This window comes from Achromobacter sp. FW305-C-13, assembly GCF_058783475.1.
Window position 1 is genome coordinate 2337139 of sequence record NZ_JBYSYN010000001.1, and the last position, 55320, is coordinate 2392458.

Consider the following 55320-nt stretch of genomic DNA (forward strand, 5'->3'; position numbering starts at 1 on the left):
GCCTGCCCCGCCATGGCATGCCAATGTATTTATCAGTACACTGACTATTTGATTGGAACAACCGGAACGCCAGACGGCACTCTCCCCTATGGGAACCGGGGCCGTCGCGGCTTCCGAATTTACGTCAGTATACTGACTTTATAATCAGCGTACTGACCAATTAGGGAAATCCCGGGGCAAGCGGCGTGCCTGAAATGAAGCGGCCCGGGTAGGGATAGACACTAGAGACACGCCCGATAATCATCAGTACAGTGAACACATAGGCCGTGCCGACGCCCCTGCGTCGACCAGGCCTTTCCTGTGTGAGAAGCCAATGAACGCTTTGGATCTGGACGTATTGCAACAAGCCCGGGATTGGGTCGCTGCGGGCAAGCGCGTGCACCTGGTGACCGTGGTGCAGACCTGGGGTTCGGCGCCCCGGCAGGCGGGCGCCATGCTGGCCGTGCGCGACGACGGCCGGGTGGTCGGCTCGGTGTCGGGCGGCTGCATCGAAGACGATCTGATTGCACGCGCCCGCGCTGGCGACCTTGACGATGCCCCTGCCCGCCTGACCTACGGCGTCACGCGGGACGAGGCCGCGCGCTTCGGCCTGCCTTGCGGCGGCACCCTGCGCCTGATCAGTGAACGGCTACACGACACCGAATGGCTGGACCGCGTGCTGGCATCGATTCGCGCGCATCATCTGATCCAACGCACGGTGGACCTGGTCGATGGCCACACCTCGATCTCACCTGCCGGACCTGCCGACGGGCCCGATTTCGACGGCCGGCGCTTCCGCAGCGTTTACGGCCCGCGCTGGCGGCTGCTGATCATCGGCGCGAACCATACTGCCCGCGTATTGGCGGACATCGCCGCAACGCTGGAATTCCACGTCACGGTGTGCGATCCCCGCGAGGAATTCTTCAGCGATTGGAACGCGGCCCAAGCCACGCTGCTGACCAGCATGCCCGACGATGCCGTGCTGGAGATCGGCACCGACGAACGCACCGCGATCGTGGCCGTCACCCATGACCCCAAGCTTGACGACATGGCACTGCTGGAAGCGTTGAAGTCCCCCGCGTTCTATGTAGGCGCGCTAGGGTCGCGCGCCAATCAGGAGAAGCGGCGTGAGCGCTTGCGGTTGTTCGACCTGGAAGATCATCAGATTGAACGCCTTCATGGCCCGGTGGGCTTGCGCATCGCCAGCAAGACGCCGGCCGAGATTGCCGTGGCGATCGCCGCCGAATTGATCTGGGTGCGCAATTCGCTGGGGGATGGGCAAGCTGCCCGCAGCGTGCCTCAGGCGAATGCGTTGAAGGAATGAAAAAGGGGGATCGCGCCGCAGGCGCCCCCCTTTGCCTTACATCGGTTTGAGCGTTGTACGGCTGTACTGGTTATTGGCTTCGACCAGCGTGGAAAGCAGCTTCATGAAGATTTCCTGGTTGCGCGCCGACAGGGGTTCCAGCAAGCGCTGCTGTGCCCGCGCCATGCCCTGCTGCAACAGCCCCATGATGCGCAACCCTTCCTGGGTGATCACCGCCTGGCGCGAACGCTTGTCGGTGGGATTCACGCGGCGTTCCACCAAGCCGCGCTCCTGCAGCCGCTTGACCACGTCAGCAGTCGTGGTGCGGTCCAGCCCCAATTCCATGCCGATGGCCGTCTGGTCCAGCCAGGGGCTGAGCGACAGCGCCGTCAGCACGCCGTACTGCACGGGCGTCACGTTCTGCGTCTTGCACTCTTCGTAGAACATGGCGTAGTGGATCTGGTTCAGGCGCCGCACCAGATAGCCGGGGCGCGACCACAGCACCTGCTTGGCCGGATCGAAAATATTGCTGTCTGTCTTCTGAGGTGCGACGCGCTTCTGGGACGTCGTCTTTTTCTGTACATCCGGCACGTTGAGGCAGCTCCGATTAGTTAGTGTACTGAGAATAATACCATCGGCAACCGGGTGTCGAGGGGCTTTGACGGGGCGCTTGAGAGAAATCAAACGGCCTCCGGCGGCGGCTTCATCGCCCTAGCGCGGATGCGCCGCCAGGTACGTTTTCAAGGTCTGCACCAGCGCCGCCGCGGCGGGCGACAAGCTGCGGTTGCGCGAGGTGACCAGACCGATCGAGCGCTCGGCCACCGGCCCCGTCAACGGCCGCTGGACGATGGCCGTCTGGGATACCGCGCCCGCCGCGATCTCGGGCAAGGCGGCCACGCCAAAACCGCACTCGACCATGGCCACGATCGTCGTCAGATGCTCGGCTTCGAACGCGGGCGTGAAGCGGATGCGGTTCTGCAGAAATGCCCATTCGGTGTACTGCCGCACGCTGCTGGGCTGCACCATCGATACGTGCGCGGCTGAGGCCGTGTCGGCCCAGCGCAACGGTCCGCGCGTCTTGGCCAGGGGGTGGGATTCGGGAATCAGCAGCAGGAAGCTGTCGGACATCAGCGGCACGTAGTGCAAGTCGGCGTGCTGCGGATCGGCGGCGGTCAGCGCGAAGTCCACCTCGCCGGCGCGCACCAGATCAAACGCTGGACCGGACAGCGTGTCACGCACTTTCAGCGCCACGTGCGGATGCGCCTGGCGGTAGGCCATCAGCACGCGCGGCAACAGCCGGGCAGCCAGCGAGGGCAAGGCGGCCACCGACACCTGGCCCTGCTCGGCGCTGGTGACGCCGCTGACGGCCGCGATCGCGTCGCGAAACGCCACCTGCAGGGTCGCGGCCTGCTGCAGGAAGACCTCGCCCGCCGCCGTCAGGCGCACGGTGCGCGTGGTGCGGTCGAACAGCCGCACGCCCAGCGCCTCTTCGATGCGCTGAATCTGGGTGGAAAGCGCCGATTGCGACAGGTGCAGCTGCGCGGCCGCCTGCCGGAAATTGAGCGTGCGCCCCAGCACCAGCGTGGTGTCGATATCGCGCATCGAAAGATTGATCTGCATGCCGGCCTGCCTGTCTCTATTGATCTGTTTTAACGATCATTCTATCCAAAAAATCTGATTCATCAATCAAAGCGGCTTCTCTACACTCGCCCCCAACGACGATGCAAGAGAGGAGCAAACCATGCAGACGGACGCAAAAGCGCTGCCCAACCCGGGCGCGGCGCATGCAGTGGTAGTGGGCGGCGGCACGATGGGCGCCGACGTGGCGGTGGTGTTGACCCGCGCGGCCTGCCGGACGACCGTGATCGAATCCAACGCGGAACGCGCGGCCGGCCTGCCCGCCCGCGTCGCCGAAAACCTGAAGACCATCGGCCGCGAAGCCAATGCCGCCCTGCTGGCCACCGCCCCCAGCCTGGACGCCGTGGACTGGTCCACCGTGGATCTCGTCATCGAGTGCATTCCCGAACGCCTGGACATCAAACAGGCCCTGTTCGCGGACCTGGCGCAGCGCGCCCGGCCCGACGCCATCCTGGCCAGCAACAGTTCCAGCTTCCCCATCAGCGCCATCGGCCAGGGCCTGGATACGCGCGGCCGCATGCTGGGCCTGCACTTCTTCATGCCCGCGCACCTGGTGCCGCTGGTGGAAGTGGTGCTGGGCGAAGCCAGCGACAACGCCTGCGCGGATTCGCTGATCGCCTTCATGCGCCGTTGCGGCAGCGTGCCGGTGAAGGTCAAGCAGGACCTGCCCGGTTTCCTGGCCAACCGCCTGCAGCACGCGCTGTCGCGCGAGGCCTTCGACCTGATCGACCGCGGCATCGCGTCGCCGGAAGACGTGGACGCCGCCGTGCGCTTCGGCTTCGGCTTCCGCTTCCTGGCGGCCGGCCCCGTCATGCAACGCGACCACGCGGGCATCGACGTGCACGCCGCCGCGGGCGCGACCATGTACCCGACCTTCTGCAATTCGGACCACCCGGCGCGCTGCCTGACCGAACGCGCCGCCGACGGCCGTTACGGCATGAAGGCCGGTGAAGGCTTCTACGCCTGGACGCCCGAGACGATCGCCGCCGAGCGCGCCCGCTACGACCGCCTGTTGCGCGCCGGCCTGGACCTGATCAGCCCCGAACTGCCGGAGATCCAGCCTTGAACGCTGCCGCCCTGCCGCGCGCCGCGCTGGCCGACTCCCCCGTCATCATCACCGTGGCGCCCAACGGCGCCTACAAGAAAGCCGCCGACCACCCCGCCGTGCCGATGACGCCCGAGGCATTGGCGCTGGAAGCGCGCGCCTGCCTGGACGCCGGCGCCGGGATGATGCACATGCACGTGCGCAAGCCCGATGGCAGCCACTTGCTGTGCGCGCACGCCTACCGCGAAGCGCTGGCCGCGGTGGACCGCGCCGTGGGCCGCGAACTGCTGGTGCAGGTCACCAGCGAAGCCGCTGGCGTCTACAAGGCGGCCGAGCAGATCGCGCTGGTGCGCGAACTGCAGCCCGAAGCCGTGTCCATGGGACTGCGCGAAATCGCCGTGCCGGACGTTCCCGAAGCGGAACTGGCGGCGTTTCTGGCCTGGGTGGCCGAGCGCCGCATCATGGCCCAGATCATCCTGTACGACGAAGGCGACGTGCGCCGCTGGCAATCGTTGCGCGCCCGCGGACTGGTGCCGCCGGGCGCCTGGTCGGTGCTGTTCGTGCTGGGCCGCTACAGCGTGGGCCAGACGTCGTCGGCCTATGACCTGCTGCCCTTCCTGGCGGCGTACGACCAATCGCTGCCCTGGGCGATCTGCGCGTTCGGCGCCGAGGAAAACGCCTGCGTCACGACCGCGGCGGCATTCGGCGGCCACATGCGCGTGGGCTTCGAGAACAACCTGAAGCTGCGCGACGGCAGCATCGCGTCCGGCAATGCGGCGCTGGTTCGCCAGGCTGCCGAAGGCGCCCGCGCGCTGGGCCGTCCGTTGGCCACCGCGGCGGATGCGCGCCGCATCTACGGCGCTATCGGCTAATCCGCAACGCGAATCAATACAAGGTGCCTGACGTCTGCCGGAGCGCGCTCCGGCAAGGCGTCAGGCACCTTTGTATATAGCGCGACCGCGCGATTGTTTCGCCGTGATGCAACATTGACGCGATGTAAAACCACTGCTAAAAACTTCGACATCCGCACGTTAAACGCAATACCCCAACTGTCGTAGTGAGGTGGTGTGTGCAAAACGAGTCTGATGGGTACACCAAGCCCCAGGAGCTTCGAAGTTTCCTGTTCCTGACGGCCGTCATGGCCCCCGTCCTTACGGTCATCATCGTGGCGGGCTACGGTTTCATCGTCTGGTTCTATCAGCTGATTGCCGGCCCTCCGGGCAGCTGATGCGACGCGACGGAAAACCTCCCATGTCCGCGCTTGCCTCCCCCGCGCCCTTGGCGGCGCCCCCTGAGCTGCACATTGCCAGCCTGGTGGTGCATGCCCTGCCCCAACGCCTGCCCGACGTCCGCGCCGCCATCCTGGCGGTAACCGGATCCGAAATCCATGGCGCGTCCGACACCGGAAAACTGGTGGTCACGCTGGAAGCGCCCTCCACCGACGACATGATGGCGCGGATCTCTGAGATCCAGCGCCTCGATGGCGTGCTGGCCTCGGCGCTGGTCTACCAGCATGCCGACACGCTTGCCGCGATGAACGAGGAGATTGACGATGGCCATGGCTCGTAGAGACTTCATCAAGCAATCCGCCGCCGCGGCTGCCGCCACCGTGGCGGGCATCCCGATCGTCGGGTACACGCAGAACATCGTGACCGAATCCGAGGCCGCCAAGCTGAAATGGTCCAAGGCGCCCTGTAGGTTCTGCGGGACCGGCTGCGGCGTGAACGTCGCGGTGAAGGACAACCAGGTCGTGGCCACGCACGGCGATTTCAACGCCGAGGTCAACAAGGGCCTGAACTGCGTCAAGGGCTACTTCCTGTCCAAGATCATGTACGGCAACGACCGGCTGACCACGCCGCTCTTGCGCATGAAGGACGGCAAGTACGCCAAGGACGGTGAGTTCGCACCGGTGTCCTGGGACCAGGCCTTCGACGTGATGGCCGAACAGTTCAAGCGGGTGTTAAAGGACAAGGGGCCCACGGCGGTGGGCATGTTCGGATCGGGCCAATGGACCGTGTGGGAAGGCTACGCGGCGCTCAAGCTGATGAAGGCAGGCTTCAGGTCGAACAACCTGGACCCGAACGCGCGGCACTGCATGGCATCGGCAGCCGTGGGTTTCATGCGGACCTTCGGCGCCGACGAACCGATGGGCTGCTATGACGACATCGAGAACGCCGACGCCTTCGTGCTGTGGGGTTCGAACATGGCCGAGATGCACCCCATCCTGTGGACGCGCGTGACCGACCGGCGGCTGTCCGCCCCCAAGACGAAGGTCGCGGTGCTGTCTACCTTCGAGCACCGCTCGTATGAACTGGCCGACCTGACGCTGACCTTCACGCCGCAGACGGACCTGGCGATCCTGAACTACATCGCCAACTACATCATCCAGACCAAGCGCGTGAACCGCGACTTCGTGGACAAGCACACCGTGTTCCATGAAGGCAACACCGACATCGGCTATGGCCTGCGGCCGGACCACCCTTTGCAGAAGGCGGCCAAGAACGCCGACAAGGCGGGCGGCTCCAAGCCCATCACCTACGACGACTTCGCCAAGTTCGTCTCGAAGTACGACCTGGAATACACGTCCAAGCTGACCGGCGTGCCGCAGAAGCAATTGCAGGACCTGGCCGAGCTCTACGCCGACCCGAAGATCCGCGTGACCTCGTTCTGGACCATGGGTTTTAACCAGCACACGCGCGGCGTGTGGGCCAATAACATGGTCTACAACATCCACCTGCTGACCGGCAAGATCTCGACGCCGGGCAACAGCCCGTTCTCGCTGACCGGCCAGCCGTCGGCCTGTGGGACCGCGCGTGAAGTGGGCACGTTCTCGCACCGCCTGCCGGCCGACCTGGTCGTGACCAACCCCAAGCACCGCGCGCATGCGGAAGAGATCTGGAAACTGCCCGACGGCACCATTCCCGAAAAAGTGGGCGCGCACGCGGTACTGCAGAACCGCATGCTCAAGGACGGCCAGATCAACGCCTACTGGGTGATGGTGAACAACAACATGCAGGCGGCGGCCAACCTGATGAATGAAGGACTGCCGGGCTACCGCAACCCCGACAACTTCATCGTGGTGTCGGACGCCTACCCCACGGTCACCACCATTTCGGCCGACCTGATCCTGCCCGCAGCCATGTGGGTGGAAAAGGAAGGCGCCTACGGCAACGCCGAACGGCGCACCCAGTTCTGGCATCAACTGGTGAACGCCCCGGGCGACGCGCGCTCCGACCTGTGGCAGTTGATGGAATTCTCCAAGCGCTTCAAGGTGGAAGAGGTCTGGCCCGCCGACCTGCTGGCCAAGAAGCCCGAGTACCGGGGCAAGACCTTGTTCGACGTGCTGTTTGCTAACGGCAAGGTCAACAAGTTCCCCAACAGCGAATTGAATGCGGAATACGAAAACCAGGAAGCGAAGGCTTTCGGCTTCTATGCGCAAAAGGGGCTGTTCGAGGAATACGCCGAATTCGGCCGCGGCCACGGGCACGACCTGGCCCCCTTCGACACGTACCACGAGGCCCGCGGCCTGCGCTGGCCCGTCGTCAACGGCAAGGAAACCCTGTGGCGCTACCGCGAAGGCAGCGACCCCTACGTGAAGGCGGGCGCCGGCTTCGAGTTCTACGGCAATCCGGACGGACGCGCCATCATCTACGCCCTGCCCTACGAACCGCCTCCGGAATCCCCTGACAAGGAATACCCATTCTGGCTGTCAACCGGCCGCGTCTTGGAGCACTGGCATTCCGGATCGATGACGCGGCGCGTGCCCGAGCTGTACCGGGCCTTTCCCAACGCGGTCTGTTTCATGCACCCCGACGACGCGCAGGCGATGGGCCTGCGGCGCGGCGTGGAAGTCGAGATCGAGTCGCGGCGCGGCAAGATGCGCACGCGGCTTGAGACCCGCGGGCGCGACAAGCCGCCGCGCGGCCTGGTCTTCGTGCCCTGGTTCGACGCTGGCCAGCTGATCAACAAGGTCACGTTGGACGCCACCGACCCGATCTCTTTCCAGACCGACTTCAAGAAGTGCGCGGTCAAGATCGTCAAGGTCTGAGCGGCCCCGGGAGACAGCCATGAAACGACGCGCCGCCACCATCGCCATCGGCATCCTTCTGGCCTCGGCCGCCTGGGCCGCTCCGCCGCTGGAGGTCGAAGACCCCATGCGCGGGCCCACCCCGATCGCAGAAGAAGCCAACCCGCCGCTGATCAGCCCGATCGAAAACAAGGACATCAAGCGGATGCGCACCTATTCGATGCAGCCGCCCACCATTCCGCACAAGATCGACGGCTACCAGATCGACAAGAACTACAACCGTTGCCTGGCCTGCCATGCGCGGGTGAACACCGAGGAAACCCAGGCGCCGCCCTTGAGCGTGACGCATTACATGGACCGCGACAGCAACGTGCTTGCCGAGGTATCCCCACGGCGCTATTTCTGTGTGCAGTGCCACGTGCCGCAGGCCGAGGCCAAGCCGCTGGTGTCCAATACCTATCAGGACATCGATGTGATCCTCAAGCGCCTGACGGCCCCGGCCGCCGACAAGAAGTAAGGGATCGATGCCGCCATGCTCAAGCTCCTAAAGCGCTACTGGAACATCATCCGCCGCCCCAGCGTGCACTTCAGCCTGGGCTTTCTGACGATCGGCGGCTTCATCGGCGGCATCCTGTTCTGGGGCGCCTTCAACACGGCGATGGAACTGACCAACACCGAAAAGTTCTGTACGGGCTGCCATGAAATGCGCGACAACGTGTACGCGGAACTGAAGGGCACCATCCACTTCACCAACCGCTCGGGCGTGCGCGCCTTGTGCTCCGACTGCCACGTGCCGCACAACTGGACCGACAAGATCGCCCGCAAGATGCAGGCGTCCAAGGAAGTCTGGGGCAAGATCTTCGGCACCATCGACACGCGCGAAAAATTCGTGGACAAGCGGCTGGAGCTGGCTCAGCACGAATGGGCGCGCTTCAAGGCCAACGACTCGCTGGAATGCCGCAATTGCCATAACTACGAATACATGGACTTCACGCGCCAAAGCGTGCGCGCGCAGAACATGCACTCGACCTATCTGGCCGACAAGACCAAGACCTGCATCGATTGCCACAAGGGCATCGCCCATACGCTGCCGCATATTCCGCCTGGCCAGACCTCTGACGCGACGCCGCCGGCCAGGGCGCCCAAAGAGGTGGCGAATGCGGCCCGCTGACGCCCCGCCGCCCCTGCTCGCGGCCCGCGGGCTGCGCAGTCCGCGCGGCGGCCCTTGCAGCGGGCCCGAGGGACTGCGTCCGGTGGATATCGAGCTGCATGCCGGCCAGCTCCTGCATGTGCAGGGCGCCAACGGCAGCGGCAAGACCAGCCTCTTGCGCATGTTGGCCGGCCTGCTGCGCCCGCTGGCCGGCACGCTCTATTCGCAGGGCCAGGAGGTGCGCCGCGACACGGCGGCGTACTTCGCGCGCGTGGCGTTCCTGGGGCACGCCAACGGCCTGTGCGGCGAACTGACGGCGCTGGAGAACCTGCGCTATAGCCTGCATGTGGCCGGCACGCCGCAAGACGACGACGCCATTGCGACGGGCCTGCGCCATTGGCGTCTGGAGGGCAGCGTGCACGTGCCCGCGGCCCGGCTGTCCCAAGGCCAGGGCCGTCGGCTGGCAATGGCCGCCGTGGTGCTGGGCGGCAAGCCCCTGTGGCTGCTGGATGAACCCGACGCGGGGCTGGACGCCGCCAGCCTTGAGCAGTTGTGGCGGGCGCTGGACGCACACCTGGATGCCGGCGGCGCCGCAGTCGTGGCGTCGCACCGCGCGCCCGGCACCGCCGTCGTCCGCACGCAAACCTTGAACATGGATGACTACGCGGATGCTGGCTACGCTGTCTCAGTTGGCGCTACGTGACATCCGGCTAGCCTGGAGACGGCCCGCGGATACGCTGGGCGCCACGCTGTTCTTCATCGTGGCGGGTTCCCTGTTCCCGCTGGCGGTCGGCCCCGATCCCGTCCTGCTGCTGGCGATCGGGCCGGGCGTACTGTGGGTCTGCGCGTTGCTGGGCATCCTGTTGAGCCTGCACCGCCCGTTTGCACAAGACCACGCCAACGGCGCGCTGGAGCAACTGTTGGTGTCGCCGCACCCGCTGCCGCTGTTGGTAGGCGTGAAGCTCGCCGCGCACTGGGTCAGCGGCTGCCTGCCGCTGATCCTGGCCAGCCCCGTGCTGGCGCTGCAATTCGGCCTGCCGCCGCAGGCGATCGGCGTACTGGTCCTGTCCCTGCTGCTGGGCACGCCCACGCTGGCGCTGGTGGGCGGTCTGGGCGCGGCGCTGACGCTGGGCCTGCGCGGCGGGGCGTTGCTGCCCCTGCTGGTGCTGCCGCTGTACGTGCCGGTGCTGATCTTTGGATCGGGCGCCGTGTCCGCCACGCACGCGGGCCTGGGCGCCGGGCCGCAACTGTCGCTGCTGGGCGCCTGCCTGTGCCTGGCGATCCTGCTATGCCCGTGGAGCGCGTCCGCCGCGCTGCGCGTGGCGCTGGACTGAGGGGCCCCATGCACAAGCAACCCGCCTTCGATTCGCCCTACTCCCCCGCGCCGGCCACCCCTGGCGCCGGCTGGCTGCGCTATGCCTCGCCCGCGGTGTTCTATCCGCTGGCTGGCCGCCTGATTCCGGTGCTGGCGCTGGCGGCCGCCCTCTTCGCCTGCGCGGGCCTGTATGTGGGCCTGACCGTGGCGCCCACGGACAGCCAGCAGGGCGAGGTCTACCGCATCCTGTTCATCCACGTGGCGGCGGCGTGGATGTCGATGTTCCTGTACCTGGTGATGGCGGGGTATGCCGCGCTGGGCTTGATCTACAACACGCGCCTGTCGTTCATGATGATGCGGGCGCTGGCGCCCACCGGCGCGCTCTTCACCTTCCTGACGTTATGGACCGGCGCGTTGTGGGGCAAGCCCACCTGGGGCGCGTGGTGGGTCTGGGATGCGCGGCTGACCTCGGAACTGATCCTGCTGTTCCTGTACCTGGGCTTCATGGCCTTGCAGGCGGCGACCGACGACACGCGCCGCGCCGACCGCGGCGGCGCCATCCTGCTGCTGGCCGGCGTCGTCAACGTGCCCATCATCTATTTCTCGGTGCGCTGGTGGAGCACGCTGCATCAGGGCGCATCCATCAACCTGACATCTGCCCCGAGCATGGCGCGCATCATGGTCGCCGCCATGCTGCTGATGGTGGCGGCCTTCTGGCTGTACAGCGCGGCCGTGGCGCTGGCGCGGGTGCGCGGCATCATCGCCGAACGCGAACCTGGCGCGGCGCGCGCCGGCCGCCCCGCCCCGGAGGCCCCATGAGCTGGGACGCGCTGTTCTCGCTGCAAGGCCACAGCCCTTACATCCTGGGCGCCTACGGCGTCACCCTGGCGCTGATGGGTGCAGAGGCCCTTGTGCTGTGGCGCCGCGCGCGCGCCCGGCGCCAGGCCGCACGCAGGCAAGCTGGCGAGGGACGACCATGACGCCGCGCAAGCGCCGCATGTTCGCCATCGCGGGCGGCCTGGGGCTGCTGGCCATCGCCACCGCGCTGGTACTCAATGCGCTGCAATCGAACCTGGTGTTCTTCTTCAGCCCCACGCAGGTGGTGGCGAAAGAAGCCCCACGCACCGGGAGCTTTCGCGTGGGCGGGCTGGTGGAGCAAGGCTCCGTGCGCCGCGAGGCCGACGGCCTGACCCTGCGGTTCATCGTGACCGACACCGCGCATACCGTGCCCGTGACCTATCAAGGCCTGCTGCCCGACCTGTTCCGCGAGGGCAAGGGCGTAGTGGTGGCGGGCAAGCTGGACGCCGACGGCGTGTTCCGCGCCACGGAAGTGCTGGCCAAGCATGACGAGAACTACATGCCGCCCGAGGCCGCCGATGCGATCAAGCGCGCCGGACAAGCCACGGCTGCCAACGCGATGCGGGAGCAGCCCCGATGATCCCCGAGATCGGCCTGTTCTGCCTGATCCTGGCGCTGCTGACGGCGCTGGCGCAAGCCACCCTGCCGCTGATCGGCGCCGCCACCGGCTGGCAGGCCGGGCTGCGCGTGGCGCGGCCCGCCGCTGTGGGCCAGTTCTGCCTGACCGTGCTGGCCTTCGGCTGCCTGGCCTGGTCGTTCGTGCACAACGATTTCTCGGTGCTGTATGTGGCAGGCAATTCCCACGCCGACCTGCCTGCCGCCTACCGCTTCGCGGCCGTCTGGGGCGGACACGAGGGGTCGCTGCTGCTGTGGTTGCTGCTGCTGACCGCCTGGACGCTCGCCGTCGCCGTGTTCAGCCGCCGCCTGCCCCTGGCTTTCGCCGCCCGCGTGCTGGCAGTGATGGGCTGGATCAGCGTGGGCTTCCTGCTGTTCCTGCTGTTCCTGTCCAACCCCTTCGAACGACTGATGCCGCCGGCCATGGCCGGGCGCGACCTGAATCCGCTGCTGCAGGACCCCGGCATGATCGTGCACCCGCCCATGCTGTACATGGGCTATGTGGGGTTTTCCGTTGCCTTCGCCTTCGCCATCGCCGCCTTGCTGTCGGGCGAACTGGATGCGCTGTGGGCGCGTTGGGTGCGCCCCTGGACGCTGGCCGCCTGGACCTTCCTGACCATCGGCATCCTGCTGGGCAGCGCCTGGGCCTACTACGTGCTGGGCTGGGGCGGCTGGTGGTTCTGGGACCCGGTGGAGAACGCCTCGTTCATGCCCTGGCTGGCAGGCACGGCCCTGATCCACTCGCTGATCGTCACCGAGCGCAGGGGGGCCTTCCGCAGCTGGACGGTGCTGCTGGCGATCTGCACTTTTTCGCTCAGCATCCTGGGAACGTTCCTGGTCCGTTCCGGCGTGCTGACCTCCGTCCACGCCTTCGCGGTGGATCCGGGCCGCGGTCTGTATATCCTGGCCTTCATGACCGTGATCGTAGGCGGTTCGCTGATGCTGTACGCCTGGCGCGCGCCGACGGTCGGGCTGGGCGGCGGCTTTTCGCTGCTGTCGCGGGAATCGCTGCTGCTGTCGAACAACGTGGTCCTGACCGTGGCGGCCGGCTCGGTGCTGCTGGGCACGCTGTATCCGGTAGTGCTGGACGTGCTGGACTGGGGCAAGATATCCATCGGCCCGCCCTACTTCGAAGCCGTCTTCGTGCCGCTGATGACGCCGGCCATCTTCCTGATGGGCGTGGGGCCCATGGCCCGCTGGAAGCAGGCCGGCATACCCGACCTGGGCCGACGGCTGCGCGTGGCATTCGGCGTCAGCGTGGCAACCGCCGTGCTGCTGCCGCTGGCGATGCCCGGCCCGCTGCGGCTGGGCTCGCCCATGATCATGCTGGGCCTGTGGCTGGCGGGCTGGTCGGTTGCCAGCGCCGCGGCGCACGCCCGGCAGCGCCTGACGGACGGCGACGGCCATTGGCTGCGTCGCCTGGGCCGCCAGCCGCGCGCCTGGTACGGCATGTTGCTGGCGCACGCCGGCGTGGGCATTTTCATCGCCGGCGTCACCTTGGCCAACGGCTACGAGGTCAAGCACGAATTGCGCATGGAACTGGGCGCCACGCAGAAAGCCGGCGGCTACCAGTTCACCTTCGCCAGCCTGGCGCCCGCCGTCGGGCCGAACTACAGCGCGCAACGCGCGGTATTTCCCGTCACGCGCAACGGCAAGCCGGTGGTGACGCTGTATCCCGAAAAACGCCTGTACACCGTGCAGGACATGGCGCTGAGCCAGGCCGACATCGACAGCGGCTTTAGCCGCGACCTGTTCGTGGCGTTGGGCGAGCCCGTGGGCGATGGCGCGTGGACGGTACGCATCCAGGTCAAGCCCTTCATGACCTGGATCTGGACCGGATGCCTGCTGATGGCGCTGGGCGGCCTGCTGGCCGCAGGCGACAAGCGCTACCGACGCGCCCAGGAAGCATCGGCGCGCCGCCTCGAGGGCGAGGCGGCCCCCGCCCCCCGTCCGGCGCGGGAGGGGTACTGATGCTGCGCTACCTGCTGCCGTTAGGCGTCTTCATGGCGATGGCCGTCTTCCTGGCGATGGGCCTGTCGCGCGATCCGCGCGCGGTGCCGTCGGCCATGATCGACAAGCCCGCCCCAGCGATCAGCCTGCCGCTGCTGCAAGCGCCCGGCCAGCAATTGGACGTGCAATCGTTGCGCGGCCAGGTCTGGCTGCTGAACGTGTGGGCGTCGTGGTGCGGCCCCTGCCGCGAAGAGCTGCCGGTGCTGCGCGAAGCCGCCCAGCGCCACGGCATTCCGCTCTACGGGTTGAACTACAAGGACAAGCCCGAAGACGCGCTGGCCTGGCTGGCCCGCAACGGCAACCCCTACGTCGCATCCGCCAGTGACACCGACGGCCGGGTCGGTATCGAATACGGGGTCTATGGCGTGCCCGAAACCTTCGTGATCGACGGCGCCGGGCGCATCCGCTACAAGCAGCTAGGCCTGATCACGCCCGACATCTGGCGCGACCGCATGCAGCCATTGATCGAGGGGTTGCGATGAGAATGCCCGGCCTTCTTGCCACCGCGTCGCTGGTGCTGGCATTGGCGCTGAGCCTGGCAGCGGCGCCGGCGTCCGCCGCGCAAGCGCCGCCTGCCCTGCCCGCGTTGTCTTCCGCCGACCAGCAACGCGCCGACAAGCTGGCCCACGGCCTGCGCTGCCTGGTCTGCCAGAACCAGACGCTGGCGGACTCCAATGCGCCGCTCGCTCACGACATGCGCAACCTGATCCATGCCCAACTGGCCGAGGGCCGCAGCGACGCGCAGATCATGCGCTTCTTCGAAGACCGCTACGGCGATTTCGTCCGCTACGACCCGCCGTTCAAGCCCATCACCTGGCTGCTGTGGCTGGGGCCGTTCGCGTTGCTGGCGCTGGGCTTCTGGGTATTGATGCGTACGCTGAAACGCCGGTCGGGCGCCCGCGCGCCCTTGACGGCCGACGAACGCGCGCGCGCCGCCCGCTTTCTGGATACCGGTTCATGACCACCCTCTGGCTCGCCGTCCTGTTGCTGCTGTTGGCGACACTGCTGTGCCTGATCCCGCCGCTGGTACGCCGCGCGCCGCCCGTTGACACCGCCTCCGACGCCAATGTGCGCGCGTTCTACCTGGCCCAGCGCGAACAATTGCGGCGCGACAGGCAGAACTGCACCCTCACCGCCGATGGCTTGGCCCGCGCGGAAGACGAGTTGCAGCGGGACCTGCTGCAAGACCTGGCCCAACGCCAGCGACAGGCCGCGCCGGTGCGGGGCCTGCGCGCGGGTGTGGCGACCGCCTGCCTGCTTAGCGTGCTGATCCCGGTGGCCGCCGTGCTGCTCTACGGCAAGCTAGGCAATCCCCGCGCGGCGGCAGACGTGTCGGTCATGGCAAGCGCCGTCGAACCGCACGCGGACGACACGGGCGACGACATGGCATTGGCCATCAATGCGCTGGCGCAGCGGCTGCGCAACGCGCCCGACGACGCGGACGGCTGGTACACGCTGGCGCGCTCTTATGAAACGCTGGGCCGCTACACCGATGCGGTCGCGGCTTACCAGCAGGTGTTGCGCCTGGTTCCCGGCCAGCCCGCCGTGTTGGCTGACCTGGCCGACGCCCTGCTGTCGGCCAATCAGGGGGTACCGGACGCCAATGCGGTCGCGGCCGTGGCGCAGTCGCTGGCCGCGCAGCCGGATCAGCCCAAGGCCTTGGCGCTGGCGGGCATGATGGCGTTGCGGCGCGGCGACGCCGCCGAGGCGCTGGCCCATTGGGAACGGCTGCAAGCCCTGCTGCCGCCAGACTCCGAGGCCGCGCGGCAGATCCAGTCCAATATCGCCCAGGCCCGCGCGATGGCAAACGGCGCGCCATCCGCGCGTAACACCACGGAGACCGCCGCGATGAATGCGACGGGGGGTGCCACGGCGGGTGCCACGCCGCAGGCCGCGCCGGTCGCACCGTCTGCGGCGCCGCCCGCCGGCGATGCCACGGCCGCCCGCATCAGTGGGCAAGCCCGCATCGCGGACGCCTTGCGCAGCCAGGTCCAGCCCGGCGATACCGTATTCATCCTGGCGCGGCCCGTCGAAGGGTCGCGCATGCCGCTGGCGATTCTGCAGGTGCGCGTTTCGGACCTGCCGCGTGCGTTTGTGCTGGATGACAGCAGCGCCATGTCGCCGGACGCCACGCTGTCACGCGCGAACCGCGTGCAGGTGGAGATCCGCATCAGTCGTTCCGGCACGGCCGCCGCCCGGCCTGGCGACCTGAGCGGCGTGCTGCCCGATGTGGCCGTCCGCGCGGACGGCCTGGAACTGGTGGCCGACACCGTCGTGCGCTAGCACGCCCGGGCATCGGCCACGCCGGCCTAGGCGCGCTCGATCCGCGCCGGCAGGCCCTGGCGCACCGCGGCGCCAGACACCCAGTCGATCCAGACGTTGGCGTGTTCACCTCGCGTGGCGTCGCCGAAACCCAGGTCGTTCAGGTTGACCCCTGCCGCCAGTGCAGGATCGTGCGGCATGGGTTTGCCGTCGACCACGTGGGCGCGCGCGCCCAGCTCGGTGTGGCCATAGCCGTGCTCGATGCCGACCGCGCCCGGCTGGATGCCGTCGCGCAGCAAGGCCAGCCCGGTTACGGCGCCGCCGGGCGTCACGATGCGCACGGGGTCGCCGTTGCGCAGCCCCAGGCGTTCGCCATCCTGCCGGTTGATCGACACCGGGTTGTGCGGATGCACCTGGCGCAGACGGTTCACGCCGATCGACATGGAGCTCATCAGGTTCGATTTGAACGAGCTGAGCAGGAAGGGCCATTGCTGCGCCGGGTACTCCGTGCGCACGTCGCGGCCATCGGCCAGGCGTGCGGGATACCAGGTCGGACAGCCGCTGTAGCGTTCGCCGGTCATCGCATGGCGAAAACCCGCGAGTTCCTCGCTCCAGACCTGCAGCGGCTTGGCGTAAGCCTGGCGGGTCTGGCGGGTCTGGCGGCTTTGGCCCTTGTCGACCCAGGCGTCTTCCATCTTGTCGAAGCGGCCGCCCCGGCTCATCAGCATGGCGACCTGCCGCCATTCGCCAGGCTTGAGCTTGTGCTGCAACAGGCTGCGATAGCGGTCCACCCCGGTCAGCGCCATGTCGTCGTCGCTGGCCTCGGGCACGGCGCGGCCGGCCGAGAACGCGATGTTGGCCATGCCGCGCAGGAAGAAGTCCTCGGGCGTGTCCAGCGCGTACTTGGCGCCGTCCTTGTCGGAGATCGCGTTCTGGCCAAAGCCCGGCATACCCAGGCGCTTGGCGCAGGCGATCAGGAAGGTTTCCAGGCAGACCGGCTCGTTGGTGGCGGTGCGTGCCACGCGCGGTTGCACGGCCGGCCAGCGCACGGTGGAAGCCTTGGCAACCACGTCGGCCCAGGGCGCCGACACGCCCCAGCTTTCGTACGTGACCGTGTCCGGCACGATGTAGTCGGCCAGCGCGTTGGTTTCGTTGATGAACGGGTTGATCGAGACCGACAGCGGCAGGATGCGCGGGTCCTTCATCTTGTCGATGATCACGCCCTTCAAGCCCGCGATGCCGTAGATCGGGTTGCTCATGTGGTTGAACCAGACCTTGGCGCGGTACGGATACCCCGCCAAAGCGGACGCCAGCATTTCAGAACTGAGGCCGCCGGTGGCCGGATACCAGGGCGCGGACGCCGGATACGCCGGCTGCCCCGCCGCCTTCTTGCGCTTGAATTCGCTGGACTTCTCGTACGGGTAGCGGTTGCGCGACAAGGCAACGCCCTTGGGCGTGGCGCGGTTGGCGAAGCCGGCGATGTTGTAGCGCGGGCCGGGGCCGTAAGGCGGGAACGGACCGGCATCCAGCACCAGACCGCCGTCCACGTTCAGGTTGCCCACCAGCGTGTTGAGCATGGCAATGGCGTAGGCCGTGTAGAAACCCGCGCCGCTCATCGTGCCGCCATGCGCGTCGGCCACGGCGCGCTTGCCGTAGCTGGTGAAGCGCTTGGCCAGCGAGGCGATCTTGTCGGCCGGCACGCCGCACAGTCCGGCGTATTCGTCCAGCGACTTGCGGTGCGATTCCTCGCGCAGCAAGGCCAGTGACGAGCAGACGCGCACCGTTTCCGCGCCGCCTGCCATGCCCGGCACGGCGATGCGCTCATCGACGAACAACGTGGCCGGCGACGCAGTCGTGTGCGGCGCCAGCGTGCCGTCTTCCAGGCGCACCGCATACACGTCTTCCCACTTTTCGTCGGCGTCGGTCGGCCGCGGCCAGCCCAGGTCTGCGCCGCGCACGAAACTGCCCAGCCGCGGGTGGCCGGGTTCAGCCACCACCAGATGCGTGGCGTTGGTCCAGGCGGCTTCGTCCGCCGCCTTCATGGCGTTGGGGCCCGGTTGCGCCAACATGCGGGCATCGAAGCGTTCGTTGTCCAGGATCCAGCGGATCAGGCCCATCGCCAATGCCAGGTCGCTGGCGGGATTCACCGGCACCCACTCGTTGCCGGAGCCTGCCGACAGGCTGGAGGACGCGGGCAGCATGGGCGACACGACCACATAGGTGAAGCTGTCTTCCTCCGGCCGCACCCGTGCTTCGGCCAATTGCCGGGCCTGGCGCTGGAAGGGGTTGCCCGCTTGCGCCGGCGCGGCGCCGATGAACAGACCAAAGCGCGCGTTGTCCCAATCCGGCTTGCCGTGCGGCATACCCTTCAAGTCGCCCAAGGCGGCGCCCGCACCCACGCGGAAGCTCTGGCCGCAGTACGAGCCATGGTTGCTGAAGTTGACCGTGCCAAAGGACTGCGCGGCAAAGCGCTGGATCAGGGGCGTGCGGCCTTCGTTGGAGGCGTCTGTGAAGAGGAATTGGTTGACCTTGGCGCCGTACTCCGGATTGTCAGGGTCCAGCAGTGTGTCGCGGTCGAAAATGGCGCGCAGGCCTTCCACATGGCCTTCGCCGAAGAGGTCGCCGCCTTCGCACACTTCCTGCACGAGTTGCTCGAACGAGATGGTCTGCCACTTGCCTTCGCCCCGCCCGCCCACGCGCTTCATCGGTTGCAGTACGCGGAACGGACTGTTCATCTGTTCCAGCATGGCCGAGCCGCGGGCGCAGGACGTGGCGCGGCCTTCCAGGCCGTTCTCGCCGCCGAGTTGCGCATAGACTTCGCGCACGGGCGTTTCCATCGCGGCGGGGCGCGTGGTGGCCAGCGGGTGGTAGGGGTTGCCCGCCACGCGCAGGATGCGGTTTTCCTTGGTGTCCACGCGCAGACGCACGCCACACTGGGTCCAGCAGCCCAGGCAGCTGGACGGGCTGACCGTCTGGCCCGGCTGGGCGGACAACACGCCAGTCAGCGGGTCGATGCGGAACTCCGCCGTCAGCGAATTGCCGCGCACGGCATGGGCGGTGGGAACGCCGGCCGTGCCGTGCGCCAGGCCCTTGACCGCGCGGGTGACGGTTTCGCCATAGCCGGCCGCAAAGGCCGCCATGCCGCCGGCGACCATGCCGCCGCGCACCATCAGCTTGCGCCGCGCCGCGTCCTGCAGCGCATTGTCGGGCGCGTCGGCCGCGCCAGGCTTGTCGTCTTCGTGTTGCTTGTCCATTGCTTTGTCTTCCATGTGCTTTCGTCTTGCGGCCGCTTTTGCCGCTTAGGCCACTCAGGCCGCCATGCCGCGCGCGTGCGCCGGGAATCGCTCCAGGGCCCAGGTCACTGCGGTGACCAGCGCCACGCACAGGCCCAGCACCCCGACCATGCCCAGCAGGCCGTCGCTGCCCCAGGGCATGTCGTACAGGTAGAGGCCCGCGCCATACTTGGGCACGCCCTGCACGCTCATGAACACCACCCAGCGGAAGATCCACGCGGCCGCCAGCATGGTCAGCGCCAGGGTGGCCGACGGCAGCGGAGCGGCCAGCGCCTGGGCCGGGCGCTGCAGCAGCGCGATCATGCAGAAGGCCGTGATGACGGCGCCCGCCAGGCTGATGCGCCAGATCGGGAATTCGGCGAACAGCCGCAGGGCCGCGTCGAACGACGGATCCACGCCCAGCGTGCCCAGCAGGCCCCAAGCGCCGGCGCCCAAGGCCATCAGCACGACGGCGGCCAAGCTCAGCTGGCGCAGCATGCCCACCGGCAAGGCCTGCATGCCGCCGGGCAGCCAGCGGCCCACCAGGAACATGGCGCCCAGCGCCCCCAGCCAGGCCGTCAAGGCGAAGTTCACGGGCAGGAACACGGTGTGCCACAAGGGCCGCGAACGCAGCACCATGACTTCGGCGCCGGTGTAGACAAGGATCGACACCGCCGACAGCGCCAGGGCCACGCCCAGGAGGCGCACCCAGGCGATGCGGCCCCACCACCACGCGGCGCAGAACAGCACGGCCAGGCCCACGAACACGGGCAGCAGCAAGGCGCCGAGCCACATCCACGACCATGGCGTGAAATGCGCGTAGAAGTGCCAGAACCTGCCGGGCTGGTGCAAGTCGGCCAGCAATGACACCGGCGCGGCGACGGCGGTCACCAGCAGCACGGTCGCGGCTGCCGGCAGCAGCCGGCGCGCGGACGATCCGGCCGGGCCGAAAGCGGCGAAGGCGGCGGTCAGCGCGGTGGTGGCGCTGATGCCGATAAGAAAGAAATACTGCACGGCCCAAGGCAACCAGGCGGCGTCATAGACCGGCGTGAGCAATTCCGAGATCTGCATGAAAGTCCCCTGTGATGGCTCAATGTCCGCCAGCCAGGCGCACGCCGGCCTGGCCGTCGACCTGGTGCACGAACGCGTCGGGCAGGCCGATGTAATAGACGTGGGGGTCGGTCTTCATTTCGGGTTTCAAGACCTTGATGTCCGCCTTGTGTTCGACGAGCAGTTTGGAGATGGCGCTCTCGGGGTCGTTCATGTCACCGATGACGCGCGCACCGCCGACGCAGCTTTCCACGCAGGCCGGCAACAGGCCGGCTTCCAGGCGGTGTTCGCAGAACGTGCATTTGTCGGCCGTTTGCGTTTCGTGGTTGATGAACCGGGCGTCGTAGGGACAGGCTTGCACGCAGTAGGCGCAGCCGACGCAGCGTTCGTTGTCGACGAGCACGATGCCGTCTTCCCGCTGGAAGGTGGCTTGCACGGGGCAAACGGGGACGCAGGGCGGGTTGTCGCAGTGGTTGCAGAGGCGGGGCAACATGACCATGGCGCAAGGGCTGCCGTCGTCGGGGGTGACTTCGTATTGCAGGACGGTGGTGCGGAATTGCCCGATGGGGGGCAGGTTTTCCATGGAACAGCTGACCGTACAGGACTGGCAGCCGATGCATTTGCGCATGTCGACGACCATGCCGTAGCGCTTGCCGGGGATGCCGGGGCGACGGGGAGGTTGGCCGTTCAGGCCGGTGGCTTCGGCGTGGATGGGGATGATGGTGGCGGCGGCGCTCAGGCCGAGGAGTCCTTTCAGGAAGCCGCGTTTACTGGGTAGGGGGGGTTCTGGTGAAGGGGGCATTGCTTGGGGCTCCGGGCGGTTACTTTTTGTTGTTATTAACTTATCACTGGGAGTTATATAGGGGGTTGATTTGAATCAACTGGGGACGGATACGGGGTCAAGGAGTCGGAGGTTGCCGTTGCTGGTTGCTGGTGCTGATTTCTTGGGGCGCCGGTTGTCGCGCGGGCGGGGGTGGCGCGGCCAACGATGACGGTCCGGCCCGCGGGGGCCGGACTTCCCCGTCCTCATCCTCGTCCGCCTACGGCTCCCTTCGGATTCCGTCGGGCGTCACCGAACGGCCGCCCCACCCCCGCCCGCGCGACAACCAGCTCCAGCAGCGTCATGCCAAGGCCGCTGGGGGGAGCGGCGTGCTTGGCGTTTTGGTGGGGATGAGAATGCCGCGGAAGGGGTGGCATGCCCGCCCGAGAAGGCCGCCCTGCGCGGCCTTTTCGGGCATACGTGGTGGGGGATTGCGGGGGGTGCCGCTTCGTGTTTAGGCGGTGAGTGCTTGTCGCCAGGCGGCGAGCTTTGTCTCGAAGGAGGCGGCGGCGTGGGCGGGGCTGGTGGAGGGGAGATCCACGTATTCCAGGTTTGTTTGGGGTAGCGTGGGCAGGACGTGGCGGCGGTAGAGGGTGGCGGCCTTGCCGCCGTTGAAGCAGATGCGGGTAATGGCCGGGTGGGCCGTCAGGAAGGCGGCGAAATCGTTGGGGATGAGCGTGTCGTGGCGGATGTTGGCGTCCAGGCTGCCGGGGCGTTCGCAGGCTTGCAGGACGTCCCACAGGGCGATGCCGGCGGCTTGCAGGGCTTGCAGGCGGTGGGGGTAGTCCAGGGCGGGATCGAAGCCCAGGACCTGCGCGGCGATGGGCCAGAATGCGTTGCGAGGGTGGGCGTAGTAGCGGACCTGCGCAAGCGACGCCACGCCGGGCATGGAGCCCAGGACCAGCACCCGCGAATGGGGGGTTGCGACAGGGGCGAAGCCCCAGACGTGGTGGTTGCGCCCTTCCTGGGCAGTGTCCGCGCGTAGTTCCATCGGGCAAGGATACGACAGACGGCAGCCGGCGGAATGGGATGGGGGCATCGTCCGATCTATGGAACAGTGCTTATCAATAGGGGGGACTACCGAAACCAGCGTTCCGCCCTTATCTTTAACCCTATGACGAACGACCCCGCAGGGGTCGCGCAATAGGAATAGACGCTATGAAGAAGATCCTCGGTTTGCACGCTGCTCCCCGCCCCCACTGGGTGGGCGACGGCTTCCCGGTGCGCTCGATGTTCTCCTACAACGACAAAGGCAAGAACGTCAGCCCGTTCCTGGTGCTGGACTACGCCGGCCCGGCCAAGTTCGAGCCGGCCGACCATCCGCGCGGCGTGGGGCAGCACCCCCATCGCGGCTTTGAGACCGTGACCATCGTCTACAGCGGCGAGGTCGAGCACCGCGACTCCACCGGCAACGGCGGCGTCATCGGTCCCGGCGACGTGCAATGGATGACGGCGGCCTCGGGCATTCTGCATGAGGAATTCCATTCCCCCGCGTTCACCCGGTCGGGTGGCGAGCTGGAGATGGTGCAGCTGTGGGTCAACCTGCCTGCCCGCGACAAGACCGCGCCGGCGGGTTACCAGGGCATCCTCAATGCGGACATCCCCGTGGTGGCGCTGCCGGACAATGCGGGTTCGCTGCGGGTGATTGCGGGCAACTTCGCGGGCCAGGCCGGTCCGGCGCGCACCTTCACGCCCATGGACGTGTGGGACGTGCGGCTGAATGCGGGCAAGACCGCGACGTTTCCCGTCGCCGCGGGCCGCAACAGCATGCTGGTGGTGCTGCGCGGCACGGTGCTGGTCAACGGCGAGTCCGTCGCCCGCGACGCGCATCTGGCGCTGTTCTCGCAGGACGGGGAAGACATCACGGTCGAAGCCAACAACGACGCCGTGTTTTTGGTCCTGAGCGGCGAGCCGATCGATGAGCCGGTGGTGGGATACGGTCCGTTCGTGATGAACTCGCAAGCGGAAATCGTCGAAGCCATCCAGGATTTCAACGCCGGCCGCTACGGGAAGATGCACTGACGCCAAGGGGCGGGCGCCGTCTGCCCGCCCCAGGCCTTAACTCCTTCATTTGACGGCGATTAAGCCGTGCGCGAAAAACCGTGGCCCTGGCCGCGGTTTTTCGCATTCCGCGGATAGGCAGTGCAGGAAACGGCCAGGCTCCCCCGGCGCGGGACGGGTTTTCCACCAGTCCGCCCCGCCCTGCGCAGCTTTACTATCGAATCCTTCCAGGCTCCCACGCGGGAGGAAACCCCTGCCATGATCAACCCGACGCCGTCCGCCACCAGCACTACCTGGCCGCCCGCCGCGCCGCGCATCGAATCCGTCCTGGGGCTGCCGGCGCAGCAGTTGTTCGCCTCCGGCGATCTGGATGAAGCCCGCTCCATGGTCGGCCGGGTCATGCGGCCGCATCAGTTGGGCGTGGTGGGCGCGATGCAGCGCCTGGATGCCCGCATGCATCACCAGCCGCTGGGCGATGTCTCGTTGAACCGGTTGCGCTACGGCGCCCATGTCGAGATCCGACCCGGCCCGCTCGAGGACTTCTTCCTGGTGCAGATGCCGCTGGCGGGATCGGCCCGCATCAGCAGCGGCCCGCAGCAAGTGGACTCCACGCCAGACGTCGCGTCCGTAGTCAGCCCGGACGACGACCTGGCGATGCGCTGGAGCGACGACAGCGATCAGTTCATGCTTCGCGTGGGCCGTTCCCTGCTCGAGCGCACGCTGATGGGCCAACTGGGCTGTACGCTGGATCGGCCGCTGCGCTTCCAGCTGGGATTCCGCTGGCGCGATTGCCCGGCCTGGCGCTGCCTCATGACGTATCTGCTGGACTGTTCGTCGCAGCACGCGGACCTGGCCACGCACAAGTTGATCGTGCACCAGATGGAACAACTGGTCGCGGCCACCCTGCTGTCGGCCCATCCGCACAACTACACCTGCGTGCCGCCCGGCCGCCGCGCCGCGGTGTTGCCGCGCCACGTGCGCAGCGTGCAGGACTATCTGCAGGCCCACGCGCACGAACCCGTCAGCGCCGAACAACTGGCCCGCATCGCCGGCGTCAGCGTGCGCAGCCTGTATGCGGGGTTCAAGGAATTCCTGGACGTGAGTCCCATGCACTACCTGCGCGACCTGCGCATGGAGCGCGCCCGAGCCGAACTGCTGTCGGGCGAAACCCACAGCATCGCCGCCGTGGCCCTGCGCTGGGGCTTCGCGCACATGGGCCGCTTCAGCGCCGGGTACAAGGCGCGGTACGGCGAAAGCCCAAGCCAGAGCTTGCGCCGTTGCGGGTGAGAACACGCCTAAGAGAAAAAGGTCCAGCACGGCGGGGCCGCGCTGGACTTGAGTCAGGCCGGGACGCCCCTCCTGCTTTAGAACGGAATCGCCAGCTTCACGTACAGCTGCGAGCCTTCTGGCCGGTTCTTCACCTTGAATTCCTGCTGCCATTTGGCGGTGAACAGCCAGCCCTTGTCGTTCAGGTAGCGCACCGACGGGCCGACCCCGAACGCGCGCGCCCGGCCCGCGGCGCTGTTCGGTCCGCTGTCGTCCGTCACTTGCTGGAAGGCGTGGCCGCCTACCCCCAGCACCCAGCCCTTGCCCACTCCCCAGCCCAAGGCGTAGTCGGCATGGATCGCCTGCCCCGAACGGGTGTCCGTGGCGGAGTTGCGGAAGTTGAAGTCGTACATCACCTTCAGGTCGGCGTTGAAGCCGTCCGGGCTGATGCGGCTAAGCGCGAACACGGGTTGGGCGGTCCAGTAGTTCTTGCCCAGGCTGGACGGGTCCTTGCGGTCGTACTCGCCGGTGGGCGCATACATGTCCAGTCCGACCACGTAATGCAGCGTCGGCGACACGTGATAGCCCAGCGCCACGCCCAGCGTCATGTCGCCCAGGCCGGTGCTGCGGTAGCGTTCGCCGGCCGCCTTGAACGTGACGTCCAGGAGCGGCGCGATCGCGTGGAAGGCCAGTTGCCCGCCCATCACGTGCTGCTCGGTCACCCAAATCAGACGTGGCGCCAGCACGTTGACGTCGACCTTGAAGCCCGGCACCGGCACCCGCTCGCCATCGTTGCCGCGCAAGGTGTCGTAGCGCGCCCCGCCGCCGTAGACCAGCATGTGCACGCCGGGCGGCGGCAAGGCGCCGGACATGAAGTTCTCGAGGCCGTCGGGGTAGATGCCCAGCCCGCCGCCTTCGGTGGCCTGGGCCGCCGTGCCTGCCAGCGCCAATGCCACGGCACAGGCCAGCCGCCGGCGTTCAAGGTGTCTGCTCATGTTCCGCTCCTGCCCCCACGGGGCGCCAGATGTTGCGCGACGAGATAGCCGGAGCCGCCGCCCAGGCCGGGGCCTGGATGGGTGGCGGCGCCGATGTGGAAAAGGTTGGAGAGCGGCGTCCGATGCGCGCGCGCGCCCTGGCTGCCGGCAAAGGGCCGCAGCCAGAAGAATTGGTCGGGCGAGCACACGCCCGAATAGGGATCACCGCCCACCAGGTTGCAGTTCAGGGCTTCAAGGTCTGCCGGGCAATAGCTGCGGCGGCCAACGATGCGCTGCGCCAGCCCCGGCATGACTGGCTCCAGCCGCGCCTGCACGCGGTCGGCCACTGCCTCGCGCAGCGCGGCGTTCCAGCGCCCGTCTTCGGGTGCCGCGATCTCGCCTGCCGCGTCGCCTTTGATGCACACCGGCAGTTCCTGCATCTGCACCCACAGGATCCAGCCGCCTGCCGGGGCGCGTGAAGGGTCCACCGCAACGGGTTGGCCGATGGCCAGCGTGGGGCGCGCCGGCAACAGGCCGTTGTTGGCTTCGGTCACCGATGCGCACACCTGCTCCATGCTCTCGGTCAGATGCACCAGCGGCACATGACGCAGTTCGGGAGTCAGCCAGTCCGGCGGCGCGTTCAGCGCGAAATGGATCTGCATGCCGCCGCGGCCGTAGCGGTAGCCGGCCGCGCGCTGGCGCACGGGTTCGGGCGCGTCGGGCAATAGCTGGCCGTACAGTTGCCCGGGCGTCACGTTGCAGACCACCGCCTCGGCTGCGCGGTATTCGCGGCCGCCCGCCATCACGCCGACCGCGCGGCGCCGACGGCCGTCTCCTCGGGTCAGCACGCGTTCGACCGCGGTGCCGGTCAGCAATCGGCCGCCGTGCTGCTCGATCACTTTCGCCAACGCCTCCACCACGCCGCTGCCCCCGCCCTTGACCACCGGCATGCCGCCGGCCACGACGGCCGCGAAAGTCAGCTTGCCGATCAAGGCAGAGCACGCGTCGTCGGGGCCCAGCCCCGTATGCAGCACCCAGGGTGCGATCAGGGCGCGCGCCGCGTCCGACCGCAGCTCGCGTTCGGCCCATCGGCGAAACGGTTCCAGGGACGCCGCGGCAAAGGCGGCCAGGCCGTCCATGCCGCGCTTGCGCCATTCCTTGAACAGCAGCTTGAGCATGCCCGCGCCGTACGGGTTCTGCCCCAGCATCCCGAACGTCAGCGCGGCGTCCTCGCCGAAAAGCCGTTGCGCCATGGCGGCAAATGCCGTGCCATCGCCCGGCGCCCAGGCGTCCAGCCGCCGCGCGCTGTCCTGGATGTCCTGCTTGAATGCCAGCCCCGAACCGTCGGGCCGCACCAGCCCGGTCGTGTACTCGCCTTGCAGGAATTCCAGGCCGGCTTCGGCCAGCGCGGGCTTTAGCGCCGCATAGGCCGGGCTGCCTACAAACAGCGGATACCAGCACGACAGCACGTCATGGTGGTAGCCCGGGAACAGTTCTTCGGTGCGGATGCATCCGCCCAACCGGCCGTTGCGCTCCAGCACCAGCACCGACTTGCCGCGCTGCGCCAACAGCGCGGCGCACACCAGCGAATTCATCCCGCTGCCGACGATGACGACCTGCGCGTCTGACTCTGTGGCCATGAATCACTCCAACGGGTAAGGCCGCTACGCGGCGGTCAGCGCCGTGAAGCGCCCGGCATGGAACACCAGCGGCGTCGCCGCCACGCTGGCCACACGCAGCACGCGCCCGAACAGCAGCAGGTGGTCGCCCGCGGCGTTCTGCTGGTCGTTCGCGCACACCAGCGTGGCGACGGCGCCGGCGATCGCAGGCACGCCCTCCGGCACTTCATGCAGCGGCGTGCCGTCGAACTTGTCGGCCACCGCCGAACTGGCGAATCGCATCGCCAGCGCTTCCTGGCCGCAGGCCAGCACGCTGATGGTGAAGTGGCTGCAATCGCGGAACGCCGCCAGATTGGGCGAATGGTTCACCAGGCTCCACAGCACCAGCGGCGGATCCAGCGACAGTGAGGCGAACGAATTGATGGTCAGGCCGACCTTGCGGCCGTCCGGGCAGCGCGTGGCCACGATGGCCACGCCGGTCGGGTAGCTGCCCAGCACGCCGCGCAGGACCTTGGGGTGCAGGTCGGTGCTGCCCCAGTCCAGCGGCGCCGTCATGCCGCCGCCCGCGCCGCCTTCGAGGCGATGAACGCTTCGCAGGCGAGTTCGTCGCGCCACCACGGGAAGAACGACGGGGGATGGTTGAACCCATTGGCGACGGCGCTGGCCAGCGCCGGCGAATCCTCGGCCGCCTTCAACAACTTGAGCAGATGGGGCGCGGGCGGCATCAGCATCGAATTCGTCCATTCCACCACCGCGCCGCCGTAGTCCCAGAAGCGTTCGAAGGTCTGCTGCATCCATTCGGCCGTAAAGGCGGCGTCGCCATGCGCCAGGATCGCCTCCAGATACACGGCGCAAGCCTTGGTCGCGTTGTTGGAGCCTTGTCCGGTGATGGGATCGTTGGTCACCACGGCGTCGCCCAGGCCGAACACCAGACGGCCCGACGGCAAGGTCATCACCGGCTTGCGCACCGTGGGCGCGAAACTGCCGGCCAGGATGCCGTTGGCGTCCGTCAGCTCTACTGCCTTGCAGCGGTCGGCCTCCCAAGGCAGGTAGGTGCGCAAGATATCCAGGCTCTGCGCCAGGTGCGCCTGCGGCGACTTGATGTCGCGCCAGCAATCCATCGGGCCGCCGGGGATCCCTTCGAACACCATGATTTCGCAAGGGCCGCCCGTCGTCAGCGCCGGGAACACGAAGTACTCGCCTACGCCGGGAATCAGGTTGAAAGCGACCCGCGAGTAGTCGGGCGCGGGGCGCATGCCGGCGACGTAGGTCAGCGCCAGCGCGCGCTGCGGCCGATCGAATTGCGACCGTTGCGCGTCGCGCTCGAACAGCTTGACGACATCGCCCTTGCCGGCGGCCAGCAGCACCAGGTCATGCGAAGCGGCCAGCAGTTCCAGCTCGCCCACGCCACCGTCCTGGATCAGCAGCCTGCCGCCGCGGGCCTCGAACCGTTCCATCCAGGCCGGCATCTTGATGCGCTGGTCCACCGCCTGCGCGGAATGGTCCAGGCGCGCGGCCCAGTCGATCAGTTTGTGCCCGGGCTGCTCGGGATGCGGCACCGCCAGCCCGATGCCGTCGACGGTCGGACAGTCGGCCTCCCATTGGTTCAGGCCCAGGTCGCGTTCGATCTGCAACGACGCATCGAACATGCATTGGCTGGACATCACTTTGCCGTTGCGGATGTTGTCCGGGTCGCGATTCGTGACCACGGTGACCTCGTACCCTTTGTCCAACAGCCCCAACGCCAGGGGCAGTCCGGCCTGGCCGCCGCCCACGATCGCGATTCGACGCATCATCCCTCTCCTTTCGTTTGCATTGCCCGCCGCCCTTGCCGCGGGCCTGTTCATGGCCCGTTACTGCGCCAGACGGGGAATCGCCGGCCGCGCCTGCTCCGGCCCCATGGCGGAGTAGCCGCCATCCACCGCGTAATCGGCGCCGGTGACAAAACTGGCGTGGTCCGACAGCAGAAACGCGACCACCTCGGCCACTTCGGCCGGATCGCCGGCGCGCCCCAGCAAGTGGTAATCGGCGGCCACGCGATCAGTCTTGGCGCGGTCGCCTTGCGTCAGTTCGTCCATCACGCGCGACCACGTCCAGCCCGGCGATACGGAATTGACGCGGATGCGGTCAGCGGCGTAGTCCATGGCCAGGCTGCGCGTGACCTGCAGCAGTGCCGCCTTGGACACCGGATACAGCCAGCGGCCGGTCTGCGCGACGCGCGACGAGATGCTGGTGAAGTTGACGATGGCGCCGCCGCCGGCGGCCAGCAGATGGGGATGGACGGCGCGGGCGGCCATCACGGCGCTTACGACGTTGATGTCCAGCGCCCGCAGCCAATCGGCGCGGCCGGAAGCGGCGCCGTCGTCCAGGTAAGTCGCGGCCAGGTTGACCAGATAATCGATGCGGCCAAAGTGGGACGCGGCCTCGGCCACGCCACGCGCCAACTGCGTGTCGTCCGAGATGTCCACTTGCCAGAAGCGCGTGGCGGCCTTGTCCGCCCCGGCCACGCGTTCGCCATTGGCGGCGTCGATGTCGAACAGCGCCACGCGCACGCCCTTGTCGCGCAGCGCCTGGACCACGCCCGCGCCGATCAGCGTGGCGCCGCCGGTCACGATGGCAACCTTGTTTTGCAGACCCTTCATCGCATCACCTCCGCATTGCTGACTGAGTGAGGCGAATACTGATGCCGCGCCGCGTGGCGGGCGTAGCCGGATCCGGCAGCCGCTATCCGCGGACTGCGCTTATTCGAGGAAATGGGGATGCAGGCTGGACACGATGGCCGGAATGCGCAGCCGCTGTCCGTTTTCTGCCAAGGCGCCGCCCGTGGCGGCAGCGCCCGATGCGCACCGCGCTAGCCGGTGCGCCGCCAGACGCTGGCCAGCCAGGGCTGCTGGTCGCGCGGCAATCCTTCCGGGCGATAGTAGTGTTCCAGCGCTTCGAAGCCGGCGTCCTCCAGCAGGCTGCGCCAGCCGTCCAGGTCGTGGTAGACGCCATAGCGCCCACGGTTCCATCCTTCCTGATTGCCGCCGCGCGGGTTCGAGCTGAACAGCACGCCGCCCGGTTTCAGCGCCGCACGTAGCGCGCGCAATACCTGGGGCAATTCCTGGCCGGGCACATGAAACAGCACGGCATTGGCGAAGATGCCGTCAAAGCGTTCGGCGGGCAACGCCAGTTTCAGGAAATCCTGGTGCCAGACTTCGCAGCCACTGGCCGCACGCGCCATGGCGACAAAGCTGGGCGTGCCGTCCAGCCCCACCGGCCGATGGCCCAGCGCGACGAAGGTCTTCAAGTCGCGGCCGGGTCCGCATCCCAGGTCCAGGATGTCGTAGGGCGGCTCGCCCTGGATATGCCGCAACAACGCGGCGATGTTCTGGCTGACATCGTGGTCGCGCGTGCCGGCCTCGAACGATTCCGCGTTCTCTTCATAGTGCGCGAGCGTCAGCGCGCTGATCTTCGCAAGGTCTTCCGGGTCCAGTTTCATGAAGCCATTGTGCCTCGTTCCGCCATGCCTCGCTGTTCGATCTGCGCACGCGCCCGGCAAGCGGCCTGCTGCAACCGTTCCACCAGCACCGCCCGCGGTGGCAAGGCGGTCAGATACTCCGCCACGTGTATGCCTGACTTGTCCAGTTCCAAGAGCTCGATTTGTTCGGACTTCTTGCCCGCGCAAAGGATGATGCCGAGCGGCGCGGCTTCCTCGGGCTCGCGCTCGAATTTATCCAGCCACCGCAGGTAAAGCTCCATCTGGCCTTTGTAGGCCGCCTTGAACTCATCCACCTTCAACTCCACCGCCACCAGCCGGCGCAACTTGCGGTTGTAGAACAGCAGGTCAAGGTAAAAATCCTCGTCGTCGATCTGGATGTGCTTTTGCCGCGCCACAAAGGTAAAGCCCGCGCCCAGTTCAAGCAGGAAGGATTCCATGTCGCGAATGATGGCCGCTTCCAGGTCGCTTTCCTGCCAGGTGTCGCGCAGTTCTAAAAAGTCGAGGATATAGGGATCGCGCATCACCAGACTGGGCGACATCGGCTGCGCATTGCGCAGGGATTCCAATTCCTGTGCAACCAGCCTGTCCGGTTGACGAGACAATGCGGTGCGCTCGTAGAGCATTGAGCCGATCCGCTCGCGCAGCGTTCTGACGCTCCAGCGATCGGCGCTGGCTATCTGCGCGTAAAAGTCTCGCTGAAGTGGATCTTTTAAAGGGATCAGCGCGATAAAGTGCGTCCAGCTCAATTGTCGTATCAGTGATACGACAATCTTTTCATCTGGAAACGCGACCGCAAACTGCACCATGCGGCGCAGGTTTTTCACGGCGAAGCCGACTCCGTAGCCCTTGACCAATTGCGCCGCCAGCGCCGCGAGCAGTCCCACCCCATAGTCAGCCCGCCGCCCCGCCAGAACTTGCGTATGAATGCGATGGCCGATGCGCCAGTAGAGCATTGTCAGTTCACTGTTGACCGCAGACGCCGCGCGCTGGCGAGCCGCTTCGATCATCGCCTTGATATCGCCAAGCAACGCTGCGGATTCCGCAAGGGGTGAGCCCGCTGCCATGTCCACGGTCTGCGTCGACGCTTGTGCCGCATCGCCCACGAGTCGTTCCCGCTTCGGTTTCGCCACAATGACTCCTTAAATATCCCGCTGGCTCGCAATGCCCCAGGGAAAAGTCATCATGAAATAGAAAAGCCCGCGTGCCTATGCAGCACGCGGGCTTTTCAGACGCAGTCAGCGATCAGGCTGCCAGGCGCCCTTCGATCTTGGCCTTGGTGACCGGCAGGTCTTCAGGCAGGCCCTGGGCCAGTTGGCCGAAGAGCTCGTGGTGCAGCGCCAGTTCCTCGCGCCAGGCGGCAGCGTCCACCGACATGACCTGGTCGAACTTGTCCGGCGTGAATTCCAGACCCGTCCAATCGATGTCCTGATAGCTGGGCGATACGCCAAACACCTGGTCCACGCCCTTGGACTGGCCGTCGATGCGGCCCAGCATCCAGCGCAGCACGCGCATGTTCTCGCCGAAACCCGGCCAGACGAACTTGCCGTCCGGGCCCTTGCGGAACCAGTTGACGCAATAGATGCGCGGCAACGTGGCGCCGGTGGCTTCCAGTTGCTTGCCCAGCTTCAGCCAGTGGTTGAAGTAGTCGCTCATGTTGTAGCCGCAGAACGGCAGCATGGCGAACGGGTCGCGGCGCACCACGCCCTGCTGCCCGACGGCGGCGGCGGTGGTCTCCGAACCCATGGTCGCGGCCATGTAGACGCCTTCGACCCAGTTGCGCGCCTCGGTCACCAGCGGCACCGTGGTGGAGCGGCGGCCGCCGAAGATGAAGGCGTCGATGACCACGCCTTCGGGGTTTTCCCATTCCGGATCGATGGACGGGCACTGCGCGGCCGGCGCGGTGAAGCGCGCGTTCGGGTGCGCGGCCTTGCGGCCGGTTTCGCGCGCGATGGCGGGCGTCCAGTCCTGGCCTTGCCAGTCGATCAGGTGCGCGGGCGGCGTGTCGGTCATGCCTTCCCACCAGACGTCGCCGTCATCGGTCAGCGCCACGTTGGTGAAGATGACATTGGCCTTCAGGGTCGCCATGGCGTTGAAGTTGGTCTGCTCGCTGGTGCCCGGGGCCACGCCGAAATAGCCGGCTTCCGGGTTGATTGCGTGCAGGCGGCCGTCGGCGCCCGGTTTGATCCAGGCGATGTCGTCGCCGATGGTGGTGACCTTCCAGCCGTCCATGCCTTGCGGCGGGATCAGCATGGCGAAGTTGGTCTTGCCGCAGGCGGACGGGAACGCGGCGGCCACGTGGTATTTGCGGCCCTTGGGCGAGGTCACGCCCAGGATCAGCATGTGTTCGGCCAGCCAGCCCTGGTCGCGCCCCATGGTGGAGGCGATGCGCAGCGCAAAGCACTTCTTGCCCAGCAGCGCATTGCCGCCATAGCCCGAGCCGTAGCTCCAGATCTCGCGGCTCTTGGGGAAATGCACGATGTACTTGGTAGGGTTGCACGGCCAGGCCACGTCGGCTTCGCCGGCGGCCAGGGGCTTGCCCACGGAATGCACGCAAGGCACGAAGTCGCCGTCGGTGCCCAGCACGTCATAGACCTGCTTGCCCATGCGCGTCATGATGCGCATGTTCACGGCCACGTAGGGGCTGTCGGACAGTTCCACGCCGATGTGGGCGATGTCCGAACCCAGGGGGCCCATCGAGAACGGCACGACGTACAGCGTACGGCCGCGCATGGCGCCGTCGAACAGGCCGTTGAGCGTGTCGCGCATCTGGGCCGGGTCGGCCCAGTTGTTGGTCGGGCCGGCGTCTTCGGGCCGGTCCGAACAGATGAAGGTGCGGTCTTCCACTCGCGCGACGTCGGACGGATCCGAGCACGCCAGGAAGGAATTGGGCCGCTTGGCGGGGTTCAGCCTGCGCATCGTGCCGGACTGGACCATCTGTTCGCAGAGGCGGTCATATTCCTCTTGCGAGCCGTCGCACCAGACGACGCGATCGGGCTTGGCCAACGCGACAAAACTGGCCACCCAGTCAATCAGGCCGCGATGCTTGACGTAGGCCGGCACGTTCAACGCCGCAAGGCCCCCATCCAATGGCTTATTCATTGGGGCTATCTCCATACTTAGACAAATGGTGATACGGCCCCAATTGCGTGGGGCCGTATGTAATTTGCGCCATCATACTTGCAGCGCGGGGCAACCCGTCAACCCATCCTCATGGACGAGTTTGTCACGGGTTGAGACGGCTCAGGAATAGCGGCCGTCACGCAACTCCCTGCGAATGATCTTGCCGGTGGCGGTGGTCGGCAAACTGGTTACAAAGCGGATCGCGCGCGGGTATTCATGCGCGGCCAAGCGGGTGCGGACATGCGCCTGCAGGGCCTTGACCAGCGCCTCGTCGCCGTCAAAGCCGTCGTTCAGCACCACATAGGCCATCACGATTTCCGTGCGCTGCTCGTCCGGCACGCCCACCACCGCCGCCATGCGCACGGCCGGGTGGCCGATCAGGCAGTCCTCGATGGGTGCCGGGCCGATGCGGTAGCCGGCGCTGGTGATGACGTCGTCATTACGCCCCACGAAGCGGATGAAGCCTTGCTCGTCGCGCACGCCCAGGTCGCCCGTCAGCAGGTAGTCACCCACGAACTTCTCGGCGGTGGCCTCGGGGTTGTTCCAGTAGCCCAGGAACATGACCGGGTCCGGCCGCAATACGCCGATGTTGCCCTCTTGTCCATCGGCCACTTCCACGCCCTGGTCATCCACAATAGCCACCCGGTGCCCGGGCGCCGCACGGCCGATCGAGCCGATTTGCGGGTCGAACAGCGACGAGCACGACGACACCAGCATGTTGCATTCGGTCTGGCCATAGAACTCGTTGATGGTGACGCCCAGCACACGGCGGCCCCAGTCGATGAGCTCTGCCCCCAGCGATTCGCCGCCGCTGGCCACCGAGCGCAGGGCCAACGGGCCGGCCGCTTCGGGATAGGCTGCGCCGCGCATCATTTTCAGCGCGGTAGGCGGCAGGAAGGTGTGCGTGACGCCGTGGCGCGCCATCAGTTCCAGGGCGGAGGTGCCGTCGAACTTCTCGAAACGACGCGCCAGCACGGGCACGCCGTGGTGCCAAGACGGCAGCAGCACATCCAGCAGGCCGCCGATCCAGGCCCAGTCGGCCGGCGTCCACATCAGCTTGGCGTTTTCGGGGAAGAACTCGTGCGACATCTCCACGCCGGGCAGATGCCCCAGCAGGACGCGATGCGCATGCAGCGCGCCCTTGGGCTTGCCCGTGGTGCCCGACGTATAGATGATGACGGCGGGGTCGTCCGCCGCGGTGCGCACCGGCGTGTAGTCGTCGGACTCGGCGGCCAGCGCCGGATGGAACGGCACCGCGCCGCCCTCGCCTTCGCCATCAATGCAATAGATGACCTTAAGGTCCGGCAGGCTGGCGCGGATTTCAAGCAGCTTGCGGCAGCCCTCGGCGTCGGTCACCAGCGCCGCCGCGCCGCTGTTGGCCAGCCGGTACTGGATGGCGTCCACGCCGAACAGCGTGAACAGCGGCACCGCCACCGCGCCCATTTTGTAGACGGCGATGTGCGTCACCGCGGTCTCGGGCGCCTGCGGCAAATACACCGCCACGCGGTCGCCGCGCCGCACCCCGTGGCGCTCCAGGCTGTGCGCCAGGCGGTTGGACTGCGCCTTGATGTCGTCGAAGGTATAGCGCGTTTGCGCACCGTCGCTCTTTTCGTAGATCAGCGCCACGCGTCCGCTGCCGTCGGCCCATTTGTCGCAGGCGTCGACGCCGATGTTGAAGTCCGCAGGCACCTGCCATTGGAATTGGGACACAAGCTGCTTGTAGGATTCGGCTCGGGACAGCATGGTTTAGTCTCTGATGTTGTTATGGATCATCCAGGGCTTGCTCAACTTGCTTGACCCTGGCTCAATAATAAGCCCCGCCTACCCGCCCTTTTGCCGTCCGCATGGAAAAACCCCCTGTCGTCCCGACCCGCCGCCCGGCGGCCAGCGCCAAGTCGGAACAGCGCATCCGCGACATCCTGAACATGGCCCGGCAAGTCTTCTCCGAGGCCGGCTTCCAGGCGGCCACGACGACCGAGATCGCCCAGCGGCTGGGCGTATCCGAAGCCACGATCTTCACCTACTTCGGCGGCAAGCGGGAACTGTGCGTGCGGGTAATCAGCGACTGGTACGACGAGATCATCGGCAAGGTCGAAGACAGCCTGCCCCACGTGCAGGGCGCGCGCGCGCAGCTGCACTATCTGGTGCATACGCACCTGCGGCACCTGCTGGCCGAAGGCCCAGGGCTGTGCGCCTTCATCCTGTCCGAAGGACGCGCCCGCAACGACGATTTCGGCGAGGTCTACGCCGGCCTGCAGCGCCGCTACACCGCGCCGCTGATGCGCATCCTGGCCCAAGGCCAGGCCGACGGCGACATCCGGCGGGACATGCCGTTGCGGCTGTTGCGGTCGGCGGTCTATGGCCCCATGGAGCACGTGCTGTGGGACGCCATCCTGCGCGGCGCGCGGGTAGATGTGTCCGCCACGGCCGACCAGCTGGTCGGCTTCCTGTGGCAGGCCTTGCAGCCGCCCCGCCAGGACGCGCTGGCATTGGCCCGGTTCCGCGGCGAAGTGCGCGACGCCCTGCATCGGCTTCAGGCTTCCGAATCGTCAGCAGAGTCCGAAAACAAGGACGGCGGCACGTACTGAGGAAAGCCGTTATAGACCTCGCCGCGCTCGGCGGGCTGCAAGGACCAGGAGTGGCGCGCGTTGGGCACGCCGCCATCCACGCGGATAACGCTGCCATTGATGAAGGCGGCCGCCGGCGACAGCAGGAACACCACGGCCGCCGCCAGTTCCGCCTCGGTGCCGAAGCGTTGCAGCGGCACCTTGGTCTTCAGCTTGCGCAACACCGCCCGGTACTTGTCGTCGTAGCTGTCCATGCCGCTCGACGCGATCCAGCCCGGCGCCACCGCATTCACACGAACCCCGGCGTGCGCCCATTCGCAAGCGGCGGTTTCGGTCAGGTTCCACACGCCTGCCCGCGCCGCGCCCGAATGGCCCATGCCCGGCATGCCGCCCCAGATGTCGGCCAGCATGTTGACGATGGCCCCGCCGTGCTGGCGCATGTGCTGCGTATAGACCTCGCGCGCCATCAGGAAGGTGCCGTGCAGGTTGTTCTGGACCACCGCGTTCCAGCCGTTGAAGCTGATGCGGTCCAACGGCGCCGGAAACTGCCCGCCCGCGCAATTGAACAGGCCATCGATGGCGCCATGCCGGGCCAGCACGTCCGTGACCACGCCGCGCACGCCGGCCTCGTCGCGGATATCGCACGCGTGCAGGCTGATGCGCCCAGCGGCTTCGGGGTAGATGCGGGCAATCTCTTCACCCGCCGCTTCAAGCTTGTCCAGCTTGCGACCGACCAGCGCCAGGCTCGCCCCCAGCGCCGCCAGTTCGTGCGCGGTGCAGCGCCCCAGGCCGCTGCCGCCGCCCGTCACCAGGATGGTCTTGCCGTCGTACAGCCCGGGCCGGAATACCGACGAATAACGCTGATCGGCGGCCTGGCCGCCTGATTGTGGATTCATGTCTCGCTCCGTTATTTTTTTGAGGATAACTCAATACTTGACCGGAATGCATCGCGGATTACCCAAAATAGCCCTAGAATCATCGAGCAGTAGCACCTAGCTTATTGAGCCATATTCAATACAACGGGAGACCCGGCATGACTCTACACGCCCCCCTGGACGTCGCCCACGACGGCGCCATCGTCCGCCTGACGCTGAACCGCCCCGACATGCGCAACGCTTTCGACGAGACCCTGATTGCCGCGCTGACCAGCGCCGTCAGGCAGGCGGCGCAGGATCCCCGTGTGCGCGTGCTGCTCTTGACCGGCGCCGGCAAGGCGTTCTGCGCGGGCGGCGACCTGAACTGGATGCGCAAGATGGCCACACATACCGACGCCGACAATCGCGCCGACGCCACCCGGCTGGCCGATATGTTGCACACCATCTGGTCGTGCCCCAAACCCGTCGTTGCCTGCGTGAACGGCGATGCCTACGCCGGCGGCATGGGCCTGCTGTCGGCCTGCGACATCGCCATCGCCGCGGATTCCGCGCACTTCTGCCTGTCTGAAACCCGCCTGGGGCTGCTGCCCGCCACCATCAGCCCCTATGTGATCCGGGCCATGGGCGAACGGGCGGCCAACCGCTATTTCCTGACCGCCGAACGTTTTGACGCCGCCACCGCGCTGCGCCTGGGGCTGCTGCACGACGTGGTGCCGGCCGAGGCGCTGCATGAAGCGGCCGAGGCAATCTGCCGCACGCTGTGCGCCAACGGCCCCGATGCCGTCCAAGCCAGCAAGCGTCTGGTGCGGGACTTCGCGGGCCAGCCGATCGACACGGCGCTGATCGCCGACACCGTGGAACGGATCGCGGCCTGCCGCAGCACCGACGAAGCCCGCGAAGGCGTGGCCGCTTTCCTGGAGAAGCGCGAACCGTCGTGGCGGCTGGCATCCTGAAGGGGCGGCGCACTAGATCGCCATGACATAATCTACGGCGCATCTTCAGGAATCTTCATGCCGCACGCAACACCCCCTGCATCGCCTTCCCCCCAATTCCCCCCGCTCAATGCCGACCGACTCTGGTCGCGCATTGAAGCCCTGTCCCGCTTCACCCTGCCCGACGTCCCGTGGACGCGCCGCGCCTTTTCGCCCTTGTTCGACGAGGCCCGCGCCTGGCTGCGCAGCGAGTTCGAAGCCGCCGGCCTGGCCACCCGCCTGGACGCGGGCGGCAACCTGATCGGCACCCGCGCCGGGCGCGACCCCGCGCGCAAGCCGATTGCCACCGGCTCGCATTGCGACACCGTCATGGCCGGCGGCCGCTTCGACGGCATCATCGGCGTCCTGGCCGGCATCGAAGTCGCGCACACGATGCAGGAACACGGCATCGAACTGGCGCATCCGTTCGAAGTCATCGACTTCCTGTCCGAAGAACCCAGCGACTACGGCATCTCGTGCGTGGGTAGCCGCGCGCTCTCTGGCCAACTGACGGCCGACATGCTGGCCGCCCGCAACCCCGACGGCGAGACGCTGGCCCAAGGTATCGCCCGCATCGGCGGCGACCCGGCGGCGCTTCATGCCCCCTTGCGCAACGCGGGCGACACCGCGGCGTTCGTCGAACTGCATATCGAACAGGGCCCCGTCCTGGAAAGCCGCGGCCTGCCGATCGGCGTGGTCACCAACATCGTGGGCATCCGCCGCGTGCTGATCGTGGTGGAAGGCCAGCCCGATCATGCCGGCACCACCCCCATGGATATCCGCCGCGACGCGCTGGTGGGTGCGGCCCGCATCATCGATGCCGCCAGCCGCCAGGCCAGCGCCGCCAGCGGCAATCCGCATTACGTGGTGGCCACGGTGGGCCGCTTGTCGATGACGCCGAACGCTGCCAACGCCGTGCCCGGCCGGGTGGAGCTAACGCTGGAAATGCGCAGCGACAGCAACGCCGTGCTGGACGCGTTCCCGGAAACGTTGATGGCCGGCGTGGCCGACGACCTGAAGGCGCTGCGCCTGACGGCAGGCTTCACGCAACTGAGCCGCGCGCAGCCCACGGACTGTTCGCCGCTGGTGATGGACGCGGTCAAGGCCGCGGCCGACCAGCTGGGTTACGCGTCGATGCGCCTGCCCAGCGGCGCGGGCCATGACGCCGTGTACATGGCGCCCACGGGCCCCATCGGCATGGTCTTCATCCCGTGCCTGAATGGCCGCAGCCACTGCCCGGAAGAATGGATCGAACCCGCGCAGTTGCTGGACGGCACCCGGGTCCTGTACCAGTCGGTGCTGGAGCTGGACCGGGTGCTGCGCGGCGCTTGAATCGGCACACCCATTCGGCGCCCGCGGGTATCCCTGGCCCGCGGGCGCCGCGCTGCCATAATGGACGCCTTGCGCCGGGTTCGTCTGGCGCCCACGACTCGTCCCCCCGCCGCCCATGGAACAGATAGAACTCAATGACAGCACCGCCGACCGCTTCCTGCTGGATGCGCCCGGCCTGACGCTGCTGGTCTTTCACAGCCGCACCTGCGGCACCTGCCGCATCGCGCGCGAACAGCTGCCGGCGCTGGAATTGCCCGTGGAACGCGTGTGCTGGGTGGATGCGGGCGACAACCGCGGGCTGGTCGAACGCTACGAGGTCTTTCATCTGCCCGCCATGTTCGTCACGCGCGACGGCGCCTTCTTCGGCCCGGTGCAATCGACCCTGGCCGAATGGGACTTGCGCCAGCAGATCGGCCTGGCGCTGGACAGCTACCCCGCCGAACTGCCGTGAGCGCGCCCACCGCCAAGCCCCAACGCTTGCCGCTGGACGCGCTCGCAACCAGCGGCATGCTGGCCCTGTGCGTGTGCTGGGGTTTCCAGCAGATCGCCATCAAGCTGGTGGCCGGTGATATCGCGCCGATCATGCAGATCGGCCTGCGCTCGACGTTCGCGGCGCTGGTGCTGGCGGTGGTGGTGTGGCGGGCCGAGGGCTTGCACGCATTCCGCGACGGCACCGCCCTGCCCGGCCTGATCGTCGGCCTGCTGTTCGCGGGAGAATTCCTGTTCGTGGCGCAGGGCCTGCTCTACACCACGGCCTCGCACATGTCGGTGTTCCTGTACACCGCCCCCATCTTCGCCGCGCTGGGCCTGCATTGGCTGTTACCTGAAGAACGCATGCGCCCGCTCCAGTGGCTGGGCGTGGCGATCGCGTTCGGCGGCATCGGGGTGGCGTTTTTGGGCAAGCCAGCGCAGGCGGGATCCTCGAACATGCTGCTGGGCGATGCCATGGGCCTGGCCGCGGGCTTGCTCTGGGGCGCCACCACGGTCGCCATCCGCAAGACCTCGCTATCGGAAGCCGCGCCTTCCAAGACGCTCTTCTATCAGATGGCGGTGGCCGCCATCGGGCTGCTGGCCTATGCCGCCGCCACCGGTCAAGACACCATCCGCTACACGCAGGCCGCCGTGCTGAGCGTGGCCTTCCAGTCGGTGGTGGTGGCGCTGTCCAGCTACCTCGCCTGGTTCTGGCTGCTGCGCCGCTACCTGGCGTCGCGGCTGTCGATCCTGTCTTTCATGACACCGCTGTTCGGCGTGAGCTTCGGCGTGCTGATTCTGAACGAGCCGCTGGACGCCGGTTTTGTCATTGGCGCGGTGCTGGTGCTGTCGGGCATCACGCTGGTCAGCGGCGCGGAAGTGATCAGGAACCTGTTGCGCAAGCGGGGGTGAGCCGCCGGCGTCACCCCCGCGCCTTGCCCAAGTTCAGTACGATCAGGGCCGCCCCGGCCAGCACGAAGGCGAAGCCCAGCCAGTCTGCCGCGCCCGGCCGGTCGCCCACCAGCGCCATCGCGCCCAGCACCCCGACCACGGGCACCATCAGTGTCGTCAATGCCGCGACGGTGGCGCTGACCTTTTCGCTCAGCACGAACCACAGCCAATACGCCACCGCCGTGCCCAGGATGATGTGAAACGCCAGCGCGCCGGCCACCCGCGCATTCCAGCCCTGCGTGGGAAACGACTCGCCCGCGATCAGCATGCCCGTCAAGGCGCAAGCCGCGCCTACCACCAGTTGCCAGGCCGTCACCACGATACGGTTGCCCGCCACGGGCCACCGCTTCAGATAGACCGTGCCGGCGGCCCAACCGAAAGCGGCGATCAGCGGAAAGGCCAGGCCTTTGGTCGCGGCAATGTCGTGGTCGACAAAGACGGCATGCAGCACCGGCCAGGCCAGGATCGCCACGCCCAGCGCGCCCAGCGCCAGCGCCACGGCCCGGCGCCGGTCGGGGCGTTCGCCCAGCACGGCCCAGGCCAGCACGGCCGACATCATGGGCATGGTGAAGGTCAACACCGCAGCGCGCGAGGTGCTGGTGCTGAGCTGCGCCCACGCCACCGCCAGGTTGAACACCGCCACGGCCAACAGGCCGCCCACGATGATGCCGGGCCACGACGCACGCGGAGGCAACAGGGCCACGCGCTTGGCCAGGGCCAGCAGCAACAGCAGCACCGCACCGCTGCCTAAGCCCATGACACGCAGCGTGAACGGCGGGAAGATCGACAGAATGATCTTCACCGCCGGCCAGTTCAGCCCCCAGAACAGCGCAAGCGCTATCGGGATCAGGCGCACGCGGCCTTTTCCCGGGCGGTCAGTTCGGCCAGGCCCTTGCGCTGGTTGCCTTCGGCGTCGAAATTCTCGGGGTCCAGCCAGCGCTCGTAGGCAGTGCGCAGCGCCGGCCACTCGCTGTCGATGATCGAGAACCATGCCGTATCACGGCTGCGGCCCTTGTAGACCGTGGCCTGGCGGAAGATGCCTTCGAATTGGAATCCCAGCCGGGCGGCGGCCTTGCGCGACGGCGCGTTCAGGCTGTCGCACTTCCATTCATAGCGGCGATAACCCAGTTCGTCGAACGCGCGGCGCATCAGCAGGAACTGCGCCTCGGTCGCGATGCGGGTGCGCTTGAGCTGGCGCGAGAACGACACGAAGCCCACTTCGATCACGCCGTTGGGCGGGTCTATCCGCATCAGCGCCAGCGTGCCGATAGCGCGGCCCGTTTCCAGATCGATGATGGCATGATGCAAGGGGTCGCTGCCCGCCTGCGCGGCCTCGGCGAACGCCCGGTAGGCGGCCTCGTCGGCAAAAGGCCCGACGCCCATGTAGGTCCAGTCGCTATCGTCCGGCGCCTGGCTGAAGGCCTGATACAAGTCCGCCGCGTGGCGCTCGGCGGACAGGGGTTCCAACCGGCAGTAACGGCCAACGGCCGGCGTCAGGGGCGGACGCGCGCGCGGGGTCCAGCCGGGAACATCAGGGCCAATGGGTTGTTGGAATGCGTTGACGCGGGGTTGCATGCTACGGGCCTCATCCTGGTTAGCGCGCGTCGCCGGCGGTGGCGGACGCAACACGCATGACCTCACGATATCGGAATCGTGGCATCATAAAAAGCACCACGATCCTTGAATTTAATAGGGCCATGACTCCCCTGCCATCCCTGGGCGACCCTGCTGACGCCGCCCTGTTGTCCAGCCCGCTGTCGCGCGGCCCCGGCGCGCTGCCTCGCCAGCGCCAGCTGATCCAGCGGCTCAAGCAGGCCATCCTGGCCGGCCAATTGCCCGCCGGCGGCAAACTGCCATCGTCGCGCGCGCTGTCCGAGGACCTGGATATTTCGCGCAACACGGTCCTGATCGCCTACGAGCAGCTTACTGCCGAAGGCTATGTCATCGCCGACCGGCAAGGCACGCGCGTGGCGCCGCTGTCGGCCGCCGCCAGCAACGCCGCCCGGCAGGCCGCGCCGCCCCCAGCCGAATCCTCCTTCACCGCCAAGCGTCTGTCGCGCATCGTAGCCTCGCGCTACCTGCACGACGGTTCCCTGCCGATGACGCCCGGTACCCCCGCGCTGACGCAGTTCCCGGTCAATGCGTGGCGCCGCGCGCAGGACCGCGCGCTGCAGGCCGCCCCGGCCACCACGCTGGGGTATGGGCATCCGGTGGGCGAACCCGCGCTGCGCGAAGCCATCGCCCAGTACCTGCGCGTATCGCGCGGCGTGCGCTGCGAGGCCTCGCGCATCGTCATCACTGAAGGCGCACAGGGCGCGCTGGCGCTGTGCGTGCAACTGCTGACCAACCCCGGCGACACCGCATGGCTGGAAGACCCCGGCTACCGAGGCGCCAAGTCCGCCTTTCATGCGGGCGACCTGGACGTCGTGGCGATGCGCGTGGACGCCGACGGCATGGTGATTCCCGAAGACGCGTGGCAGACGCGCCCGCCGCGGCTGATTCAGACCACGCCGTCGCACCAGTACCCCACCGGCGCCGTGCTGTCGGTGGCGCGCCGGCTGGACCTGCTGGAACGTGCGCGCCGCGCGGGTGCGTGGATCATCGAAGACGACTACGACAGCGAATTCCGCCATCAGGGCGAGCCCATCGCGGCCATGCAGGGCCTGCTGCCCGACGCCCCCGTACTGTATGTGGGCACGTTCAGCAAGACCATGTTCCCTGCCCTGCGCCTGGGTTTCCTGGTGCTGCCCGAAACCATCGCCACGCAAGCCATGCCGTCCGTCATCGAAATGCTGCGCGGCGGCCACCGGCTGGAACAACTGACCATGGCGGCCTTCATCGACAACGGCCAGTTCTCGCGCCACCTGGGCCGCATGCGGCGGCTGTACCGCGAGCGCCAGGCGGCGCTGCGCGACGCGCTGGCCGCGCACCTTGAGATCGATCATGAAGTGCTGGGCGGCCACAGCGGCCTGCACCTGACCGTGCGACTGCCGCCGGCGTTTTCCGATGTGGCGATCGTGGAGCAGGCGCGCAAGCTGGGGATGAACCCCGGCGCGCTCTCCTCATTCGCAATCACGCCCCGCCCGGAAGACAATGGGCTGGTGATCGGATATGGGAACACGGGGGCCGAGCGGTTCCCGGCGCTGGTCGGCCGGCTGCGGGATATCGCGTTGAAAGCCCGGCGCTGACGGCCAGGCCGCCCGCGGCTAATCCACCAGCCCGCCCAGCACCAGCACCGCCAACACCAGCCAGAAGAGAAATCCGATGATGGAGCGGCGCAGCAAGGCCTTGACCGCCGCCCACAGGAACATCAGGCCCAGCACCAGCAGGACGAAGTTGAATATCGACGGGCTCATGCCCATCGCGCCGGCCAGTCCGGAATAGAAGTCGCCCAAGGCGCCGCCCAGGCCGCCCAGCAGCCACTTGATGCCCGCAACGATGCCGCGCAGCGCTTCGCCGAGCATGCCGCCCAGCGACGCGAAAAAGCCGCTATCGTGTTCCATCAGCGGCGCGTATCCATGATCATGCGCACGGCCAGGCCCGCCAGCACCGTTCCCATCAGCCAGCGTTGCACGACCATCCACAGCGGACGGCCCGCCAGGAAGCCGGCGATCGATCCGGCCATGATGGCGATGACGGCATTGACCGACAGGCTGACCGCCACCTGCGTCATGCCCAGCGCCAGCGACTGCGTGAACACGCTGCCGTGGTCGGGCTGGATGAATTGCGGCAGCAGCGACACGTACATCACCGCGATCTTGGGATTCAGCAGATTGGTCACCAGGCCCATGGTGAACAGCGTACGCGGGCTGCTCTTGGGCAGTTCGCGCACCTGGAACGGCGAACGGCCGCCCGGCCGGATCGCCTGCCACGCCATGTACAGCAGGTACAGCGCGCCGCCGATACGCAGCGCGTCATAGGCCAGCGGCACCGTCAGCAGCAAGGCGGTGATGCCGAAGGCGGCGCACAGCACATAGAAGATGAACCCGACCGCCACGCCGCCCAGTGAGATCAGACCCGCCTGGGGGCCTTGGGAAATAGAGCGGGACACCAGGTAGATCATGTTGGGCCCGGGCGTAAGCACCATGCCCAGCGCAACCAGGGCGAACGTCAGCAGATGAGTCAGGTCAGGCATGATGAGCCGGCGGGCGCCGGGCGAAGTCGGATTGAAGGCCTACACGTTATCGCAAAACTGTACCGGAACAGGAGTTTTTTGTCGTAGGCAAACACGCAAGGTGTTTGCTGGCATGAAGGCAAACTCCAGAAGTTCGCAAAGGGTCGGATTGCCGTATCGCGAATACGACAGCCGCGCCAGTGTTACTTCCTGTTCCGGGCCCGCACGCTTTACGCCGGCATGGGCGCGGCGATACAGTGGTCAGGTTCGTCCGATTGCATGGAGCACCTGGACATGCCGCAGCGTCACCCGTCCGTGGTGGGCAGTTCCCCCCGTATCCGCGTTGGCATAGGAGGCTGGACCTACGCGCCCTGGCGCGGCCCGTTCTACCCCGAGGGCCTACCCCACGCGCGGGAACTGGAGTACGCCAGCCGCCAGCTGACCGCCATCGAAATCAACGGCACCTATTACAGCACCCAGAAGCCGGCAACTTTCGCCAAATGGCGCGACGAGACGCCAGAGGGGTTCGTGTTTTCGCTCAAGGCGTCGCGCTACGCGACCAACCGCCGCGAATTGGCCGGCGCCAAGGATTCGATCCAGCGCTTCGTGAACAGCGGCATTGCCGAACTGGGACCTAAGCTGGGCCCGGTGGTCTGGCAGTTCGCCCCCACCAAGACCTTCAACGCCGAGGACTTCGGCGCCTTCCTGGAATTGTTGCCGGACAACGTCGACGGCCTGAAGCTGCGCCACGTGCTGGACGTGCGGCACGCCAGCTTCGCGTGCGACGAATACCTGGAATTGGCCCGCCGCCACCGCGCCGCCACCGTCTACACCGACAGCGAAGACTTCCCGGCCATCGCCGACCGCACGGCCGATTTCGTCTATGCGCGCCTGATGCGCGCCAGCCCCACCTTCAAGGCGGGTTATGCGCCCAAGGTGCTGGATGCCTGGGCCGAGCGCCTGCGCACCTGGGCGCGCGGGGCCGACCCGGCGGACCTGCGCCGCATCGGGCCCGATCCCTCGGGCGCCGCGCGGCCGCAGGACGTCTACGCGTTCTTCATCAATGGCGCGAAAGAACGCGCGCCGGCGGCGGCGCGCGCCATGATCGAACGCTTGTAGCGCTCCGCCGGTATCGCCTTACTGCGCGACCGGGGTGCGCAGCGTGACGAACTCTTCGGCCGCCGTGGGGTGGATGCCAATGGTGTCGTCGAACACCTGCTTGGTCGCGCCCGCCTTCAGCGCCACGGCGATGCCCTGCACGATTTCGCCCGCGTCGGGGCCCACCATGTGCACACCCAGCACGCGGTCGGTCTTGGCGTCCACGATCAGCTTCATCAGCGTTTTTTCCTGCGACTCGGTCAGCGTCAGCTTCATGGGCCGGAAACGGCTTTCGAAGAGCTTGACCTCGTAGCCGGCCTCGCGCGCCTCTTCCGTCGTCATGCCCACCGTGCCAATGTTCGGCAGGCTGAACACGGCGGTCGGGATCAGCTTGTAATCCACCTTGCGGTATTCCTCGGGGCGGAACAGGCGGCGGGCCACGGCCATGCCTTCGGCCAGGGCCACCGGGGTCAGCGGCACGCGGCCGATGACGTCGCCAATCGCCAGGATGGAGGGCTCGGCGGTACGGTATTCGTCATCCACCTCGATGAAGCCGTCTTTCTTCAGCTTGACGCCGGTATTTTCCAGGCCCAGGTTATCCAGCATCGGACGACGGCCCGTGGCGTAGAACACGCAATCGGCCTCGATGACGGAACCGTCCTTCAGCGTGGCCGCCAGCGTGCCGTCGGCCTGCTTGTCGATGCGTGTGACTTCGGTGTTGAAGCGCAGGTCGATACCCTTTTTCACCAGCTCGTCGCGCAAGTGTTCGCGCACGCCCTGGTCAAAGCCGCGCAGGAACAGCGGGCCGCGGTAGGCCTGGGTGGTCTGTGCACCCAGGCCGTTGAAAATCGAGGCGAACTCCACGGCGATGTAACCGCCGCCCACGACCAGCACACGACGCGGCAGCGCCTTCAGAAAGAAGGCCTCGTTCGAGGTGATGGCGTGTTCCTTGCCCGGGATGTCCGGCACCTGCGGCCAGCCGCCGGTGGCCACCAGGATGTTGGCGGCGCTGTGACGCTGGCCATTGATCTCGACCGTATGCGGGTCGACGATGCGGGCGTGGCCTTCCAGCAGCGTCACGCCGCTATTGACCAGCAAATTGCGGTAAATGCCGTTAAGGCGCTCGATCTCGCGGTTCTTGTTGGCGATCAGGGTGGGCCAGTCGAACGACGGCTTGCCGGCGGTCCAGCCAAAACCGTGCGCCTGCTCGAAGTCCTCGCTGTAGTGGGCGCCGTAGACCAGCAGCTTCTTGGGCACGCAGCCCACGTTGACGCAGGTGCCGCCCAGATAGCGGCTTTCCGCCACCGCCACGCGCGCGCCGAAGCCCGCCGCGAAACGGGCGGCGCGCACGCCGCCGGAGCCCGCGCCGATCACAAACAGATCAAAATCGAATGCCATGGTGTTTCCTTCGCGAGAAGCCTTGCGGCCACGCGTTCACTGTCCGGGAAAACCGTATTTAACACCACCCGGCGCCGGGGCATTCCCAAAGCGCTGCGATTGGCCTACAGTCACCGGCACGGCTGCCCGGCAGCCCCCCTACCCCATCGGAGCGCGAGTCCCATGTCGCTTGAAACCTGGTTGGCCTTTCTGGGCGCATCCGCGCTGCTTGTCATGCTGCCCGGCCCGACGATCCTGACCGTCATCAGCTATTCCATGACGTACGGCAAACGCGCGCGCCTGCCGCTGGTGCTGGCCGTGGCGCTGGGCGACTCCACCGCCCTGGTGCTGTCGTTGCTGGGCTTGGGCGCCCTGCTGAAGGCCTCTGCCTTCTGGTTCACGGTGGTCAAGACCGCCGGCGGGCTGTATTTGCTGTATCTGGGCTTCAAGCTGCTGCGCGCGGGCGTGGCTCCGGCCTCGCTGCCTGTGGCCACCGCCGCGGCCTCGCGCTGGAAGCTGTTCGCCAACACGTACCTGGTGACGGCGTTGAACCCCAAGGGCATGATTTTCTTCGTCGCCTTCCTGCCGCAGTTCATCGACCCGGCGGGCGACGTGACGCGCCAATTGTGGATGCTGTCGGCCACGTTCGTCGCCTGCGCCGGCATCAACGCCGCCGCCTATGCGGTGTTCGCGGGTTCTGCCAGCCGGCTGCTGGCGTCGCCCCGGGCGCAGCGCGGCTTCAACCTGGGCGGCGGCGCCATGCTGTCCGCAGCCGGCGTCTGGGCCATGCTGGCGCGCCGGGTCTAGCCCCGACGCGCGTCCTGATCCCCTACGGCAAGGCGGCGGAAACCGCTTCTGCGTCGATGCCGTAGCGGGCGATGGCGTCGGCCGCCTTCGCCCGGTCAATCAGACCGTCGTCCGCCAATGCCTTCAAGGCCGCCAGCGCGATGTGATGGCGGTCCACCCCGAAGAAGGAACGCAGCGCCTGCCGCGTATCCGACCGGCCGAATCCGTCCGTGCCCAAAGTCACATAGCGGCGGCCCGCCATGAACGGCCGGATCTGCTCGGGCACCGTCTTCATGTAGTCGCTGGCCGCCACGACCGGACCGATGCTGCCGGCCAGCGCGGTTTCGGCGTAGCCGCGGCGCGCGTCCTCCAGCGGATGCAGGCGGTTCCAGCGTTCGGCCTCGTGGCCGTCGCGCCCCAGTTCCGAATAGCTGGTCACGCTCCAAACGTCGGCGGCCACGCCGAAGTCCTGCTGCAGCAGATCTGCGGCGGCCAGGGTCTCGCGCAAGATCGCGCCGCTACCCAGCAATTGCACCCGCAGCGCGCCCGGCGCCGCCTCGCGCAAGCGGTACATGCCCTGCAGGATGCCCACCTCGGCGCCCGCCGGCATGGCCGGATGCGCGGTCTTCTCGTTGATCAGCGTCAGGTAGTAGAAAACGTCTTCCTGATCCTGGTACATGCGGCGCATCCCGTCCTGCACGATCACCGCGATTTCATAGGCGTAGGCAGGATCGTAGGCACGGCACGACGGAATGACCGAGGCCAGCACGTGGCTGTGGCCGTCGTCGTGCTGCAAGCCTTCGCCTTCCAGCGTGGTCCGCCCCGACGTCGCGCCCAGCAGGAAGCCGCGCGCGCGGATGTCGCCCGCCGCCCAGGCCAGGTCGCCCACGCGCTGGAAGCCGAACATCGAATAGAAGATGTAGAACGGAATGGTGGCAACACCATGCGTGCTATGGGCGGTGGCCGCGGCGATCCACGACGACATGGCGCCCGACTCGTTGATGCCTTCCTGCAGGATCTGGCCCTTGCGGTCTTCGCGGTAGACGCTGAGCTGGTCGGCATCCTGCGGCGTGTACAACTGCCCCACGTGCGAGTAAATGCCTACCTGCCGGAACATGCCGTCCATGCCGAACGTGCGCGATTCGTCCGGCACGATCGGCACCACGCGCGGGCCGATCTCCGGGTCTTTCAGCAATTGCGCCAGCACGCGCACGAACGCCATCGTGGTGGAAAACTCGCGCCCGTCACTGCCCTTCAGGTGCGAGGCGAACGCGTCCAGCGCCGGCGTGGCCAGCGGGCCGGGCCCAGCGGGACGGCGGGGCAGATGGCCGCCCGCCCGCGCGATGGCGGCGTCGAAGTAGGCCTGTTCCGCGCTGCCCGGCGCGGGCTTGATGTAGGGAATCTGCTCCAGCTGATCGTCCGGCACCGGAATGGCAAAGCGGTCGCGGAACGCGCGCACGGCCGGGTCGGCCATTTTTTTCTGTTGGTGGTTGGTGTTCGCGGCTTCGCCGGCCGCGCCCATGCCGTAGCCCTTGACGGTCTTGGCCAGGATAACGGTGGGCTGGCCGCGATGCGCCAGGGCCGCCGCATAGGCGGCATAGACCTTGGCCGGGTCATGCCCGCCGCGGTTCAACGCGCCGATCTCGTCATCCGACAGATGGGCCACGCGTTCCAGCAGCACCGGGTCCGCGCCAAAGAAGTGTTCGCGCACATAGGCGCCGCCGCGTGCCTTGAACACCTGATACTCGCCGTCCACGCACTGCATCATGCGGCGGCGCAGGCGGCCGTCGTGGTCCTGGGCCAAGAGCGCGTCCCAGCCGGCGCCCCAGATTACCTTGATGACATTCCAGCCAGCGCCGCGGTACACGCTTTCCAGTTCCTGGATGATCTTGGCGTTGCCGCGCACCGGGCCGTCCAGCCGCTGCAGGTTGCAATTGACCACGAAGATCAGGTTGTCCAGCTTTTCGCGCCCGGCCATCGCCACGGCGGCCAGCGTTTCGGGCTGGTCCTGCTCGCCGTCACCCAGGAATCCCCAGACCTTGCGGCCTTGCACGGGTATCAGTTCACGGTCCTCCAGATAGCGCATATAGCGCGCCTGATAGGCGGCCATCAGCGGCCCCAGGCCCATCGACACCGTCGGGAACTGCCAGAACCCGGGCATCGTGCGCGGGTGCGGATAAGACGCCAGCCCGCCCCCGCCGATCTCGCGGCGGAAGCGGTCAAGCTCGGCTTCCGAAATGCGGCCTTCCAGATAGGCACGCGCGTAGATGCCCGGGGCCGAATGGCCCTGGATGTACAGCATGTCACCCAGGAATTCCGGCGTGGCCGCCCGGAAGAAATGGCGGAAGCCGGTTTCGTACAGCGTCGTGGCCGACGCATAGGTCGCGATGTGGCCGCCCACGCCTGAGGTCTTGCCCGCGCGCAGCACCATGGCCATGGCATTCCAGCGCAGGTAGGCGTCCAGGCGCTGTTCGACCCCCAGGTCGCCGGGAAACCCGCCCTGCGCGGCCGCAGCGATGGAGTTCACGTAAGGCGTGACGCCCGGCGCCGCGTAGCGGCCGTTGGCCGCGCGGTCCTGGTTGATCAGTTGATCCAGCAAATAGTGCGTGCGCGACAGGCCTTCGTGGGCCAGCACGGCCTGCATGGCCTCCAGCCATTCCTGGGTTTCCTGCGGGTCGGCGTCGATCGGGTCGATCGGGGTGTCCATAGGCGTCCTCCTCTAGGTGCGTGGGCGGCGCCTGGTCGGGATAGCGGGCGCCGTCATTCCACATCGTGAATTGCAATTGCATAATGTGCAATTGCAATCGTAGGGAGGTTTTTTAACAATTGCAAGTGCAACTATTCACGCACAGCTGGGCGCCATGGCGGCGCCCTTGCCCGTCGAAGCCACTCAGCGCGGAATCGGCGCCGGCGCCTTGATCTGCTGCATCAGGTCGTTATTCCACTTGCCTTCGACCTTGATGTGCCCGGCCGCGCCCAATTCAAAGGCTTCGATCAGGTTGTGGTTCAGGTATGCGTACACGCCCGGCTGCTTGAAGGTGTACAGCGCGGCCCCCGCCGAGCCGCCCCGGATGAACCAGGTTTCCAGGTTTTTCTGGGGCGGGTTGCCAAATTTTCCGGTTTCCCAGACCCAGTCGCCATGGCCCCCGATCAGATGGGGCCGCGTGTCGCGGTTGGCCTGCGAATGGATCAGCATCACGGTCTCGCCCACCTTGGCCGTCAAGGCGTTGTCGCCCATCAACGCGCCGACCTTGCCATTGAAAACGATGTGCGACGGGGTCAGCGTGCGCATCACCTCCAGCGTGTCCGCGTAGCTGTCGGCCAGCGTCGCGTAGTCCTTGTATTTGCCGTTTTCGTCCTTGGGGATGTAGAGGTCGAACTCGCCGATGGTGTAGACGCGGTCGTAGTGCAGCGGCTTGCCGTCCGGGTCTTTCAAGCCGTCGCGCGGCAGCACCATCAAGGTGCCGCTCATGCCCGACACCACGTGCCAGGGCACCATGCCCGTCGGCGCACAGTGATAGACGAAGGTGCCGCTGCGGTCCGCCTTGAAGCGCAGCGTGGCCTGTTCGCCCGGGTTCACATTAGTCAGTTGGGCGCCGCCCAGCGCGCCCGTGGCGGCATGGAAGTCCACGTTATGCGGCATCGCGTTGGTGGCGGGATTCACCAGCGTCACCTCGACGTAATCGCCCTCATGCACGACCATCGTCGGGCCCGGCAACGACCCGTTGAACGTCATGGCCTGCAAAGTGGTGCCCTTGCCGTCGATGACCATTTTCTTTTCTTCGATGGTCATGACGAATTCGATCACCTTGGGCCCGGACCGCGCCACCTGCTCGTGCGGATGGACAAGCGGCGGGGCAACCAGCGCGACCTTGGCGCGCGGCAACTGGTCGGCGTTCTGGGCACCGGCCAGGCCAGCCGCCAGCGTGAAAAACAAGGCCGTGGCGATCACGGTGGGACGCAAGGCATTCATATGCAACTCCTCTTTCCGATTCTTCAACGCCGAGTCTGTCGGCAACTCCATTGAAGGCGTCGCGCACGCATCCTTCTTTGCTGTAGCGCAAACTCGCGGCCAGGCAATGCCCGCGTGCGCATTGCCGGCACGCGGCCGCGGTGTCACCATCAAGGCGTGGAAATCTGCTCCGCCCTTTCAAACGGACCATCGCCATGCCATCGCCGCTTTGCCACGCCCTGCTGCGCAACCTGGATCTGTTCAGGCCGCTGTCCGATGCGCAGTTGAGCGCCGCGCTGCAAGGCGCCGCGCCCTGTCGGCTTGAGGCCGGGGCCGTGGCGTATGCCCAGGGCGCACCGGGCGCGCACTTCTTCGTGCTGCTGCACGGTTGCCTGAAAGTGGTCCAGGTCACGCCAGAGGGCGAGCAGATCATCGTGCGCTACGTCAACCCGGGCGACATGTTCGGGCTGGCCTGCGCCATGGGGCAGGCCTGTTATCCCGCCACGGTCCTGGCCGTGCAGGAAAGCGTGTGTCTGGCCTGGCCCGCCGCGGCCTGGTCTACCTTCACCGCCAGCCATCCGCAGCTGGCCGCCACCGCCCTGCACACGATGGGGCACCGTTTGCAGGAGGCGCACCAGCGCATCCAGGAACTCTCCAACGACGACGTCGAACAACGCGTGGCGCGCACGATACTGCGGCTGATCGACCAATCCGGCCTGCCTACCCGCGACGGCGTCGACATCGGCTTTCCCATCACGCGGCAGGACATCGCCGAGATGACCGGCACCACCCTGCACACCGTCAGCCGGCTGCTCAGCGACTGGAAACAGCGCGGCATCATCGGCGGCGGCGGGCGCATGCGCATCGTGCTGCGCTCGCCCGCCGCGCTGGCCCGCCTGTGCGGGCATGCCCCGTTGCCGGTGGATTGCGCCGCCTGCCTGTCGTGCCGCGCGGGCCCGTCCGCGGCCGTTGTTCCCGCCGTGCACTGAACCCCTAGCCAGTTTCCATCACCAGGCGCAGGCCCAGATTGGCCGGCGGCACGCCCACGGAACACGCGCCGTTCCTGGGGTTGCGGATGAAGTCCGGCAGATAGGCGATATGCCGGCCCGCCGCGACGCGGATGCCGCAATTGCCCTCGCCGGCCGTCTCCTGCGGATCGTCCAGCGCCGCCGTCAACTCGCGACGCACATGGCAATCCGACGTCCAGTCCCACACGCTGCCTGCCATGTCCTTCACCCCTCTGGCGTTGACGCCGTACGCGCCAAACGCGCGCACCTCGCCGTCCGCCTGTCCGCTTGCCTGTTGCGCATATTCCGCCAGCCAGCGCTGCGCGGGATCGTCGCGGTCGGGAAATGGTTCGACCGCCGTTTCGCGGAACGCTTCGCCCGCCGCATAGGCCCATTCGGCATAGGTCGGCAAGCGAAACCGCTGGCCGGTGCCGGCCGACAGCCAGGCAGCGTAGGCGTCGGCATCAGCCCAGCTGATGCCCACCGCCGGCCGATCGGACGCCGACGCCCGCCGTTGTTCCGCATCTAGCGGCTTGCACGCGCCCGCGGCTACACACGACGCATACTCGGCCTGGCTGACCTGGCGGGTCATGATGGAAAAACCTTGGGGAAAGCGCGCAAGCCGCGGCACGGGCGTTGCGGGATAGCCGTTTTGCAGCACCTCGCCAGGCGGCACGTGGCGCAGTTCACCCGGTGGCAGGCGGGTCAGTTCCGGCACGGCAAGGCGGGCCCGGTCGGCGGGCCCGCAGGCGGTCATCAGCAAGGACAGGACCGCGAGGCAAAGCAGGCGCATGGAAGGCTCCGGAGGCCCCGCGCCGACCTGGCGCGGGCAAGTCTCCATTGAACCGGCCGATGCGCGCAGCCACGTTGCGCTGGCGCAAAGTCGGGATCGTCTGCCCTACCCTTGCGCGGTCCCGGCCCGCAGGCGCGGTTCTGCCAGGGCGGGACGGGTGCTCAACAATCCCAGGATCACCTGCATCACCATCGCCAGCGCGCCCAGCAGGAACACCACGTCGCCGAACGTGCGGCCCCAGCGCAGCGTCTTCAGCAGGTCCTGCTGCATGAAGGCCTCACTGCGGGCATACCAGAGCCCCTCGCTGACGCTGGCGTGGAACTGGATCAGGCCGATCGGCAGGAGGCTGGTGAAGATCATCAGCGCCAGGCCGATGTTCAAGCCCCAGAACGCCAGTTTCATCAAGCCGGGGCTTAGCGCGTAGTGCGGACGGATGTAGCGCAGCACCAGCAGGGTGAATCCCAGCGCCAGGAATCCATAGACGCCGAAGAGCGCCGCGTGCGCGTGTACCGGCGTGGTGTTCAGGCCCTGGATGTAATAGAGCGAGATCGGCGGGTTGATCATGAAGCCGAATACGCCTGCGCCCAGCATGTTCCAGAACGCCACGGCCACGAAGCACATCAGCGGCCACTTCAGGTCGGCCATCCAGGGCGCGCGCGACTTCAGGCGCCAGTTCTCCCACGCCTCGTGGCCCAGCACGATCAGCGGCACCACCTCAAGCGCCGAGAAGCTGGCGCCCACGGCCATGACGGGCGTGGTGGTACCCGCGAAATACAGGTGATGGAACGTGCCCGGAATGCCGCCCAGCATGAACAGCGAAGCCGAAGCCAGGCTGGCCGTCGTCGCCATGCGGCGCGACACCAGGCCCAGCGTCGAGAAAATGAATGCCAGCGCCGTCGTCGCGAACACTTCGAAGAAGCCCTCGACCCACAGGTGCACGATCCACCAGCGCCAGTACTCCATCACCGTCAGGTGCGTGCGTTCGCCGTAGAAGAAGCCCGCGCCGTAGAACAGCCCGATCGCGCCAACCGACGCCGTCAGCAGCGCCAGCAGGTTCTTGTCGCCGCCAGGCTTGCGCAAGGCGGGCACGATGCCGCGCAGCATCAGCACCAGCCAGAAGCAGATGCCGGCGAATTTGCCGATCTGCCACAGCCGGCCCAGGTCCACGTATTCATAGCCCTGATGGCCAAGCCAGAAGTTCAGGTCGGGCGGCATGATCTG

Annotated in this window: 53 protein-coding genes (1 of these 53 only partly in view); 28 read left to right on the forward strand and 25 right to left on the reverse strand. The window is 67.2% G+C overall.

Translation table 11 applies throughout. The features are described 5' to 3' along the window. Nucleotides 1-313: 313 nt before the first annotated feature. Nucleotides 314-1303 (forward strand): XdhC family protein, encoded by a 990-nt coding sequence (locus tag AC3WMU_RS10495; protein ID WP_492282286.1) that lies wholly within the window; start codon nt 314-316, stop codon nt 1301-1303. Nucleotides 1304-1339: 36 nt separating this feature from the next. On the opposite strand, the gene AC3WMU_RS10500 is transcribed toward AC3WMU_RS10495, so the two are convergent. Continuing rightward, the gene (locus AC3WMU_RS10500) at nt 1340-1807 is read right to left on the reverse strand and encodes a MarR family winged helix-turn-helix transcriptional regulator (RefSeq protein ID WP_377785544.1); all 468 of its coding nucleotides are present in this window, start codon (nt 1805-1807) and stop codon (nt 1340-1342) included. Between the two features lie 186 nt (nt 1808-1993). Beyond that, nucleotides 1994-2902, reverse strand: coding sequence for a LysR family transcriptional regulator (locus AC3WMU_RS10505; protein ID WP_492282287.1), 909 nt, complete (start codon nt 2900-2902; stop codon nt 1994-1996). Nucleotides 2903-3023: 121 nt separating this feature from the next. Here AC3WMU_RS10505 and AC3WMU_RS10510 point away from each other — a divergent pair, with 121 nt between their 5' ends. The 16 genes from AC3WMU_RS10510 to ccmI all read left to right on the forward strand — a co-directional run bounded on the left by AC3WMU_RS10510 (nt 3024) and on the right by ccmI (nt 16223). Further along, nucleotides 3024-3986: a 3-hydroxyacyl-CoA dehydrogenase family protein gene (locus AC3WMU_RS10510; RefSeq protein WP_006224195.1), complete on the forward strand. Its 963-nt coding sequence runs from the start codon at nt 3024-3026 to the stop codon at nt 3984-3986. Next, on the forward strand, nt 3983-4837 hold the full coding sequence (locus tag AC3WMU_RS10515; protein WP_492282288.1) for a beta-keto acid cleavage family enzyme: 855 nt from the start codon (nt 3983-3985) through the stop codon (nt 4835-4837). Before AC3WMU_RS10510 ends, AC3WMU_RS10515 begins: the two co-directional genes overlap by 4 nt. 197 nt (nt 4838-5034) lie before the next feature. Beyond that, nucleotides 5035-5193 carry a periplasmic nitrate reductase, NapE protein gene (gene napE, locus AC3WMU_RS10520; protein ID WP_035212934.1) on the forward strand — a complete coding sequence of 53 codons (159 nt, stop codon included), beginning with the start codon at nt 5035-5037 and terminating at the stop codon, nt 5191-5193. A 23-nt stretch (nt 5194-5216) separates the two neighbouring features. Next, on the forward strand, nt 5217-5534 hold the full coding sequence (locus tag AC3WMU_RS10525; RefSeq protein ID WP_492282289.1) for a chaperone NapD: 318 nt from the start codon (nt 5217-5219) through the stop codon (nt 5532-5534). Further along, the gene (napA, locus tag AC3WMU_RS10530; RefSeq protein ID WP_006224199.1) at nt 5518-8013 is read left to right on the forward strand and encodes a periplasmic nitrate reductase subunit alpha; all 2496 of its coding nucleotides are present in this window, start codon (nt 5518-5520) and stop codon (nt 8011-8013) included. Before AC3WMU_RS10525 ends, napA begins: the two co-directional genes overlap by 17 nt. Nucleotides 8014-8032: 19 nt before the next feature. Continuing rightward, nucleotides 8033-8509: a nitrate reductase cytochrome c-type subunit gene (locus tag AC3WMU_RS10535; protein ID WP_492282290.1), complete on the forward strand. Its 477-nt coding sequence runs from the start codon at nt 8033-8035 to the stop codon at nt 8507-8509. A 15-nt stretch (nt 8510-8524) separates the two neighbouring features. Then, nucleotides 8525-9163 carry a cytochrome c3 family protein gene (locus AC3WMU_RS10540; RefSeq protein ID WP_006224201.1) on the forward strand — a complete coding sequence of 213 codons (639 nt, stop codon included), beginning with the start codon at nt 8525-8527 and terminating at the stop codon, nt 9161-9163. Beyond that, complete coding sequence (ccmA, locus tag AC3WMU_RS10545; RefSeq protein ID WP_492282291.1) at nt 9150-9845, forward strand: heme ABC exporter ATP-binding protein CcmA; 696 nt, start codon at nt 9150-9152, stop codon at nt 9843-9845. Before AC3WMU_RS10540 ends, ccmA begins: the two co-directional genes overlap by 14 nt. Then, complete coding sequence (gene ccmB / locus AC3WMU_RS10550) at nt 9811-10476, forward strand: heme exporter protein CcmB (RefSeq protein ID WP_454678107.1); 666 nt, start codon at nt 9811-9813, stop codon at nt 10474-10476. The genes ccmA and ccmB overlap by 35 nt, the downstream gene beginning before the upstream one ends. Before the next feature lie 8 nt (nt 10477-10484). Next, the gene (gene ccmC, locus AC3WMU_RS10555; protein WP_454676579.1) at nt 10485-11276 is read left to right on the forward strand and encodes a heme ABC transporter permease CcmC; all 792 of its coding nucleotides are present in this window, start codon (nt 10485-10487) and stop codon (nt 11274-11276) included. Then, on the forward strand, nt 11273-11437 hold the full coding sequence (ccmD, locus tag AC3WMU_RS10560; RefSeq protein WP_006224205.1) for a heme exporter protein CcmD: 165 nt from the start codon (nt 11273-11275) through the stop codon (nt 11435-11437). Before ccmC ends, ccmD begins: the two co-directional genes overlap by 4 nt. Further along, nucleotides 11434-11895 (forward strand): cytochrome c maturation protein CcmE, encoded by a 462-nt coding sequence (gene ccmE, locus AC3WMU_RS10565; RefSeq protein ID WP_088588521.1) that lies wholly within the window; start codon nt 11434-11436, stop codon nt 11893-11895. Before ccmD ends, ccmE begins: the two co-directional genes overlap by 4 nt. Continuing rightward, nucleotides 11892-13901, forward strand: coding sequence for a heme lyase CcmF/NrfE family subunit (locus AC3WMU_RS10570; RefSeq protein ID WP_492282292.1), 2010 nt, complete (start codon nt 11892-11894; stop codon nt 13899-13901). The genes ccmE and AC3WMU_RS10570 overlap by 4 nt, the downstream gene beginning before the upstream one ends. After that, nucleotides 13901-14422, forward strand: a complete 522-nt coding sequence (locus tag AC3WMU_RS10575; RefSeq protein ID WP_492282293.1) for a DsbE family thiol:disulfide interchange protein — start codon at nt 13901-13903, stop codon at nt 14420-14422. Before AC3WMU_RS10570 ends, AC3WMU_RS10575 begins: the two co-directional genes overlap by 1 nt. A gap of 2 nt (nt 14423-14424) precedes the next feature. Then, nucleotides 14425-14901 carry a cytochrome c-type biogenesis protein gene (locus AC3WMU_RS10580; protein ID WP_492282294.1) on the forward strand — a complete coding sequence of 159 codons (477 nt, stop codon included), beginning with the start codon at nt 14425-14427 and terminating at the stop codon, nt 14899-14901. Continuing rightward, nucleotides 14898-16223, forward strand: a complete 1326-nt coding sequence (gene ccmI, locus AC3WMU_RS10585) for a c-type cytochrome biogenesis protein CcmI (RefSeq protein ID WP_492282295.1) — start codon at nt 14898-14900, stop codon at nt 16221-16223. Before AC3WMU_RS10580 ends, ccmI begins: the two co-directional genes overlap by 4 nt. A 26-nt stretch (nt 16224-16249) precedes the next feature. Here ccmI and AC3WMU_RS10590 read toward each other — a convergent pair whose 3' ends face one another. From AC3WMU_RS10590 to AC3WMU_RS10605, 4 genes are all read right to left on the reverse strand, one after another. Beyond that, nucleotides 16250-19456, reverse strand: a complete 3207-nt coding sequence (locus AC3WMU_RS10590) for a tetrathionate reductase subunit A (protein ID WP_492282370.1) — start codon at nt 19454-19456, stop codon at nt 16250-16252. 54 nt (nt 19457-19510) lie between these two features. Continuing rightward, nucleotides 19511-20545, reverse strand: a complete 1035-nt coding sequence (gene nrfD, locus AC3WMU_RS10595) for an NrfD/PsrC family molybdoenzyme membrane anchor subunit (protein WP_492282296.1) — start codon at nt 20543-20545, stop codon at nt 19511-19513. Nucleotides 20546-20564: 19 nt separating this feature from the next. Then, on the reverse strand, nt 20565-21326 hold the full coding sequence (dsrO, locus tag AC3WMU_RS10600; RefSeq protein ID WP_280027717.1) for a sulfate reduction electron transfer complex DsrMKJOP subunit DsrO: 762 nt from the start codon (nt 21324-21326) through the stop codon (nt 20565-20567). A gap of 472 nt (nt 21327-21798) precedes the next feature. Then, nucleotides 21799-22335: a DNA-deoxyinosine glycosylase gene (locus AC3WMU_RS10605; RefSeq protein ID WP_006224215.1), complete on the reverse strand. Its 537-nt coding sequence runs from the start codon at nt 22333-22335 to the stop codon at nt 21799-21801. 167 nt (nt 22336-22502) lie between these two features. Here AC3WMU_RS10605 and AC3WMU_RS10610 point away from each other — a divergent pair, with 167 nt between their 5' ends. Beyond that, nucleotides 22503-23366, forward strand: a complete 864-nt coding sequence (locus AC3WMU_RS10610; protein WP_492282297.1) for a pirin family protein — start codon at nt 22503-22505, stop codon at nt 23364-23366. 237 nt (nt 23367-23603) lie between these two features. Next, nucleotides 23604-24632, forward strand: a complete 1029-nt coding sequence (locus AC3WMU_RS10615; RefSeq protein ID WP_492282298.1) for an AraC family transcriptional regulator — start codon at nt 23604-23606, stop codon at nt 24630-24632. Between the two features lie 77 nt (nt 24633-24709). Here AC3WMU_RS10615 and AC3WMU_RS10620 read toward each other — a convergent pair whose 3' ends face one another. The 9 genes from AC3WMU_RS10620 to AC3WMU_RS10660 form a co-directional block, all read right to left on the reverse strand. Continuing rightward, a complete protein-coding gene (locus AC3WMU_RS10620) occupies nt 24710-25606 on the reverse strand; it encodes a SphA family protein (RefSeq protein ID WP_280027714.1) in 897 nt (298 codons plus the stop codon). Continuing rightward, complete coding sequence (locus AC3WMU_RS10625; RefSeq protein ID WP_492282299.1) at nt 25603-27225, reverse strand: phytoene desaturase family protein; 1623 nt, start codon at nt 27223-27225, stop codon at nt 25603-25605. The genes AC3WMU_RS10620 and AC3WMU_RS10625 overlap by 4 nt, the downstream gene beginning before the upstream one ends. 24 nt (nt 27226-27249) lie before the next feature. Continuing rightward, nucleotides 27250-27759, reverse strand: a complete 510-nt coding sequence (locus tag AC3WMU_RS10630) for a flavin reductase family protein (protein WP_006224219.1) — start codon at nt 27757-27759, stop codon at nt 27250-27252. Next, entirely contained in the window at nt 27756-28997 is a 1242-nt protein-coding gene (locus tag AC3WMU_RS10635) for a styrene monooxygenase/indole monooxygenase family protein (RefSeq protein ID WP_315140860.1), read from the reverse strand. The genes AC3WMU_RS10630 and AC3WMU_RS10635 overlap by 4 nt, the downstream gene beginning before the upstream one ends. Nucleotides 28998-29057: 60 nt before the next feature. After that, nucleotides 29058-29846, reverse strand: a complete 789-nt coding sequence (locus tag AC3WMU_RS10640) for an SDR family oxidoreductase (RefSeq protein ID WP_454676571.1) — start codon at nt 29844-29846, stop codon at nt 29058-29060. A 209-nt stretch (nt 29847-30055) separates the two neighbouring features. After that, on the reverse strand, nt 30056-30685 hold the full coding sequence (locus tag AC3WMU_RS10645) for a class I SAM-dependent DNA methyltransferase (RefSeq protein ID WP_424625835.1): 630 nt from the start codon (nt 30683-30685) through the stop codon (nt 30056-30058). After that, nucleotides 30682-31749 carry a PDDEXK nuclease domain-containing protein gene (locus AC3WMU_RS10650; RefSeq protein WP_492282371.1) on the reverse strand — a complete coding sequence of 356 codons (1068 nt, stop codon included), beginning with the start codon at nt 31747-31749 and terminating at the stop codon, nt 30682-30684. The genes AC3WMU_RS10645 and AC3WMU_RS10650 overlap by 4 nt, the downstream gene beginning before the upstream one ends. Before the next feature lie 178 nt (nt 31750-31927). Continuing rightward, nucleotides 31928-33784: a phosphoenolpyruvate carboxykinase (GTP) gene (locus AC3WMU_RS10655; RefSeq protein WP_492282300.1), complete on the reverse strand. Its 1857-nt coding sequence runs from the start codon at nt 33782-33784 to the stop codon at nt 31928-31930. 141 nt (nt 33785-33925) lie between these two features. Next, a complete protein-coding gene (locus AC3WMU_RS10660) occupies nt 33926-35548 on the reverse strand; it encodes an acyl-CoA synthetase (protein WP_492282301.1) in 1623 nt (540 codons plus the stop codon). A 101-nt stretch (nt 35549-35649) separates the two neighbouring features. On the opposite strand from AC3WMU_RS10660, the gene AC3WMU_RS10665 reads away from it, so the two are divergent. Further along, nucleotides 35650-36393: a TetR/AcrR family transcriptional regulator gene (locus AC3WMU_RS10665; protein ID WP_492282302.1), complete on the forward strand. Its 744-nt coding sequence runs from the start codon at nt 35650-35652 to the stop codon at nt 36391-36393. Here the strand turns inward: AC3WMU_RS10665 and AC3WMU_RS10670 are convergent. Further along, nucleotides 36339-37268, reverse strand: coding sequence for an SDR family oxidoreductase (locus AC3WMU_RS10670; RefSeq protein WP_492282303.1), 930 nt, complete (start codon nt 37266-37268; stop codon nt 36339-36341). The genes AC3WMU_RS10665 and AC3WMU_RS10670 overlap by 55 nt on opposite strands. 137 nt (nt 37269-37405) lie before the next feature. Here AC3WMU_RS10670 and AC3WMU_RS10675 point away from each other — a divergent pair, with 137 nt between their 5' ends. From AC3WMU_RS10675 to AC3WMU_RS10690, 4 genes are all read left to right on the forward strand, one after another. Continuing rightward, complete coding sequence (locus AC3WMU_RS10675) at nt 37406-38200, forward strand: enoyl-CoA hydratase/isomerase family protein (RefSeq protein WP_492282304.1); 795 nt, start codon at nt 37406-37408, stop codon at nt 38198-38200. A gap of 57 nt (nt 38201-38257) precedes the next feature. After that, a complete protein-coding gene (gene ertE / locus AC3WMU_RS10680; protein WP_492282305.1) occupies nt 38258-39550 on the forward strand; it encodes an N-carbamyl-l-glutamate amidohydrolase ErtE in 1293 nt (430 codons plus the stop codon). Between the two features lie 115 nt (nt 39551-39665). Continuing rightward, complete coding sequence (locus tag AC3WMU_RS10685) at nt 39666-40001, forward strand: thioredoxin family protein (RefSeq protein WP_006226863.1); 336 nt, start codon at nt 39666-39668, stop codon at nt 39999-40001. Nucleotides 40002-40057: 56 nt separating this feature from the next. Further along, a complete protein-coding gene (locus AC3WMU_RS10690; RefSeq protein ID WP_492282372.1) occupies nt 40058-40933 on the forward strand; it encodes a DMT family transporter in 876 nt (291 codons plus the stop codon). Between the two features lie 10 nt (nt 40934-40943). On the opposite strand, the gene AC3WMU_RS10695 is transcribed toward AC3WMU_RS10690, so the two are convergent. Together AC3WMU_RS10695 and AC3WMU_RS10700 are read right to left on the reverse strand one after the other, a co-directional pair. After that, entirely contained in the window at nt 40944-41828 is an 885-nt protein-coding gene (locus tag AC3WMU_RS10695) for a DMT family transporter (RefSeq protein ID WP_006226865.1), read from the reverse strand. After that, nucleotides 41819-42547 (reverse strand): GNAT family N-acetyltransferase, encoded by a 729-nt coding sequence (locus AC3WMU_RS10700; protein WP_492282306.1) that lies wholly within the window; start codon nt 42545-42547, stop codon nt 41819-41821. The genes AC3WMU_RS10695 and AC3WMU_RS10700 overlap by 10 nt, the downstream gene beginning before the upstream one ends. Before the next feature lie 122 nt (nt 42548-42669). On the opposite strand from AC3WMU_RS10700, the gene pdxR reads away from it, so the two are divergent. Beyond that, on the forward strand, nt 42670-44160 hold the full coding sequence (pdxR, locus tag AC3WMU_RS10705) for a MocR-like pyridoxine biosynthesis transcription factor PdxR (protein ID WP_492282307.1): 1491 nt from the start codon (nt 42670-42672) through the stop codon (nt 44158-44160). Nucleotides 44161-44178: 18 nt separating this feature from the next. On the opposite strand, the gene AC3WMU_RS10710 is transcribed toward pdxR, so the two are convergent. Both AC3WMU_RS10710 and AC3WMU_RS10715 read right to left on the reverse strand, forming a co-directional pair. After that, a complete protein-coding gene (locus AC3WMU_RS10710; RefSeq protein ID WP_006226868.1) occupies nt 44179-44475 on the reverse strand; it encodes a hypothetical protein in 297 nt (98 codons plus the stop codon). Further along, nucleotides 44475-45107 (reverse strand): LysE family translocator, encoded by a 633-nt coding sequence (locus AC3WMU_RS10715; protein ID WP_006226869.1) that lies wholly within the window; start codon nt 45105-45107, stop codon nt 44475-44477. Before AC3WMU_RS10715 ends, AC3WMU_RS10710 begins: the two co-directional genes overlap by 1 nt. 273 nt (nt 45108-45380) lie before the next feature. Here AC3WMU_RS10715 and AC3WMU_RS10720 point away from each other — a divergent pair, with 273 nt between their 5' ends. Then, the gene (locus AC3WMU_RS10720; protein WP_492282308.1) at nt 45381-46205 is read left to right on the forward strand and encodes a DUF72 domain-containing protein; all 825 of its coding nucleotides are present in this window, start codon (nt 45381-45383) and stop codon (nt 46203-46205) included. 18 nt (nt 46206-46223) lie between these two features. Here AC3WMU_RS10720 and gorA read toward each other — a convergent pair whose 3' ends face one another. Beyond that, nucleotides 46224-47582, reverse strand: coding sequence for a glutathione-disulfide reductase (gene gorA / locus AC3WMU_RS10725; RefSeq protein WP_492282309.1), 1359 nt, complete (start codon nt 47580-47582; stop codon nt 46224-46226). A gap of 162 nt (nt 47583-47744) precedes the next feature. Here gorA and AC3WMU_RS10730 point away from each other — a divergent pair, with 162 nt between their 5' ends. Then, a complete protein-coding gene (locus AC3WMU_RS10730; RefSeq protein ID WP_492282310.1) occupies nt 47745-48368 on the forward strand; it encodes a LysE family translocator in 624 nt (207 codons plus the stop codon). Between the two features lie 22 nt (nt 48369-48390). Here the strand turns inward: AC3WMU_RS10730 and aceE are convergent, their stop codons facing one another. Continuing rightward, the gene (gene aceE / locus AC3WMU_RS10735; RefSeq protein ID WP_492282311.1) at nt 48391-51054 is read right to left on the reverse strand and encodes a pyruvate dehydrogenase (acetyl-transferring), homodimeric type; all 2664 of its coding nucleotides are present in this window, start codon (nt 51052-51054) and stop codon (nt 48391-48393) included. Nucleotides 51055-51237: 183 nt separating this feature from the next. Beyond that, the gene (nirK, locus tag AC3WMU_RS10740) at nt 51238-52320 is read right to left on the reverse strand and encodes a copper-containing nitrite reductase (RefSeq protein ID WP_006226874.1); all 1083 of its coding nucleotides are present in this window, start codon (nt 52318-52320) and stop codon (nt 51238-51240) included. 194 nt (nt 52321-52514) lie between these two features. Between nirK and AC3WMU_RS10745 the strand changes: the two genes are divergently transcribed. Further along, nucleotides 52515-53288 (forward strand): Crp/Fnr family transcriptional regulator, encoded by a 774-nt coding sequence (locus AC3WMU_RS10745; RefSeq protein WP_280027767.1) that lies wholly within the window; start codon nt 52515-52517, stop codon nt 53286-53288. Between the two features lie 4 nt (nt 53289-53292). Here the strand turns inward: AC3WMU_RS10745 and AC3WMU_RS10750 are convergent, their stop codons facing one another. After that, nucleotides 53293-54099: a formylglycine-generating enzyme family protein gene (locus tag AC3WMU_RS10750; RefSeq protein ID WP_088590449.1), complete on the reverse strand. Its 807-nt coding sequence runs from the start codon at nt 54097-54099 to the stop codon at nt 53293-53295. Between the two features lie 105 nt (nt 54100-54204). Continuing rightward, nucleotides 54205-55320: the end of a nitric-oxide reductase large subunit gene (locus AC3WMU_RS10755; RefSeq protein WP_492282312.1), read on the reverse strand. Its footprint extends 1170 nt past the window's final position; 1116 of the gene's 2286 nt are visible here — the last part of the coding sequence; the start codon falls outside the window, past its right edge; it ends in the stop codon at nt 54205-54207.

Excerpts from the sequence above, each read along its gene's own strand:
- AC3WMU_RS10495 (WP_492282286.1), top strand. The coding sequence starts at position 314 with ATGAACGCTTTGGATCTGGACGTATTGCAACAAGCCCGGGATTGGGTC.
- AC3WMU_RS10505 (WP_492282287.1), bottom strand. The coding sequence starts at position 2,902 with ATGCAGATCAATCTTTCGATGCGCGATATCGACACCACGCTGGTGCTG.
- AC3WMU_RS10510 (WP_006224195.1), top strand. The coding sequence starts at position 3,024 with ATGCAGACGGACGCAAAAGCGCTGCCCAACCCGGGCGCGGCGCATGCA.
- AC3WMU_RS10525 (WP_492282289.1), top strand. The coding sequence starts at position 5,217 with ATGTCCGCGCTTGCCTCCCCCGCGCCCTTGGCGGCGCCCCCTGAGCTG.
- napA (WP_006224199.1), top strand. The coding sequence starts at position 5,518 with ATGGCCATGGCTCGTAGAGACTTCATCAAGCAATCCGCCGCCGCGGCT.
- AC3WMU_RS10535 (WP_492282290.1), top strand. The coding sequence starts at position 8,033 with ATGAAACGACGCGCCGCCACCATCGCCATCGGCATCCTTCTGGCCTCG.
- AC3WMU_RS10540 (WP_006224201.1), top strand. The coding sequence starts at position 8,525 with ATGCTCAAGCTCCTAAAGCGCTACTGGAACATCATCCGCCGCCCCAGC.
- ccmA (WP_492282291.1), top strand. The coding sequence starts at position 9,150 with ATGCGGCCCGCTGACGCCCCGCCGCCCCTGCTCGCGGCCCGCGGGCTG.
- ccmB (WP_454678107.1), top strand. The coding sequence starts at position 9,811 with ATGCTGGCTACGCTGTCTCAGTTGGCGCTACGTGACATCCGGCTAGCC.
- ccmC (WP_454676579.1), top strand. The coding sequence starts at position 10,485 with ATGCACAAGCAACCCGCCTTCGATTCGCCCTACTCCCCCGCGCCGGCC.
- ccmD (WP_006224205.1), top strand. The coding sequence starts at position 11,273 with ATGAGCTGGGACGCGCTGTTCTCGCTGCAAGGCCACAGCCCTTACATC.
- ccmE (WP_088588521.1), top strand. The coding sequence starts at position 11,434 with ATGACGCCGCGCAAGCGCCGCATGTTCGCCATCGCGGGCGGCCTGGGG.
- AC3WMU_RS10570 (WP_492282292.1), top strand. The coding sequence starts at position 11,892 with ATGATCCCCGAGATCGGCCTGTTCTGCCTGATCCTGGCGCTGCTGACG.
- AC3WMU_RS10575 (WP_492282293.1), top strand. The coding sequence starts at position 13,901 with ATGCTGCGCTACCTGCTGCCGTTAGGCGTCTTCATGGCGATGGCCGTC.
- AC3WMU_RS10580 (WP_492282294.1), top strand. The coding sequence starts at position 14,425 with ATGCCCGGCCTTCTTGCCACCGCGTCGCTGGTGCTGGCATTGGCGCTG.
- ccmI (WP_492282295.1), top strand. The coding sequence starts at position 14,898 with ATGACCACCCTCTGGCTCGCCGTCCTGTTGCTGCTGTTGGCGACACTG.
- AC3WMU_RS10590 (WP_492282370.1), bottom strand. The coding sequence starts at position 19,456 with ATGGACAAGCAACACGAAGACGACAAGCCTGGCGCGGCCGACGCGCCC.
- nrfD (WP_492282296.1), bottom strand. The coding sequence starts at position 20,545 with ATGCAGATCTCGGAATTGCTCACGCCGGTCTATGACGCCGCCTGGTTG.
- dsrO (WP_280027717.1), bottom strand. The coding sequence starts at position 21,326 with ATGCCCCCTTCACCAGAACCCCCCCTACCCAGTAAACGCGGCTTCCTG.
- AC3WMU_RS10605 (WP_006224215.1), bottom strand. The coding sequence starts at position 22,335 with ATGGAACTACGCGCGGACACTGCCCAGGAAGGGCGCAACCACCACGTC.
- AC3WMU_RS10610 (WP_492282297.1), top strand. The coding sequence starts at position 22,503 with ATGAAGAAGATCCTCGGTTTGCACGCTGCTCCCCGCCCCCACTGGGTG.
- AC3WMU_RS10615 (WP_492282298.1), top strand. The coding sequence starts at position 23,604 with ATGATCAACCCGACGCCGTCCGCCACCAGCACTACCTGGCCGCCCGCC.
- AC3WMU_RS10620 (WP_280027714.1), bottom strand. The coding sequence starts at position 25,606 with ATGAGCAGACACCTTGAACGCCGGCGGCTGGCCTGTGCCGTGGCATTG.
- AC3WMU_RS10625 (WP_492282299.1), bottom strand. The coding sequence starts at position 27,225 with ATGGCCACAGAGTCAGACGCGCAGGTCGTCATCGTCGGCAGCGGGATG.
- AC3WMU_RS10630 (WP_006224219.1), bottom strand. The coding sequence starts at position 27,759 with ATGACGGCGCCGCTGGACTGGGGCAGCACCGACCTGCACCCCAAGGTC.
- AC3WMU_RS10635 (WP_315140860.1), bottom strand. The coding sequence starts at position 28,997 with ATGCGTCGAATCGCGATCGTGGGCGGCGGCCAGGCCGGACTGCCCCTG.
- AC3WMU_RS10640 (WP_454676571.1), bottom strand. The coding sequence starts at position 29,846 with ATGAAGGGTCTGCAAAACAAGGTTGCCATCGTGACCGGCGGCGCCACG.
- AC3WMU_RS10645 (WP_424625835.1), bottom strand. The coding sequence starts at position 30,685 with ATGAAACTGGACCCGGAAGACCTTGCGAAGATCAGCGCGCTGACGCTC.
- AC3WMU_RS10650 (WP_492282371.1), bottom strand. The coding sequence starts at position 31,749 with ATGGCAGCGGGCTCACCCCTTGCGGAATCCGCAGCGTTGCTTGGCGAT.
- AC3WMU_RS10655 (WP_492282300.1), bottom strand. The coding sequence starts at position 33,784 with ATGAATAAGCCATTGGATGGGGGCCTTGCGGCGTTGAACGTGCCGGCC.
- AC3WMU_RS10660 (WP_492282301.1), bottom strand. The coding sequence starts at position 35,548 with ATGCTGTCCCGAGCCGAATCCTACAAGCAGCTTGTGTCCCAATTCCAA.
- AC3WMU_RS10665 (WP_492282302.1), top strand. The coding sequence starts at position 35,650 with ATGGAAAAACCCCCTGTCGTCCCGACCCGCCGCCCGGCGGCCAGCGCC.
- AC3WMU_RS10670 (WP_492282303.1), bottom strand. The coding sequence starts at position 37,268 with ATGAATCCACAATCAGGCGGCCAGGCCGCCGATCAGCGTTATTCGTCG.
- AC3WMU_RS10675 (WP_492282304.1), top strand. The coding sequence starts at position 37,406 with ATGACTCTACACGCCCCCCTGGACGTCGCCCACGACGGCGCCATCGTC.
- ertE (WP_492282305.1), top strand. The coding sequence starts at position 38,258 with ATGCCGCACGCAACACCCCCTGCATCGCCTTCCCCCCAATTCCCCCCG.
- AC3WMU_RS10685 (WP_006226863.1), top strand. The coding sequence starts at position 39,666 with ATGGAACAGATAGAACTCAATGACAGCACCGCCGACCGCTTCCTGCTG.
- AC3WMU_RS10690 (WP_492282372.1), top strand. The coding sequence starts at position 40,058 with ATGCTGGCCCTGTGCGTGTGCTGGGGTTTCCAGCAGATCGCCATCAAG.
- AC3WMU_RS10700 (WP_492282306.1), bottom strand. The coding sequence starts at position 42,547 with ATGCAACCCCGCGTCAACGCATTCCAACAACCCATTGGCCCTGATGTT.
- pdxR (WP_492282307.1), top strand. The coding sequence starts at position 42,670 with ATGACTCCCCTGCCATCCCTGGGCGACCCTGCTGACGCCGCCCTGTTG.
- AC3WMU_RS10710 (WP_006226868.1), bottom strand. The coding sequence starts at position 44,475 with ATGGAACACGATAGCGGCTTTTTCGCGTCGCTGGGCGGCATGCTCGGC.
- AC3WMU_RS10715 (WP_006226869.1), bottom strand. The coding sequence starts at position 45,107 with ATGCCTGACCTGACTCATCTGCTGACGTTCGCCCTGGTTGCGCTGGGC.
- AC3WMU_RS10720 (WP_492282308.1), top strand. The coding sequence starts at position 45,381 with ATGCCGCAGCGTCACCCGTCCGTGGTGGGCAGTTCCCCCCGTATCCGC.
- gorA (WP_492282309.1), bottom strand. The coding sequence starts at position 47,582 with ATGGCATTCGATTTTGATCTGTTTGTGATCGGCGCGGGCTCCGGCGGC.
- AC3WMU_RS10730 (WP_492282310.1), top strand. The coding sequence starts at position 47,745 with ATGTCGCTTGAAACCTGGTTGGCCTTTCTGGGCGCATCCGCGCTGCTT.
- aceE (WP_492282311.1), bottom strand. The coding sequence starts at position 51,054 with ATGGACACCCCGATCGACCCGATCGACGCCGACCCGCAGGAAACCCAG.
- nirK (WP_006226874.1), bottom strand. The coding sequence starts at position 52,320 with ATGAATGCCTTGCGTCCCACCGTGATCGCCACGGCCTTGTTTTTCACG.
- AC3WMU_RS10745 (WP_280027767.1), top strand. The coding sequence starts at position 52,515 with ATGCCATCGCCGCTTTGCCACGCCCTGCTGCGCAACCTGGATCTGTTC.
- AC3WMU_RS10750 (WP_088590449.1), bottom strand. The coding sequence starts at position 54,099 with ATGCGCCTGCTTTGCCTCGCGGTCCTGTCCTTGCTGATGACCGCCTGC.